The sequence below is a fragment of the Staphylococcus sp. T93 genome (assembly GCF_016743875.1).
In the GTDB taxonomy this organism is placed as follows: Bacteria; Bacillota; Bacilli; order Staphylococcales; family Staphylococcaceae; genus Staphylococcus; species Staphylococcus aureus.
The window spans coordinates 57,672-115,342 of record NZ_CP068247.1; the positions used below are offsets into that span (position 1 = coordinate 57,672).

58 protein-coding genes and 2 pseudogenes (2 of these 60 cut by a window edge) are annotated in these 57,671 nt (G+C 32.0%); 49 read left to right on the top strand and 11 right to left on the bottom strand.

Going from position 1 to position 57,671, the window contains the following annotated elements:
• From tadA to sdgA, 6 genes are all read left to right on the top strand, one after another.
• Nucleotides 1-334: the 3' portion of a tRNA adenosine(34) deaminase TadA gene (gene tadA, locus JG553_RS00245; protein WP_000180281.1), read on the top strand. The gene continues 137 nt to the left of window position 1, outside the view; only the last 334 of its 471 coding nucleotides appear in the window; its start codon lies beyond the left edge, outside the window; its stop codon occupies nucleotides 332-334.
• Between the two features lie 146 nt (nucleotides 335-480).
• Nucleotides 481-1,350 carry a Cof-type HAD-IIB family hydrolase gene (locus tag JG553_RS00250; RefSeq protein WP_000593367.1) on the top strand — a complete coding sequence of 290 codons (870 nt, stop codon included), beginning with the start codon at nucleotides 481-483 and terminating at the stop codon, nucleotides 1,348-1,350.
• Between the two features lie 20 nt (nucleotides 1,351-1,370).
• Nucleotides 1,371-1,937 (top strand): NADPH-dependent FMN reductase, encoded by a 567-nt coding sequence (locus JG553_RS00255; RefSeq protein ID WP_000677261.1) that lies wholly within the window; start codon nucleotides 1,371-1,373, stop codon nucleotides 1,935-1,937.
• A 430-nt stretch (nucleotides 1,938-2,367) separates the two neighbouring features.
• A complete protein-coding gene (gene sdrC, locus JG553_RS00260; RefSeq protein WP_001060498.1) occupies nucleotides 2,368-5,355 on the top strand; it encodes an MSCRAMM family adhesin SdrC in 2,988 nt (995 codons plus the stop codon).
• Nucleotides 5,356-5,721: 366 nt separating this feature from the next.
• Nucleotides 5,722-9,771, top strand: a complete 4,050-nt coding sequence (gene sdrD / locus JG553_RS00265; RefSeq protein WP_000934431.1) for an MSCRAMM family adhesin SdrD — start codon at nucleotides 5,722-5,724, stop codon at nucleotides 9,769-9,771.
• Between the two features lie 118 nt (nucleotides 9,772-9,889).
• Nucleotides 9,890-11,362, top strand: a complete 1,473-nt coding sequence (sdgA, locus tag JG553_RS00270) for a serine-aspartate repeat adhesin O-glycosyltransferase SdgA (RefSeq protein WP_001106738.1) — start codon at nucleotides 9,890-9,892, stop codon at nucleotides 11,360-11,362.
• 123 nt (nucleotides 11,363-11,485) lie between these two features.
• Here sdgA and sdgB read toward each other — a convergent pair whose 3' ends face one another.
• The 4 genes from sdgB to JG553_RS00290 form a co-directional block, all read right to left on the bottom strand.
• On the bottom strand, nucleotides 11,486-12,976 hold the full coding sequence (gene sdgB, locus JG553_RS00275; protein ID WP_001106113.1) for a serine-aspartate repeat adhesin O-glycosyltransferase SdgB: 1,491 nt from the start codon (nucleotides 12,974-12,976) through the stop codon (nucleotides 11,486-11,488).
• A 281-nt stretch (nucleotides 12,977-13,257) separates the two neighbouring features.
• Nucleotides 13,258-14,136 carry a GTP cyclohydrolase FolE2 gene (folE2, locus tag JG553_RS00280; RefSeq protein WP_000134232.1) on the bottom strand — a complete coding sequence of 293 codons (879 nt, stop codon included), beginning with the start codon at nucleotides 14,134-14,136 and terminating at the stop codon, nucleotides 13,258-13,260.
• A gap of 12 nt (nucleotides 14,137-14,148) precedes the next feature.
• The gene (gene bshB2, locus JG553_RS00285; protein ID WP_000129063.1) at nucleotides 14,149-14,814 is read right to left on the bottom strand and encodes a bacillithiol biosynthesis deacetylase BshB2; all 666 of its coding nucleotides are present in this window, start codon (nucleotides 14,812-14,814) and stop codon (nucleotides 14,149-14,151) included.
• 13 nt (nucleotides 14,815-14,827) lie between these two features.
• Nucleotides 14,828-15,190, bottom strand: a complete 363-nt coding sequence (locus JG553_RS00290) for a YojF family protein (protein ID WP_001547756.1) — start codon at nucleotides 15,188-15,190, stop codon at nucleotides 14,828-14,830.
• A gap of 275 nt (nucleotides 15,191-15,465) precedes the next feature.
• Here JG553_RS00290 and nagB point away from each other — a divergent pair, with 275 nt between their 5' ends.
• The 9 genes from nagB to JG553_RS00335 all read left to right on the top strand — a co-directional run bounded on the left by nagB (nucleotide 15,466) and on the right by JG553_RS00335 (nucleotide 23,818).
• Nucleotides 15,466-16,224 carry a glucosamine-6-phosphate deaminase gene (nagB, locus tag JG553_RS00295; protein ID WP_000866416.1) on the top strand — a complete coding sequence of 253 codons (759 nt, stop codon included), beginning with the start codon at nucleotides 15,466-15,468 and terminating at the stop codon, nucleotides 16,222-16,224.
• A gap of 76 nt (nucleotides 16,225-16,300) precedes the next feature.
• Nucleotides 16,301-16,933 (top strand): 3-hexulose-6-phosphate synthase, encoded by a 633-nt coding sequence (hxlA, locus tag JG553_RS00300; protein WP_000422861.1) that lies wholly within the window; start codon nucleotides 16,301-16,303, stop codon nucleotides 16,931-16,933.
• A gap of 1 nt (nucleotide 16,934) precedes the next feature.
• Nucleotides 16,935-17,483: a 6-phospho-3-hexuloisomerase gene (hxlB, locus tag JG553_RS00305; RefSeq protein ID WP_001051594.1), complete on the top strand. Its 549-nt coding sequence runs from the start codon at nucleotides 16,935-16,937 to the stop codon at nucleotides 17,481-17,483.
• Nucleotides 17,484-17,595: 112 nt separating this feature from the next.
• A complete protein-coding gene (locus JG553_RS00310; RefSeq protein WP_000667097.1) occupies nucleotides 17,596-18,243 on the top strand; it encodes an HAD family hydrolase in 648 nt (215 codons plus the stop codon).
• A 501-nt stretch (nucleotides 18,244-18,744) separates the two neighbouring features.
• Nucleotides 18,745-20,145 (top strand): MFS transporter, encoded by a 1,401-nt coding sequence (locus JG553_RS00315; RefSeq protein WP_000347061.1) that lies wholly within the window; start codon nucleotides 18,745-18,747, stop codon nucleotides 20,143-20,145.
• Nucleotides 20,146-20,688: 543 nt separating this feature from the next.
• Nucleotides 20,689-22,065 (top strand): long-chain fatty acid--CoA ligase, encoded by a 1,377-nt coding sequence (locus JG553_RS00320; protein ID WP_001100835.1) that lies wholly within the window; start codon nucleotides 20,689-20,691, stop codon nucleotides 22,063-22,065.
• 1 nt (nucleotide 22,066) lies between these two features.
• Complete coding sequence (locus JG553_RS00325; RefSeq protein ID WP_001070676.1) at nucleotides 22,067-23,206, top strand: thiolase family protein; 1,140 nt, start codon at nucleotides 22,067-22,069, stop codon at nucleotides 23,204-23,206.
• On the top strand, nucleotides 23,181-23,546 hold the full coding sequence (locus JG553_RS00330) for a protein VraC (protein ID WP_001165058.1): 366 nt from the start codon (nucleotides 23,181-23,183) through the stop codon (nucleotides 23,544-23,546). Before JG553_RS00325 ends, JG553_RS00330 begins: the two co-directional genes overlap by 26 nt.
• A 2-nt stretch (nucleotides 23,547-23,548) precedes the next feature.
• Nucleotides 23,549-23,818 (top strand): hypothetical protein, encoded by a 270-nt coding sequence (locus tag JG553_RS00335; protein ID WP_000395509.1) that lies wholly within the window; start codon nucleotides 23,549-23,551, stop codon nucleotides 23,816-23,818.
• A 200-nt stretch (nucleotides 23,819-24,018) separates the two neighbouring features.
• On the opposite strand, the gene vraX is transcribed toward JG553_RS00335, so the two are convergent.
• Both vraX and thiD read right to left on the bottom strand, forming a co-directional pair.
• Entirely contained in the window at nucleotides 24,019-24,186 is a 168-nt protein-coding gene (gene vraX / locus JG553_RS00340) for a C1q-binding complement inhibitor VraX (RefSeq protein WP_000587958.1), read from the bottom strand.
• Between the two features lie 506 nt (nucleotides 24,187-24,692).
• Nucleotides 24,693-25,523: a bifunctional hydroxymethylpyrimidine kinase/phosphomethylpyrimidine kinase gene (gene thiD / locus JG553_RS00345; RefSeq protein ID WP_001185462.1), complete on the bottom strand. Its 831-nt coding sequence runs from the start codon at nucleotides 25,521-25,523 to the stop codon at nucleotides 24,693-24,695.
• 183 nt (nucleotides 25,524-25,706) lie between these two features.
• Here thiD and JG553_RS00350 point away from each other — a divergent pair, with 183 nt between their 5' ends.
• From JG553_RS00350 to JG553_RS00365, 4 genes are all read left to right on the top strand, one after another.
• Nucleotides 25,707-26,363 carry a uracil-DNA glycosylase gene (locus tag JG553_RS00350; RefSeq protein WP_000455256.1) on the top strand — a complete coding sequence of 219 codons (657 nt, stop codon included), beginning with the start codon at nucleotides 25,707-25,709 and terminating at the stop codon, nucleotides 26,361-26,363.
• Nucleotides 26,364-26,744 carry a DUF5327 family protein gene (locus tag JG553_RS00355; protein WP_000934517.1) on the top strand — a complete coding sequence of 127 codons (381 nt, stop codon included), beginning with the start codon at nucleotides 26,364-26,366 and terminating at the stop codon, nucleotides 26,742-26,744.
• Nucleotides 26,745-26,876: 132 nt separating this feature from the next.
• Nucleotides 26,877-27,245 (top strand): DUF423 domain-containing protein, encoded by a 369-nt coding sequence (locus JG553_RS00360; protein ID WP_000765183.1) that lies wholly within the window; start codon nucleotides 26,877-26,879, stop codon nucleotides 27,243-27,245.
• Nucleotides 27,246-27,365: 120 nt separating this feature from the next.
• The gene (locus tag JG553_RS00365) at nucleotides 27,366-28,850 is read left to right on the top strand and encodes an APC family permease (RefSeq protein ID WP_000412514.1); all 1,485 of its coding nucleotides are present in this window, start codon (nucleotides 27,366-27,368) and stop codon (nucleotides 28,848-28,850) included.
• A 141-nt stretch (nucleotides 28,851-28,991) separates the two neighbouring features.
• On the opposite strand, the gene JG553_RS00370 is transcribed toward JG553_RS00365, so the two are convergent.
• The 3 genes from JG553_RS00370 to hemQ all read right to left on the bottom strand — a co-directional run bounded on the left by JG553_RS00370 (nucleotide 28,992) and on the right by hemQ (nucleotide 31,522).
• The gene (locus JG553_RS00370) at nucleotides 28,992-29,444 is read right to left on the bottom strand and encodes a threonine/serine exporter family protein (RefSeq protein WP_000498572.1); all 453 of its coding nucleotides are present in this window, start codon (nucleotides 29,442-29,444) and stop codon (nucleotides 28,992-28,994) included.
• 12 nt (nucleotides 29,445-29,456) lie between these two features.
• Nucleotides 29,457-30,221, bottom strand: coding sequence for a threonine/serine exporter family protein (locus JG553_RS00375; protein WP_000354088.1), 765 nt, complete (start codon nucleotides 30,219-30,221; stop codon nucleotides 29,457-29,459).
• Between the two features lie 548 nt (nucleotides 30,222-30,769).
• Nucleotides 30,770-31,522: a hydrogen peroxide-dependent heme synthase gene (gene hemQ, locus JG553_RS00380; protein ID WP_000075703.1), complete on the bottom strand. Its 753-nt coding sequence runs from the start codon at nucleotides 31,520-31,522 to the stop codon at nucleotides 30,770-30,772.
• Nucleotides 31,523-31,689: 167 nt separating this feature from the next.
• On the opposite strand from hemQ, the gene pta reads away from it, so the two are divergent.
• The 6 genes from pta (at nucleotide 31,690) to JG553_RS00410 (ending at nucleotide 37,617) form a co-directional block, all read left to right on the top strand.
• Entirely contained in the window at nucleotides 31,690-32,676 is a 987-nt protein-coding gene (gene pta, locus JG553_RS00385; RefSeq protein ID WP_000774281.1) for a phosphate acetyltransferase, read from the top strand.
• Nucleotides 32,677-32,678: 2 nt separating this feature from the next.
• Nucleotides 32,679-33,515, top strand: coding sequence for a lipoate--protein ligase family protein (locus tag JG553_RS00390; protein ID WP_000362357.1), 837 nt, complete (start codon nucleotides 32,679-32,681; stop codon nucleotides 33,513-33,515).
• Nucleotides 33,516-34,101: 586 nt separating this feature from the next.
• Nucleotides 34,102-35,022: a mevalonate kinase gene (mvk, locus tag JG553_RS00395; protein ID WP_000197034.1), complete on the top strand. Its 921-nt coding sequence runs from the start codon at nucleotides 34,102-34,104 to the stop codon at nucleotides 35,020-35,022.
• A 4-nt stretch (nucleotides 35,023-35,026) separates the two neighbouring features.
• Nucleotides 35,027-36,010, top strand: coding sequence for a diphosphomevalonate decarboxylase (gene mvaD / locus JG553_RS00400; RefSeq protein WP_000597335.1), 984 nt, complete (start codon nucleotides 35,027-35,029; stop codon nucleotides 36,008-36,010).
• A 12-nt stretch (nucleotides 36,011-36,022) separates the two neighbouring features.
• Nucleotides 36,023-37,099 carry a phosphomevalonate kinase gene (locus JG553_RS00405; protein WP_000616885.1) on the top strand — a complete coding sequence of 359 codons (1,077 nt, stop codon included), beginning with the start codon at nucleotides 36,023-36,025 and terminating at the stop codon, nucleotides 37,097-37,099.
• Nucleotides 37,100-37,275: 176 nt separating this feature from the next.
• Nucleotides 37,276-37,617 carry a YuzB family protein gene (locus JG553_RS00410; RefSeq protein ID WP_000798967.1) on the top strand — a complete coding sequence of 114 codons (342 nt, stop codon included), beginning with the start codon at nucleotides 37,276-37,278 and terminating at the stop codon, nucleotides 37,615-37,617.
• Between the two features lie 51 nt (nucleotides 37,618-37,668).
• On the opposite strand, the gene merA is transcribed toward JG553_RS00410, so the two are convergent.
• Both merA and hypR read right to left on the bottom strand, forming a co-directional pair.
• Nucleotides 37,669-38,991, bottom strand: a complete 1,323-nt coding sequence (gene merA, locus JG553_RS00415) for a hypothiocyanous acid reductase MerA (protein WP_000860582.1) — start codon at nucleotides 38,989-38,991, stop codon at nucleotides 37,669-37,671.
• Nucleotides 38,978-39,418: a redox-sensitive transcriptional regulator HypR gene (hypR, locus tag JG553_RS00420; protein ID WP_001047239.1), complete on the bottom strand. Its 441-nt coding sequence runs from the start codon at nucleotides 39,416-39,418 to the stop codon at nucleotides 38,978-38,980. The genes merA and hypR overlap by 14 nt, the downstream gene beginning before the upstream one ends.
• Nucleotides 39,419-39,475: 57 nt before the next feature.
• Between hypR and JG553_RS00425 the strand changes: the two genes are divergently transcribed.
• The 24 genes and pseudogenes from JG553_RS00425 to argS form a co-directional block, all read left to right on the top strand.
• Nucleotides 39,476-39,577 (top strand): hypothetical protein, encoded by a 102-nt coding sequence (locus JG553_RS00425; protein WP_001788276.1) that lies wholly within the window; start codon nucleotides 39,476-39,478, stop codon nucleotides 39,575-39,577.
• Between the two features lie 465 nt (nucleotides 39,578-40,042).
• The gene (locus JG553_RS00430) at nucleotides 40,043-41,452 is read left to right on the top strand and encodes a T7SS effector LXG polymorphic toxin (protein WP_000020799.1); all 1,410 of its coding nucleotides are present in this window, start codon (nucleotides 40,043-40,045) and stop codon (nucleotides 41,450-41,452) included.
• A 3-nt stretch (nucleotides 41,453-41,455) separates the two neighbouring features.
• Entirely contained in the window at nucleotides 41,456-42,082 is a 627-nt protein-coding gene (locus JG553_RS00435) for a DUF443 family protein (RefSeq protein WP_000898356.1), read from the top strand.
• Nucleotides 42,083-42,207: 125 nt separating this feature from the next.
• Nucleotides 42,208-42,849, top strand: a complete 642-nt coding sequence (locus JG553_RS00440; RefSeq protein ID WP_000404342.1) for a DUF443 domain-containing protein — start codon at nucleotides 42,208-42,210, stop codon at nucleotides 42,847-42,849.
• 87 nt (nucleotides 42,850-42,936) lie between these two features.
• Nucleotides 42,937-43,554, top strand: a complete 618-nt coding sequence (locus JG553_RS00445; protein ID WP_000882165.1) for a DUF443 family protein — start codon at nucleotides 42,937-42,939, stop codon at nucleotides 43,552-43,554.
• 74 nt (nucleotides 43,555-43,628) lie between these two features.
• Nucleotides 43,629-44,258 (top strand): DUF443 domain-containing protein, encoded by a 630-nt coding sequence (locus JG553_RS00450; RefSeq protein ID WP_000882146.1) that lies wholly within the window; start codon nucleotides 43,629-43,631, stop codon nucleotides 44,256-44,258.
• Between the two features lie 56 nt (nucleotides 44,259-44,314).
• Entirely contained in the window at nucleotides 44,315-44,431 is a 117-nt protein-coding gene (locus JG553_RS00455) for a hypothetical protein (protein ID WP_001788281.1), read from the top strand.
• Between the two features lie 22 nt (nucleotides 44,432-44,453).
• Complete coding sequence (locus tag JG553_RS00460; RefSeq protein WP_000882085.1) at nucleotides 44,454-45,074, top strand: DUF443 family protein; 621 nt, start codon at nucleotides 44,454-44,456, stop codon at nucleotides 45,072-45,074.
• 130 nt (nucleotides 45,075-45,204) lie between these two features.
• Nucleotides 45,205-45,846, top strand: coding sequence for a DUF443 domain-containing protein (locus tag JG553_RS00465; protein WP_001793603.1), 642 nt, complete (start codon nucleotides 45,205-45,207; stop codon nucleotides 45,844-45,846).
• A gap of 118 nt (nucleotides 45,847-45,964) precedes the next feature.
• A pseudogene (locus JG553_RS00470) lies at nucleotides 45,965-46,521 on the top strand (DUF443 family protein).
• A gap of 452 nt (nucleotides 46,522-46,973) precedes the next feature.
• Complete coding sequence (locus JG553_RS00475; RefSeq protein ID WP_000923036.1) at nucleotides 46,974-47,603, top strand: DUF443 domain-containing protein; 630 nt, start codon at nucleotides 46,974-46,976, stop codon at nucleotides 47,601-47,603.
• Between the two features lie 123 nt (nucleotides 47,604-47,726).
• Nucleotides 47,727-48,368 (top strand): DUF443 family protein, encoded by a 642-nt coding sequence (locus tag JG553_RS00480; protein ID WP_000882182.1) that lies wholly within the window; start codon nucleotides 47,727-47,729, stop codon nucleotides 48,366-48,368.
• 36 nt (nucleotides 48,369-48,404) lie between these two features.
• Nucleotides 48,405-49,040 (top strand): DUF443 domain-containing protein, encoded by a 636-nt coding sequence (locus JG553_RS00485; RefSeq protein ID WP_000882123.1) that lies wholly within the window; start codon nucleotides 48,405-48,407, stop codon nucleotides 49,038-49,040.
• A 16-nt stretch (nucleotides 49,041-49,056) separates the two neighbouring features.
• A pseudogene (locus JG553_RS00490) lies at nucleotides 49,057-49,274 on the top strand (T7SS effector LXG polymorphic toxin); the annotation flags it as partial.
• A complete protein-coding gene (locus JG553_RS00495; protein ID WP_000923044.1) occupies nucleotides 49,275-49,901 on the top strand; it encodes a DUF443 domain-containing protein in 627 nt (208 codons plus the stop codon). It abuts the pseudogene before it with no gap.
• A 269-nt stretch (nucleotides 49,902-50,170) separates the two neighbouring features.
• A complete protein-coding gene (locus JG553_RS00500; RefSeq protein WP_000808902.1) occupies nucleotides 50,171-51,109 on the top strand; it encodes an aldo/keto reductase in 939 nt (312 codons plus the stop codon).
• A 210-nt stretch (nucleotides 51,110-51,319) separates the two neighbouring features.
• Nucleotides 51,320-51,856, top strand: a complete 537-nt coding sequence (locus tag JG553_RS00505; RefSeq protein ID WP_000633782.1) for a flavodoxin family protein — start codon at nucleotides 51,320-51,322, stop codon at nucleotides 51,854-51,856.
• 168 nt (nucleotides 51,857-52,024) lie between these two features.
• A complete protein-coding gene (locus JG553_RS00510; RefSeq protein WP_000477504.1) occupies nucleotides 52,025-52,501 on the top strand; it encodes a GNAT family N-acetyltransferase in 477 nt (158 codons plus the stop codon).
• A gap of 39 nt (nucleotides 52,502-52,540) precedes the next feature.
• On the top strand, nucleotides 52,541-53,836 hold the full coding sequence (locus JG553_RS00515; protein WP_000180230.1) for an HD domain-containing protein: 1,296 nt from the start codon (nucleotides 52,541-52,543) through the stop codon (nucleotides 53,834-53,836).
• Between the two features lie 27 nt (nucleotides 53,837-53,863).
• On the top strand, nucleotides 53,864-54,385 hold the full coding sequence (locus JG553_RS00520) for a YwhD family protein (RefSeq protein WP_001788287.1): 522 nt from the start codon (nucleotides 53,864-53,866) through the stop codon (nucleotides 54,383-54,385).
• A 498-nt stretch (nucleotides 54,386-54,883) separates the two neighbouring features.
• Nucleotides 54,884-55,894 (top strand): alcohol dehydrogenase AdhP, encoded by a 1,011-nt coding sequence (gene adhP / locus JG553_RS00525; RefSeq protein ID WP_001200748.1) that lies wholly within the window; start codon nucleotides 54,884-54,886, stop codon nucleotides 55,892-55,894.
• Nucleotides 55,895-55,968: 74 nt separating this feature from the next.
• Complete coding sequence (locus JG553_RS00530) at nucleotides 55,969-56,076, top strand: hypothetical protein (protein ID WP_000655099.1); 108 nt, start codon at nucleotides 55,969-55,971, stop codon at nucleotides 56,074-56,076.
• 92 nt (nucleotides 56,077-56,168) lie between these two features.
• The gene (locus tag JG553_RS00535; protein ID WP_000359086.1) at nucleotides 56,169-56,585 is read left to right on the top strand and encodes a YwiB family protein; all 417 of its coding nucleotides are present in this window, start codon (nucleotides 56,169-56,171) and stop codon (nucleotides 56,583-56,585) included.
• On the top strand, nucleotides 56,582-57,671 hold the 5' portion of the coding sequence (gene argS / locus JG553_RS00540) for an arginine--tRNA ligase (protein WP_001021145.1). Its footprint extends 572 nt past the window's final position; the window shows 1,090 of its 1,662 coding nt (coding positions 1-1,090); its start codon is at nucleotides 56,582-56,584; the stop codon falls past the right edge of the window. The genes JG553_RS00535 and argS overlap by 4 nt, the downstream gene beginning before the upstream one ends.

A 57,671-nucleotide genomic window follows, 5' to 3' on the forward strand; every position in this document is an offset into this window, starting at 1 on the left:
ACTACAACAACCAACGGCGCATGCTGAACATATTGCAATTGAACGTGCAGCCAAAGTGTTAGGTAGTTGGCGTTTAGAAGGTTGCACATTATATGTAACCTTAGAACCATGTGTCATGTGCGCAGGAACAATTGTAATGAGTCGCATTCCAAGAGTCGTCTATGGCGCAGATGATCCTAAAGGTGGTTGTAGTGGCAGTTTAATGAATTTATTGCAACAATCTAATTTTAATCATCGTGCAATTGTTGATAAAGGTGTACTTAAAGAAGCATGTAGCACATTATTAACAACATTTTTTAAAAACTTAAGAGCCAATAAGAAATCCACCAATTAGACGATAGTACATACTAATTAAAATTTGTTAGAATTACATTATATGATAAATTAATGACAATATAAATGTTAATAGAAAAGTATGTGCGCTGAGTATATATTCTTATTTAAGAACAAGATTTTAAATTTACGAAACGAGGTAACATAATGATAAAACTAATAGCCACTGATATGGATGGCACGCTACTTAATGCAGCACATGAAATTTCTCAACCTAATATTGATGCGATTAAATACGCTCAAGAACAAGGGATAACGGTTGTTATCGCGACAGGTCGAGCATTTTATGAAGCACAAGCACCAGTTGCTGACACAGATTTAACAGTACCATATATTTGTTTGAATGGTGCTGAAGTACGTGATGAAACTTTCAATGTAATGAGCACTTCACACCTTAATAAATCGTTAGTACACAAAATTACAAATGTTTTAAAAGATGCAGGTATTTATTATCAAGTATACACGAGTCGTGCGATTTATACTGAAGATCCACAAAGAGATTTAGACATTTACATAGATATTGCTGAGCGTGCAGGTCAACATGCAAACGTTGAGCGTATTAAAAATGGTATTCAAAGACGCATAGATAATGGTACGTTGAAAGTTGTTGATAATTATGATGCTATTGAAAACATACCTGGTGAATTAATTATGAAAATATTAGCATTTGATGGAAATTTAGAAAAAATTGACAAAGCTAGTAAAATTTTAGCTGAATCTCCGAATTTAGCTATATCATCATCTTCGAGAGGAAATATAGAAATAACGCATTCAGATGCACAAAAAGGTATTGCGCTAGAAACAATTGCCGAAAGATTAGGGATTGAAATGAAAGAAGTCATGTCAATAGGTGACAATTTAAATGACTTATCAATGTTAGAGAAAGTTGGCTATCCAGTTGCGATGGAAAATGGTGCAGAAGAAGTTAAAAAAATAGCGAAATATGTCACAGATACGAATGAAAATAGTGGTGTTGGAAAAGCTATTATGAAATTATTACGTGAACAACAAGTTTAATAAAAAAAGAGGGGTCAAATATGAAAGGATTAATTATTATTGGCAGTGCACAAGTGAATTCACATACAAGTGCACTAGCAAGATACTTAACTGAGCATTTTAAAACACATGATATTGAAGCGGAAATATTCGATTTAGCAGAAAAACCGTTAAATCAATTAGATTTTTCAGGAACAACACCGTCTATTGATGAAATCAAACAAAATATGAAAGATTTAAAAGAGAAAGCAATGGCGGCGGACTTTTTAATATTAGGAACGCCAAACTATCATGGTTCATATTCTGGAATATTGAAAAATGCATTAGATCATCTAAATATGGATTATTTTAAAATGAAACCTGTAGGCTTAATAGGAAATAGTGGTGGTATTGTTAGTTCAGAGCCATTGTCACATTTAAGAGTAATCGTCAGAAGTTTACTAGGCATTGCTGTACCAACTCAAATAGCAACACATGATTCTGATTTTGCTAAAAATGAAGATGGTTCATATTACTTAAATGATAGTGAATTCCAATTACGAGCAAGATTATTTGTCGATCAAATTGTATCTTTTGTGAATAATAGTCCATATGAACATTTAAAATAATATTAAAAAATATGTAAATATACATTAAAAATAGGTATGTAGCTTAAGGTATTTCATTGAGAATGCTTTTAAGTCACATGCCTATTTTTTGTTCTAATGCACCAATAGTAAGCCTTTGATATTACTGTTGTGAGCAATGTTATTAATTAAAATAAGATGTAATAGCGAATTGAAAACAAGCTTAGATTAAAAGTGAGTTTTAAAAATATAGATAAATAATTTAAAGCAATTAAAGAAAAAAAGTATTAAAAATTGCAATTCTTAAACTGTTATTCATATTAATATTTCTAGCAAATAACATTGTAAAATAAAGAAAAATAATTAAAGTATTGCACTTTATTGAAATTTATATTACGATAGTAATGCAGAAATTTATATATGCAAAATATTATATTTATCAAATTTTGATATTTTAAAGGAGTATTATTAAATGAATAATAAAAAGACAGCAACAAATAGAAAAGGCATGATACCAAATCGATTAAACAAATTTTCGATAAGAAAGTATTCTGTAGGTACTGCTTCAATTTTAGTAGGGACAACATTGATTTTTGGGTTAAGTGGTCATGAAGCTAAAGCGGCAGAACATACGAATGGAGAATTAAATCAATCAAAAAATGAAACGACAGCCCCAAGTGAGAATAAAACAACTAAAAAAGTTGATAGTCGTCAACTAAAAGACAATACGCAAACTGCAACTGCAGATCAGCCTAAAGTGACAATGAGTGATAGTGCAACAGTTAAAGAAACTAGTAGTAACATGCAATCACCACAAAACGCTACAGCTAATCAATCTACTACAAAAACTAGCAATGTAACAACAAATGATAAATCATCAACTACATATAGTAATGAAACTGATAAAAGTAATTTAACACAAGCAAAAGATGTTTCAACTACACCTAAAACAACGACTATTAAACCAAGAACTTTAAATCGCATGGCAGTGAATACTGTTGCAGCTCCACAACAAGGAACAAATGTTAATGATAAAGTACATTTTTCAAATATTGACATTGCGATTGATAAAGGACATGTTAATCAGACTACTGGTAAAACTGAATTTTGGGCAACTTCAAGTGATGTTTTAAAATTAAAAGCAAATTACACAATCGATGATTCTGTTAAAGAGGGCGATACATTTACTTTTAAATATGGTCAATATTTCCGTCCAGGATCAGTAAGATTACCTTCACAAACTCAAAATTTATATAATGCCCAAGGTAATATTATTGCAAAAGGTATTTATGATAGTACAACAAACACAACAACATATACTTTTACGAACTATGTAGATCAATATACAAATGTTAGAGGTAGCTTTGAACAAGTTGCATTTGCGAAACGTAAAAATGCAACAACTGATAAAACAGCTTATAAAATGGAAGTAACTTTAGGTAATGATACATATAGCGAAGAAATCATTGTCGATTATGGTAATAAAAAAGCACAACCGCTTATTTCAAGTACAAACTATATTAACAATGAAGATTTATCGCGTAATATGACTGCATATGTAAATCAACCTAAAAATACATATACTAAACAAACGTTTGTTACTAATTTAACTGGATATAAATTTAATCCAAATGCAAAAAACTTCAAAATTTACGAAGTGACAGATCAAAATCAATTTGTGGATAGTTTCACCCCTGATACTTCAAAACTTAAAGATGTTACTGATCAATTCGATGTTATTTATAGTAATGATAATAAAACAGCTACAGTCGATTTAATGAAAGGCCAAACAAGCAGCAATAAACAATACATCATTCAACAAGTTGCTTATCCAGATAATAGTTCAACAGATAATGGAAAAATTGATTATACTTTAGACACTGACAAAACTAAATATAGTTGGTCAAATAGTTATTCAAATGTGAATGGCTCATCAACTGCTAATGGCGACCAAAAGAAATATAATCTAGGTGACTATGTATGGGAAGATACAAATAAAGATGGTAAACAAGATGCCAATGAAAAAGGGATTAAAGGTGTTTATGTCATTCTTAAAGATAGTAACGGTAAAGAATTAGATCGTACGACAACAGATGAAAATGGTAAATATCAGTTCACTGGTTTAAGCAATGGAACTTATAGTGTAGAGTTTTCAACACCAGCCGGTTATACACCGACAACTGCAAATGTAGGTACAGATGATGCTGTAGATTCTGATGGACTAACTACAACAGGTGTCATTAAAGACGCTGACAACATGACATTAGATAGTGGATTCTACAAAACACCAAAATATAGTTTAGGTGATTATGTTTGGTACGACAGTAATAAAGATGGTAAACAAGATTCGACTGAAAAAGGAATTAAAGGTGTTAAAGTTACTTTGCAAAACGAAAAAGGCGAAGTAATTGGTACAACTGAAACAGATGAAAATGGTAAATACCGCTTTGATAATTTAGATAGTGGTAAATACAAAGTTATCTTTGAAAAACCTGCTGGCTTAACTCAAACAGGTACAAATACAACTGAAGATGATAAAGATGCCGATGGTGGCGAAGTTGATGTAACAATTACGGATCATGATGATTTCACACTTGATAATGGCTACTACGAAGAAGAAACATCAGATAGCGACTCAGATTCTGACAGCGATTCAGACTCAGATAGCGACTCAGATTCAGATAGCGACTCAGATTCAGACAGCGATTCAGACAGCGACTCAGACTCAGATAGCGATTCAGATTCAGACAGCGACTCAGACTCAGACAGCGATTCAGACTCGGATAGCGACTCAGACTCAGATAGCGACTCAGATTCGGATAGCGACTCAGACTCAGATAGCGATTCAGATTCAGATAGCGATTCGGACTCAGACAGTGATTCAGATTCAGACTCAGATAGCGACTCAGATTCTGACAGCGATTCAGACTCAGACAGCGACTCAGACTCAGACAGTGATTCAGATTCAGACAGCGACTCAGATTCAGATAGCGACTCAGACTCAGATAGCGACTCAGATTCAGATAGCGATTCGGACTCAGACAACGACTCAGATTCAGATAGCGATTCAGATTCAGATAGCGACTCAGATTCGGACAGCGATTCAGACTCAGATAGCGATTCAGACTCAGACAGCGATTCAGATTCAGATAGCGACTCAGACTCAGATAGCGACTCAGACTCGGATAGCGATTCAGATTCAGACAGCGACTCAGATTCAGATAGCGATTCGGACTCAGACAACGACTCAGATTCAGATAGCGATTCAGATTCAGATGCAGGTAAACATACTCCGGCTAAACCAATGAGTACGGTTAAAGATCAGCATAAAACAGCTAAAGCATTACCAGAAACAGGTAGTGAAAATAATAATTCAAATAATGGCACATTATTCGGTGGATTATTCGCGGCATTAGGATCATTATTGTTATTCGGTCGTCGTAAAAAACAAAATAAATAATATGATTAACTTAACCAGGTCCATGTGGCCTGGTTTTTTCTGTTTAGAAATTCCCAGATATAAAACAAAAAATCTTTAAGGAATAGATACAATTTAATTTGTTACAGAAATGTAATTGTCTATGAATTAGAAAAGCTAAGATATTAATTTCAAGGGCAAATAATACTATTTTTTATGATGATTAAATAAAGATTACAAAACTCATAAAAACTTTTATTTAAACACAAATGTTAAATAACGTTTTACGATAAAGAAAAATAATTAAAGTATTGTGCTTTATCTAAAAATGTAATACTATATTGATATACATTTTTGTATTTAAAACAATTGTATTATTTAAAAATTTGATGAATTAGGAGTAATCTAATGCTAAACAGAGAAAATAAAACGGCAATAACAAGGAAAGGCATGGTATCCAATCGATTAAATAAATTTTCGATTAGAAAGTACACAGTGGGAACAGCATCAATTTTAGTAGGTACAACATTAATTTTTGGTCTGGGGAACCAAGAAGCAAAGGCTGCAGAAAGTACTAATAAAGAATTGAACGAAGCGACAACTTCAGCAAGTGATAATCAATCGAGTGATAAAGTTGATATGCAGCAACTAAATCAAGAAGACAATACTAAAAATGATAATCAAAAAGAAATGGTATCATCTCAAGGTAATGAAACGACTTCAAATGGGAATAAATTAATAGAAAAAGAAAGTGTACAATCTACCACTGGAAATAAAGTTGAAGTTTCAACTGCCAAATCAGATGAGCAAGCTTCACCAAAATCTACGAATGAAGATTTAAACACTAAACAAACTATAAGTAATCAAGAAGCGTTACAACCTGATTTGCAAGAGAATAAATCAGTGGTAAATGTTCAACCAACTAATGAGGAAAACAAAAAGGTAGATGCCAAAACTGAATCAACTACATTAAATGTTAAAAGTGATGCTATCAAGAGTAATGATGAAACTCTTGTTGATAACAATAGTAATTCAAATAATGAAAATAATGCAGATATCATTTTGCCAAAAAGTACAGCACCTAAACGTTTGAATACAAGAATGCGTATAGCAGCAGTACAGCCATCATCAACAGAGGCTAAAAATGTTAATGATTTAATCACATCAAATACAACATTAACTGTCGTTGATGCAGATAAAAACAATAAAATCGTACCAGCCCAAGATTATTTATCATTAAAATCACAAATTACAGTTGATGACAAAGTTAAATCAGGTGATTATTTCACAATTAAATACTCAGATACAGTACAAGTATATGGATTGAATCCGGAAGATATTAAAAATATTGGTGATATTAAAGATCCAAATAATGGTGAAACAATTGCGACTGCAAAACATGATACTGCAAATAATTTAATTACATATACATTTACAGATTATGTTGATCGATTTAATTCTGTACAAATGGGAATTAATTATTCAATTTATATGGATGCTGATACAATTCCTGTTAGTAAAAACGATGTTGAGTTTAATGTTACGATAGGTAATACTACAACAAAAACAACTGCTAACATTCAATATCCAGATTATGTTGTAAATGAGAAAAATTCAATTGGATCAGCGTTCACTGAAACAGTTTCACATGTTGGAAATAAAGAAAATCCAGGGTACTATAAACAAACGATTTATGTAAATCCATCGGAAAATTCTTTAACAAATGCCAAACTAAAAGTTCAAGCTTACCACTCAAGTTATCCTAATAATATCGGGCAAATAAATAAAGATGTAACAGATATAAAAATATATCAAGTTCCTAAAGGTTATACATTAAATAAAGGATACGATGTGAATACTAAAGAGCTTACAGATGTAACAAATCAATACTTGCAGAAAATTACATATGGCGACAACAATAGCGCTGTTATTGATTTTGGAAATGCAGATTCTGCTTATGTTGTAATGGTTAATACAAAATTCCAATATACAAATAGCGAAAGCCCAACACTTGTTCAAATGGCTACTTTATCTTCAACAGGTAATAAATCCGTTTCTACTGGCAATGCTTTAGGATTTACTAATAACCAAAGTGGCGGAGCTGGTCAAGAAGTATATAAAATTGGTAACTACGTATGGGAAGATACTAATAAAAACGGTGTTCAAGAATTAGGAGAAAAAGGCGTTGGCAATGTAACTGTAACTGTATTTGATAATAATACAAATACAAAAGTAGGAGAAGCAGTTACTAAAGAAGATGGGTCATACTTGATTCCAAACTTACCTAATGGAGATTACCGTGTAGAATTTTCAAACTTACCAAAAGGTTATGAAGTAACCCCTTCAAAACAAGGTAATAACGAAGAATTAGATTCAAACGGCTTATCTTCAGTTATTACAGTTAATGGCAAAGATAACTTATCTGCAGACTTAGGTATTTACAAACCTAAATACAACTTAGGTGACTATGTCTGGGAAGATACAAATAAAAATGGTATCCAAGACCAAGATGAAAAAGGTATATCTGGCGTAACGGTAACATTAAAAGATGAAAACGGTAACGTGTTAAAAACAGTTACAACAGACGCTGATGGCAAATATAAATTTACTGATTTAGATAATGGTAATTATAAAGTTGAATTTACTACACCAGAAGGCTATACACCGACTACAGTAACATCTGGTAGCGACATTGAAAAAGACTCTAATGGTTTAACAACAACAGGTGTTATTAATGGTGCTGATAACATGACATTAGATAGTGGATTCTACAAAACACCAAAATATAATTTAGGTAATTATGTATGGGAAGATACAAATAAAGATGGTAAGCAGGATTCAACTGAAAAAGGTATTTCAGGCGTAACAGTTACATTGAAAAATGAAAACGGTGAAGTTTTACAAACAACTAAAACAGATAAAGATGGTAAATATCAATTTACTGGATTAGAAAATGGAACTTATAAAGTTGAATTCGAAACACCATCAGGTTACACACCAACACAAGTAGGTTCAGGAACTGATGAAGGTATAGATTCAAATGGTACATCAACAACAGGTGTCATTAAAGATAAAGATAACGATACTATTGACTCTGGTTTCTACAAACCGACTTACAACTTAGGTGACTATGTATGGGAAGATACAAATAAAAACGGTGTTCAAGATAAAGATGAAAAGGGCATTTCAGGTGTAACAGTTACGTTAAAAGATGAAAACGACAAAGTTTTAAAAACAGTTACAACAGATGAAAATGGTAAATATCAATTCACTGATTTAAACAATGGAACTTATAAAGTTGAATTCGAGACACCATCAGGTTATACACCAACTTCAGTAACTTCTGGAAATGATACTGAAAAAGATTCTAATGGTTTAACAACAACAGGTGTCATTAAAGATGCAGATAACATGACATTAGACAGTGGTTTCTATAAAACACCAAAATATAGTTTAGGTGATTATGTTTGGTACGACAGTAATAAAGACGGCAAACAAGATTCAACTGAAAAAGGTATCAAAGATGTTAAAGTTACTTTATTAAATGAAAAAGGCGAAGTAATTGGAACAACTAAAACAGATGAAAATGGTAAATACTGCTTTGATAATTTAGATAGCGGTAAATACAAAGTTATTTTTGAAAAGCCTGCTGGCTTAACACAAACAGTTACAAATACAACTGAAGATGATAAAGATGCAGATGGTGGCGAAGTTGACGTAACAATTACGGATCATGATGATTTCACACTTGATAACGGATACTTCGAAGAAGATACATCAGACAGCGATTCAGACTCAGATAGTGACTCAGACAGCGACTCAGACTCAGACAGCGACTCAGACTCAGACAGTGATTCAGATTCAGACAGCGACTCAGATTCAGATAGCGACTCAGATTCGGACAGCGATTCAGACTCAGATAGCGACTCAGATTCAGATAGCGATTCAGACTCAGACAGCGACTCAGATTCAGATAGCGATTCGGACTCAGACAGCGATTCAGACTCAGATAGCGACTCAGACTCAGACAGCGACTCAGATTCAGATAGCGATTCGGACTCAGATAGCGACTCAGATTCAGACAGCGATTCAGACTCAGATAGCGACTCAGATTCAGACAGCGATTCAGACTCAGATAGCGACTCAGACTCAGACAGTGATTCAGATTCAGACAGCGACTCAGACTCAGATAGCGACTCAGATTCGGACAGCGACTCAGACTCTGATAGCGACTCAGACTCAGACAGTGATTCAGACAGCGATTCAGACTCGGATGCAGGAAAACATACACCTGTTAAACCAATGAGTACTACTAAAGACCATCACAATAAAGCAAAAGCATTACCAGAAACAGGTAGTGAAAATAACGGCTCAAATAACGCAACGTTATTTGGTGGATTATTTGCAGCATTAGGTTCATTATTGTTATTCGGTCGTCGCAAAAAACAAAACAAATAATACAATATGACCCAGGTCCTTGTGGCCTGGTTTTTTTATAATTACACATGCAATAGATGTATTTTTCATATAAAATAAACAATAAAGATACGGAATAAAACTTATATGAGGCGATAATATGAATTACATTTTAGGAACAATTTTAGAAAGTAAAATTACAGGTGTAGAAAAAGCGCAAATAAATAGATTGAAGTTGTTCAAACAACACGGCATATCTTCAAAATGTGTATATGTTAAATGGAATCCTTATTCATACACATATGCGAAGCAACATCAGATTGAAAATGATGTATTTACAATGTATGACTATTTTCAAAAAGCAATCAATTATAAAAAGACAAAGCAAGTTAACTGGATACAGTATTGGGAAAAGTCATGTAGGTACACATTGAAATTTGTGGAAAATTCAAATGATGTCAGAATATATGATGAAGAGCAATTTGTAATGTATGCTCATTTTTTAGATAAACAGTATCATCAATTAAATTATGTGAATTATTTTGATCATAAAAGAAGAAAAGTAAAACGCGAATTGTATGATGGAAGAGGCTTTTTAAGTTGTTCTCGAATTTTAGGTGAAGGACAACGGATTGTACTCGAAAATTACTATACACCTAATGGGGAAATCGTCATCCAAAAATATTTTGACGATATAAAAGGGAAAAACACGCTCACAAAGGTTATCTTAAATGAAGACCAGCATCAACAATTTTTTGATACAGAAGATGAATTAGTTCAATATTTTCTCCATCAATTATGTAAAAATAATGATCAAATCATATTAGATCGTCCTCATGAATTAGGAAATGTTATAGCGGGATTAAATCAAAGTATTCCAGTTATTGTTGTGCTCCATAGTACACATTTATCCGGTGCCGGTAATGGTATAAAAAGTTTTTATAAAACAGTGTTTAATAATTTAACACGTTATAAAGCGATTGTTGTATCAACAGAAAAGCAATGCCAAGATATTTCACAATATATTGAAAATAAAATACCAGTTATCAATATTCCGGTTGGCTACGTGGCAAATTTAAAGTATCAATTTGACATCAATCAAAAGGAGAAAAATCATATCATATCAATTGCTCGCCTCGTTGAAAATAAACAAATTAAACATCAAATTGAAGTAATCAAGCAATTAGTAACAAAACATCCCAATATTCAATTGAATATTTATGGACATGGAAATGGTTTGTCAGAATATCGACAACTTGTAGAAGATTATCATTTATCGGAACATGTTAAATTTCATGGTTTTAAGACGCATATTAATGAAGAGATTGCTAAAGCAGAACTGATGTTATCGACAAGTAAAATGGAAGGTTTTGGCTTAGCAATTTTAGAGTCGCTTTCAGTAGGTACACCAGTGATCAGTTATGATGTAGATTATGGTCCATCAGAACTGATTCAAGATGGATTTAATGGCTATTTAGTACCTCAAGGTGACATCAATCAAATGGTTGAAAAGGTCGACCAATTACTAAATAATACTCAAAAATTGCAACAGTTTTCAATTAATAGCATAGAATCTGCACAACAGTACAATGCAACTACTATCAGTACAAAGTGGCAAAATATTTTAAACTAAGTCAAAAGAAAAAAGCATTTTCCTAGAATCATCTATTTAACAAACCTCGTTCATACGAACTTACATGTTTAGTTAAATGACATAGGAAAATGCTATTTTTGTAAAAATAAAGGTAAAGTACATTTATATAAGACGAACAAATTGGTCCCATTGTTTAATTAACGACGCTTTACTATATTGTTGTGCTTTTGCCAAACTACCTTTTGACAGTCGTTGCTGTACTTCAGGATGATCAATCACATATTTTACTTTATCAAATAGGGCATCTTCATCATTTTTAGTAATTAAATAACCATTGAAATCTGAAGTAATCAGTTCGTTAGGTCCATATTTAATATCATAACTAATAACTGGAACACCATGTGCTAAAGATTCAAGTAGCGCTAAAGAGAAACCTTCCATGTTACTTGTTATTAAACTCAAATAGGCATCGCTATATTCTTGGTCTAGATTGCTTAAAAAGCCGCGTAAGTAAACATGATTTTCCAATCCATATTTTTGTATCAATTCATTTAATTTTTTACTTTCAGAACCAAAACCATACATATGAAGCTCTATTTTTGGGACATACGATACTAAGCGTTTAATTAATTCAATTTGTTGATGTAATTGTTTTTCAGGTGAATAACGAGCAACGGAAATTAATTTAACACTGCGCTGATCTAATGTTTGGACTGGTGTATCAATTGTTTCACTATAGCCGACAGGAATATTAACAACTGGAATAGTATGGTTAATACGTTTTTCAACATCTAATTTTTGCTGCTCAGTAGAAACGATAATTGCACGATATCGAGATAAATTTTCAAACATCGCTTTATATACATTTTTAAATGGCGATGAATCTAATGCATCAATATTTTTAATGTGTGTACTGTGAAGCACAGCTACTACTGGGATTGACTCAGGCGTTAAGTTGAAAATAGGTGCTGTGTACACATTACGATCACTGAAAAATAAATCCCCATGTTGATATAGTTGTTTAATGAAAAATGCGCCTAATTCCGTTTCATTATTAAAGAAATATTGTTTGTTAGCATAGTAAACAATAATTTTTTGTACTTCTGGTTTGCCATCCTTGTAAGAAAAATACTTTTCTAATTTTGTGTCACCTTCTGGATTATAGAAAAATTCACATAATGTTTGTTGTTTATCAACAAGAATCCTACTACAACTTAAAAAGCCACGCACATCATAAAAATCACGTTTTACTTTTCGTCTTTGACTATCAAAATGATTTACATAATCTAATATACGATATTTAGGATCTTGAAAATGGGCATACATTAAGAAACGCTCTTGATCATATATTCTAAAGTCATGACTATTTTCAACATGTTTTAAAGTATAATGACATTCATCAGTCCAATACGACAACCAGTCAAATGGTTCATTGCGTTCTAAATATGTTGCTTCTTGGAAGAAATCATACATATTAATATAGTCAGAACTAGTAATATAATTTTGGGCATTTCTATATAAATATCTATTCCATGACAGAAATACACATTGCGCTGGTCTTCCCATTTCTTTAAATAAATTTAAACGATTAATAATTGCTTTCTCTATCCCAGTTAAATTAACACCTAAACTATTACCTACAAAATAATTCATTTACAACACCACTTATATCTATTTTTTATAATTATATCACATAATATTTAATTACTTCTTTTAACTGGAAGATGTGTTTATTTATAAAACAACAAATTTTGATATTTATAATGATAGTAGTTATTCAATCAACTACGACCAATATATCATTGTAGAGCTTAGGATATTGATTTATGACTCAGGCACATCAAATGAGAAGATTTATAAAAGAGATATACAACTCTAGAAGGTATAATAAAAACGCGCAACTAATGTTACGCGTTTGAATTAATCATATGATATTATTTGCGATACTTTAATTTAGCGAAAGCATCATGTTGATGGATAGACTCTTCATTACGACATTCGATATCGAAACCGTCTAACCAATCAAATTCAACTAAGTCCGCGGCAATTAAACGAATTAAGTCTTCGACAAAACGTGGATTTTCATATGCACGCTCTGTCACACGTTTTTCATCAGGACGTTTTAAAATAGGGTATAGAATTGAACTTGCATTAGCTTCCATTGCATCTAAAATTTTATTTTTATAGTCATCAACTATGTCTTGATCTTTATTAATATATGTTTTAACAGTGACAACACCACGTTGGTTGTGCGCTGAATACTCACTTATTTCTTTTGAACAAGGGCATAGCGTTGTGACAGTTGCTTCAATAGTAAGTTCTTTACGTGTAACTTTATCACCGTCAATTGCTAATCCATAAGTGACATCGGCATTACCAACTGCTTTAATATTTGTGGTTGGACTATAGCGATCAAAGAACCATTTCCCAGAAACATCAACGCCTGCCGCATTTTGTTTCATATTCGTTTGTAAAGTGCGTAACACCTGATAAAGTGTATTAAATTCAAGTTCAATACCATTATCATAGTGCTTTTCAACACTTTCGATTATACGGCTCATATTAATACCTTTTTCGTCTTTTGTTAAACTTGTTGAAAAACTAAATGTGCCAGCTGTTTGATACTGGTCAACAAGTACAGGGTACACTAAGTTTTTAATACCAACTTCTTCTATTTCAAATAAAAAATCTTTATGTGTACTTTGTAAATCTGTCATTTCGTTCTTAGTAGTAGGTTTCGTGCCTTCAATAGGATCTACGGAACCAAAGTGTTTCCAACGACCTTCTCGTGTCGATAAATCAAATTCAGTCATTTTTTTCCTCCGTTAAGATTTAAAGTGATATGTCCAATATGGTTCGACTGTTAAAAAGCTGTGTTGTTTACCATCGATTTCAGGACTTGCTAATTGTTTTAAAAATGGACCTGTTTGAGAAGCATGTGCTTCAAATGCCTTAATTTTAAGTTCTTTAAAATCTGTAATATCATTTTGAATATCAGGTTCTCCAAGAGCTTCGGTTGCATCATTACTGAACGCAACTAAAGTTAAACGAGGGCGTTCTTCTTTAGGCATGCGTTCAACCGTTCGAATTACAGCGTCTGCTGTTGCTTCGTGATCAGGATGTACTGCATATCCAGGATAAAATGAAATAATCAATGATGGATTTGTATCATCGATTAAAGATTTAATCATACCATCTATATGTTCATAGGGTTCAAATTCGACAGTTTTGTCACGTAAACCCATTTTTCTTAAATCAGTAATACCGATAACTTTACAAGCTTCTTCTAGTTCACGCTCACGAATACTTGGTAATGATTCGCGTGTTGCAAATGGGGGATTACCTAAATTTCTGCCCATTTGTCCTAGGGTTAAACATGCATATGTTACAGGTATGCCTTTTTGGATATAATTTGCTAATGTGCCTGCAGATGAGAAGGTTTCATCATCAGGATGTGGAAATATTACTAATACATGTCTTTCGTCAGTCATGTTGATGCCTCCTCTATAAATTAAATGGTCGCTCACTAATTTGAAGTGCTGCAGCGAGTTGACCTTCGTAATTAAAACCTGCAATTAAAAATTCATCATGCTCATTGACCTCAAAATGCGTTAGACCTTGTACATAAACCCAACCACCATTTGATAGTTTAAGACCAATGCGATAAGGTTCTTTATTACCACCTTTTAGTTGTGCATGCGTATATGTTATTTGTATGTTTCTTAAAAAAGTACCAGCATTAAAAACACGTTGATCGAAATGGTTCGCATAGGCCCCATTTGTCGTTTCAACATGCAGATACACAGGTTTATGTTCAAAAGAAGCAAGTAAATCTATAACTTCTTGTTCTTTAATTGGTTCCAACACGTTCACTCCTTACACTATCAATGTGTTTATCTTTCTATTTTACTAAAAACTATTCGATAATTGTATACGATTGCTCAATTATTTATAAATTAATTTTCATGAAGGGTAATTACTCAGGATTACGTAATCATACAGCATTAGTTTTTTACTTTTAAAAATCAAAAATTTGTTGGAATTTGAAAAGTGTTAAACATTAAAAATGATGCTATATTAATGGTGTATGAATGAATTCATAAGTTTTTAAAATGTATTAAATTTGTGGAGGCATGTAAACAATGAAAGTATTAAACTTAGGATCGAAAAAACAAGCATCATTCTATGTTGCATGTGAGTTATATAAAGAGATGGCATTTAATCAGCACTGTAAACTAGGTTTAGCAACTGGTGGTACAATGACAGATTTGTATGAACAACTTGTTAAGTTGTTAAATAAAAATCAGTTAAACGTAGACAATGTATCCACGTTTAATTTAGACGAATATGTAGGTTTAACCGCATCACATCCGCAAAGTTATCACTATTATATGGATGACATGCTTTTCAAACAATATCCTTATTTTAATAGAAAGAACATTCATATTCCAAATGGAGATGCCGATGATATGAATGCGGAAGCGTCAAAATATAATGACGTTTTAGAACAACAAGGTCAACGTGATATTCAAATTTTAGGTATTGGTGAAAATGGTCATATTGGATTTAATGAACCTGGTACGCCGTTTGATAGCGTTACTCATATCGTTGATTTGACTGAAAGTACTATTAAGGCTAATAGTCGATATTTTAAAAACGAAGATGATGTTCCAAAGCAAGCCATTTCGATGGGACTTGCTAATATTCTTCAAGCCAAACGTATCATTTTACTCGCATTTGGTGAAAAGAAACGTGCTGCTATTACACATTTATTAAATCAGGAAATTTCTGTTGATGTTCCAGTCACATTACTTCACAAACACCCGAATGTTGAGATATATTTAGACGACGAAGCTTGCCCGAAAAATGTTGCGAAAATTCATGTCGATGAAATGGATTGATTGCAATGTTTAATTAAGAAATGCCTCGGGAAAGGTTCCAATAGAAAGATAAAAAGCATTGGAAGGATGATTTTTAGTGGAATTACAATTAGCAATTGATTTATTAAACAAAGAAGACGCGGCTGAGTTAGCAAATAAAGTAAAAGATTATGTAGATATCGTAGAAATCGGTACGCCAATCATTTACAACGAAGGTTTACCAGCAGTTAAACATATGGCAGACAACATTAGTAATGTAAAAGTATTAGCAGACATGAAAATTATGGATGCAGCTGATTATGAAGTTAGCCAAGCAATTAAATTTGGCGCGGATGTAATTACAATACTAGGTGTTGCAGAAGATGCATCAATTAAAGCAGCTATTGAAGAAGCTCATAAAAATAATAAACAATTACTAGTTGATATGATTGCTGTTCAAGATTTAGAAAAACGTGCAAAAGAACTAGATGAAATGGGTGCTGATTATATTGCAGTACACACTGGTTATGATTTACAAGCAGAAGGGCAATCACCATTAGAAAGTTTAAGAACCGTTAAATCTGTTATTAAAAATTCTAAAGTTGCAGTAGCAGGTGGAATTAAACCAGATACAATTAAAGATATTGTCGCTGAAAGTCCTGATCTTGTTATTGTTGGTGGCGGAATCGCAAATGCAGATGATCCAGTAGAAGCTGCGAAACAATGTCGCGCTGCAATCGAAGGTAAGTAATATGGCTAAATTTAGTGACTATCAATTAATTCTAGATGAATTAAAGATGACTTTGTCACATGTTGAAGCGGATGAGTTTTCAACTTTTGCATCCAAAATACTACATGCTGAACATATATTTGTAGCTGGCAAAGGACGTTCAGGATTCGTGGCGAATAGTTTTGCAATGCGCTTAAATCAGCTCGGCAAACAGGCACATGTTGTTGGAGAATCAACGACACCTGCGATTAAGTCGAATGATGTATTTGTAATTATCTCTGGTTCAGGTTCCACGGAACATTTAAGATTATTAGCAGACAAAGCAAAATCAGTAGGTGCTGACATCGTATTAATTACTACAAATAAAGATTCTGCAATAGGCAATCTAGCTGGGACGAACATCGTTTTGCCTGCAGGTACAAAATATGATGAACAAGGCTCGGCACAACCATTAGGAAGTTTGTTTGAACAAGCATCTCAATTATTTTTAGATAGTGTTGTAATGGGATTGATGACTGAAATGAATGTTACGGAACAAACGATGCAACAAAATCATGCTAATTTAGAATAAAATAAAGATAGTCGATAATATGATGCCTAGGCAGAAATATTATCGATTATTTTTTTATTTAAATAATAAATTATAGTATAATATCAATAATAAACGAATAGGGGTGTTAATATTGAAGTTTGACAATTATATTTTTGATTTTGATGGTACGTTGGCAGACACGAAAAAATGTGGTGAAGTAGCAACACAAAGTGCATTTAAAGCATGTGGCTTAACGGAACCATCATCTAAAGAAATAACGCATTATATGGGAATACCTATTGAAGAATCATTTTTAAAATTAGCAGACCGACCATTAGATGAAGCAGCATTAGCAAAGTTAATCGATACATTTAGACATACATATCAATCTATTGAAAAGGACTATATTTATGAATTTGCGGGTATAACTGAAGCCATTACAAGTTTGTATAACCAAGGGAAAAAACTTTTCGTGGTGTCTAGTAAGAAGAGTGATGTATTAGAAAGAAATTTATCGGCTATTGGATTAAATCACTTGATTACCGAAGCTGTTGGATCCGATCAAGTAAGTGCATATAAACCAAATCCTGAAGGCATACACACAATTGTGCAACGCTACAATTTAAATAGCCAACAAACGGTGTATATTGGTGATTCAACGTTTGATGTTGAGATGGCACAACGTGCTGGTATGCAATCTGCAGCTGTCACTTGGGGTGCACATGATGCAAGGTCATTACTTCATTCAAATCCGGATTTTATTATTAATGATCCATCAGAAATTAATACCGTATTATAAAACTTGTTAAAACAGAGAATACCATGGTTAAAATGCATATTCATAAATATTAGATTATACTTAGAAATATTTCGCTTTAGATTAGGAATTTAAAATAAATATTTATTAAACATTATGAATTTTTAAAGAGTAATGTCTGACTCGTTGATAATTTATTTTTGTAAAAATAAATTAAAGTAATGACAAAGTTATTGAAGTAAATTGAGTATAAACATTTAAATACGATGTCGAAAATGGCGATAGCATATCACTTACATGAAGTTGTGTGCTATCGCTATTTTTAGTTATAATTCCAAAAAGTTAATCGTTCGATGATTTAAGAATTATTATTGTTTAATTCAAATGTATGAGGGTATAAAATCATTGAATTTAATTCGATAAAGCGAAATTTTTGAACAAACATACTTTTGTATTTATATAAAAGTTTAAATTCTTATAAATTTGACAAAACTAATTAACTCCGTATAATTATGAAACATACAAGAGGGAGTGTATGAATTCATGGATTTTAATAAAGAGAATATTAACATGGTGGATGCAAAGAAAGCTAAAAAAACCGTTGTTGCAACCGGTATCGGTAATGCAATGGAATGGTTCGATTTTGGTGTCTATGCATATACAACTGCGTACATTGGAGCGAACTTCTTCTCTCCAGTAGAGAATGCAGACATTCGACAAATGTTGACTTTCGCAGCATTAGCCATTGCGTTTTTATTAAGACCAATTGGTGGTGTCGTATTTGGTATTATTGGTGACAAATATGGACGTAAAGTTGTATTAACATCTACAATTATTTTAATGGCATTTTCAACATTAACCATTGGATTATTGCCAAGCTATGATCAAATTGGACTTTGGGCACCAATACTATTATTGCTTGCAAGAGTACTACAAGGGTTTTCAACAGGTGGAGAGTATGCGGGGGCAATGACATATGTTGCCGAATCATCTCCAGATAAGCGTCGTAACTCATTAGGTAGTGGACTAGAAATTGGGACATTATCAGGTTACATAGCTGCTTCAATTATGATTGCTGTATTAACATTCTTTTTAACAGATGAACAAATGGCATCATTTGGTTGGAGAATCCCATTCTTACTCGGTTTATTCCTAGGATTATTCGGCTTATATTTACGTCGTAAGCTGGAAGAATCACCAGTTTTCGAAAATGATGTTGCAACACAACCAGAAAGAGATAACATTAACTTTTTACAAATCATCAGATTTTATTACAAAGATATATTTGTATGTTTTGTAGCTGTTGTATTCTTCAATGTTACAAACTATATGGTAACTGCATATTTACCAACCTATTTAGAACAAGTTATTAAATTAGATGCAACGACAACAAGTGTATTAATTACTTGTGTCATGGCAATAATGATTCCATTAGCATTAATGTTTGGTAAGTTAGCGGATAAAATAGGTGAAAAGAAAGTATTTCTAATTGGTACTGGTGGGCTAACATTATTCAGTATCATCGCATTTATGTTATTACATTCACAATCATTTGTTGTAATAGTAATCGGTATATTTATATTAGGATTTTTCTTATCAACTTACGAAGCGACAATGCCAGGGTCGTTACCAACGATGTTTTACAGTCATATAAGATATCGAACTTTATCAGTAACATTTAATATCTCTGTTTCGATATTTGGTGGTACGACGCCATTAGTTGCAACATGGTTAGTTACGAAAACTGGAGATCCATTAGCACCTGCGTATTATTTAACAGCAATCAGTGTTATTGGCTTTTTAGTTATTACATTCTTACATTTAAGTACAGCAGGAAAATCTCTAAAAGGTTCGTATCCAAATGTAGATAACGAGCAAGATAGAGCTTATTATGCAGAACATCCAAAAGAAGCATTATGGTGGGTTAAAGAACGTAAGAATTAGAGATTTTAATAAAAAGTATAAATCAATCGTATATAAGCACTTTAAAGCTAGTAGGTTCTGCTAACTTTAAAGTGCTTTTTAAATTGAGAACTGTAATTAGCCGTAATAAAGTTTTTGTATATACATAAACCCCCACTGCAATGATTATCGCAATGGGGGAAAGAGGGGACTTAAAGCATATGTTTAGCTTTGAATACTTAAAATTCTCTTGCTATTGAAATGTTAGGATGTAAATATGTCTTAGAGTATTTTGTCCAACGCAATTAATATTGAGACTCTAACCTTCAATATTATTATAGAGAACACAAACTTAAATAGATTGGGTGACTTATTTGTGTCAGTTATTGCGATTGCGATAACTTCTTTTCTCTATATACATATAGTAACGTCTTATCTAATAAAAAACATGGTACTACAGTATCAAATTTATCTAGGGCTTAAGTTTGATTTTTATAATAGGCAGGTTTACCTGATAAAAATACTTATTCATTATATAATGTTAACAATATGTATTTTAAAGTTTACATTGAGTGAGGGATATTGATGAACGTAATTTTAGAACAGTTGAAAACACATACTCAAAATAAACCTAATGACATAGCATTACATATCGATGATGAAACAATTACATATAGTCAACTAAATGCCCGCATCACTAGCGCAGTTGAATCTTTGCAGAAATATTCACTTAACCCTGTCGTTGCTATTAATATGAAATCACCGGTGCAAAGTATTATTTGTTATTTAGCTTTGCATCGTTTACATAAAGTGCCTATGATGATGGAAGGTAAATGGCAAAGTACTATACATCGTCAATTGATTGAAAAATATGGTATTAAAGATGTAATTGGAGATACAGGTCTCATGCAGAATATAGACTCACCGATGTTTATTGATTCAACGCAATTACAGCACTACCCCAATTTATTACATATTGGTTTTACTTCAGGGACAACTGGACTGCCAAAAGCATATTATCGTGATGAAGATTCATGGTTGGCTTCTTTTGAAGTTAATGAAATGTTGATGTTAAAAAATGAAAATGCAATAGCAGCCCCTGGACCACTATCGCACTCGTTAACATTATATGCGTTATTGTTTGCTTTAAGTTCCGGTCGTACTTTTATAGGACAGACCACTTTTCATCCTGAAAAGTTACTTAATCAATGTCATAAAATATCATCATACAAAGTTGCTATGTTTCTTGTTCCAACGATGATTAAATCATTATTGTTAGTTTACAACAATGAACATACAATCCAATCATTTTTTAGCAGTGGAGATAAGCTGCATTCTTCTATTTTTAAAAAGATAAAAAATCAAGCAAATGACATAAATTTGATTGAATTTTTTGGTACATCGGAAACCAGTTTTATCAGCTATAACTTGAATCAGCAAGCACCAGTTGAATCAGTAGGTGTGCTATTTCCAAATGTGGAATTGAAAACAACGAATCACGATCACAATGGTATAGGAACTATTTGTATAAAAAGTAATATGATGTTTAGTGGCTATGTAAGTGAACAATGTATAAATAATGATGAATGGTTTGTTACTAATGATAATGGCTATGTAAAAGAGCAGTATTTATATTTAACGGGACGTCAACAGGATATGTTAATTATTGGTGGTCAAAATATATATCCAGCACATGTTGAACGCCTTTTAACGCAATCTTCGAGCATTGATGAAGCAATTATCATCGGTATTCCAAATGAGCGTTTTGGTCAAATAGGCGTATTGCTTTATTCTGGTGATGTGACACTTACACATAAAAATGTAAAACAATTTTTAAAAAAGAAAGTGAAACGCTATGAAATTCCATCGATGATTCATCATGTAGAAAAGATGTATTACACTGCAAGTGGTAAAATTGCTAGAGAAAAAATGATGTCGATGTATTTGAGAGGTGAATTATAATATGAATCAAGCAGTCATAGTTGCAGCTAAACGAACTGCATTTGGGAAATATGGTGGCACTTTAAAACATTTAGAGCCAGAACAATTGCTTAAACCTTTATTCCAACATTTTAAAGAGAAGTATCCAGAGGTAATATCTAAAATAGATGATGTAGTTTTAGGTAATGTTGTTGGGAATGGTGGCAATATTGCAAGAAAAGCATTGCTTGAAGCGGGGCTTAAAGATTCAATACCTGGCGTCACAATCGATCGGCAATGTGGGTCTGGACTTGAAAGTGTTCAATATGCATGTCGCATGATCCAAGCCGGAGCTGGCAAGGTATATATTGCAGGTGGTGTTGAAAGTACAAGTCGAGCACCTTGGAAAATCAAACGACCGCATTCTGTGTACGAAACAGCATTACCTGAGTTTTATGAGCGTGCATCATTTGCACCTGAAATGAGCGACCCATCAATGATTCAAGGTGCTGAAAATGTGGCCAAGATGTATGATGTTTCAAGAGAATTACAAGATGAATTTGCTTATCGAAGTCATCAATTGACAGCGGAAAATGTAAAGAATGGAAATATTTCTCAGGAAATATTACCTATAACCGTTAAAGGAGAAATATTCAACACTGATGAAAGTCTAAAATCACATATTCCGAAAGATAACTTTGGCCGATTTAAGCCCGTGATCAAAGGTGGGACCGTTACCGCTGCGAATAGTTGTATGAAAAATGATGGTGCAGTTTTATTGCTTATTATGGAAAAAGATATGGCATACGAATTAGGTTTCGAGCATGGTTTATTATTTAAAGATGGTGTTACGGTAGGTGTTGATTCTAATTTTCCTGGCATTGGTCCAGTACCAGCCATTTCCAACTTACTAAAAAGAAATCAATTAACGATAGAAAATATTGAAGTCATTGAAATTAACGAAGCGTTCAGTGCACAGGTAGTTGCCTGCCAACAAGCTTTAAATATTTCAAATACGCAATTAAATATATGGGGTGGTGCATTAGCATCAGGTCATCCATACGGTGCAAGCGGTGCCCAATTAGTGACTCGATTATTTTATATGTTTGACAAAGAGACTATGATTGCATCTATGGGGATAGGGGGAGGTCTAGGAAATGCAGCATTATTTACTCGATTCTAACCAGCGATTAAATGTGTCATTTTCTAAGGATAGTGTGGCTGCATATTATCAGTGTTTTAACCAACCTTATAGAAAAGAAGTACCACCATTAATGTGTGCGTCATTATGGCCAAAATTTGATTTATTTAAAAAATATGCAAATAGCGAACTGATTTTAACAAAATCAGCAATTAATCAAACTCAAAAGATAGAAGTAGACACAATATATGTAGGGCATTTAGAAGATATTGAATGCCGACAGACTCGCAATATCACACGTTATACAATGGCTTTAACATTAACTAAAAATGATCAACATGTCATAACGGTTACACAAACTTTTATTAAGGCGATGAAGTAGAGATGGAGTTTAATGAGATATGGATAAATGAATATTTGGCGCTCGTAAATGATGATAATCCAATACATAATGAGATTGTGCCAGGACAATTAGTGAGTCAAATGATGCTGATGGCTATGTCATTAGAGACAAACCAGTGTCAAATTAACTACGTTAAACCTATTTTAATAAATGAAAATATCGAATTCATTGAACAACACGAACACGAAATTATAGCAATTAATGACGATGGAGAGATTAAAATAAAAATTTCTTTGAGCACAAAAAAATAACCGATATTAGCTGCATGAACGCATATTAATTAGGAGATGAAAGGACAGCTAATATCAGTTATGTATTGTTATTATTATTGGGAACAGAGATGAATATAGGTTACGTTTCTTTCTTTGCACGGGGATGCATTAATCTAAAATAATAATAACAACTATATCAATGTTTAATAAATTCTGGATTATTGGAACGATTAGTCAATTTAACTAACTTTCATATGATCTATATCGTCTTGTAATAAAGAGAGCAATTTGAATATTTCAGTATCACTAAATGAATCGTCACATTTAATTGAAACATGCTGAAACGTTTTGGTTATAATTTCATAAACTGGTGCGCCTTCATGGTGATACTGTCGATAAATAATCATAACCTATATTACCTCCTTTGCTACTCTATGGTTATATTATAAATAACATTTTTATGTGTGACATCAACCTTAAGTATCAACTTTTTATCAGACATAGAACGTATGATTTACTAAGACTATTTATGTATAAAAGTTCTAAATAAATATATATTTATAGAGTCGCCTGGCAGTCATTTGGGAAATATAACATATATGATTAGAGAGGCATCTATCGCAAAAGAATGATAATGATAGAGGTATTGAGCATATAGATGAGTTTAAGTTCATCTTGAAAATAAAGGGTTATTTAGTCATAGATGTAGATGTATAGGAAATATTTGTATGTATTGTTCGATATGTATGAAATTTTCAATAAAAGCTAATAACGCTTATATGTAACTTTCAAATTTAAATTATATACAGAGCATGATGATTATAAAAAAATAACCACATCACATAAATTGAGTTCATACCCAATTTAAGTGGTGTGGCTAATAATGTTGATTTATAGATGAACCGCCTAATCGTTAAACCTCTGTTACTTCAACATCGATATGTTCAATACGGTTGTATGCACCGTGATCCACAGGACCAACAAAATCATTCATTTTCCAACCGTTTTTAATAGCAGAAGCGACGAAAGCTTTCGCGCTAATCACAGCTTCTTTCGGTGACTTACCGTTAGCTAAATATGCAGTTGTTGCCGCAGCAAATGTACAACCAGCACCATGGTTATAACTTTGTTGGAACATGTCTGTTGTTAGTTGATAAAATGTTTGACCATCATAGTATAAGTCATACGATTTATCTTGATCTAAAGCTTTGCCACCTTTAATGATGACATGCTGTGCGCCTTTATCAAAGATAATTGTTGCAGCCTTTTTCATATCTTCAATTGAATTTAATTTACCTAATCCTGATAATTGACCCGCTTCAAATAAGTTTGGTGTCACTACCGTTGCTTTAGGTAGTAAATATTTAATCATCGCCTCAGTATTTCCAGGATTAAGCACTTCATCTTCGCCTTTACAAACCATGACAGGATCTACTACAAAATATTGTGCATTAGATGCCTCATATACTTCTCCAGCACGTTTGATTATCTCCTCAGTACCTAACATACCTGTTTTAATAGCATCAGGTCCGATTGATAAAGCCGTTTCAAGTTGTTTTTCAAATACATCCATTGGTAATGGTGTAACATCGTGTGACCATGTATCTTTATCCATAGTAACGATGGCAGTTAAAGCGACCATGCCATACGTATCTAATTCTTGGAACGTTTTCAAATCTGCTTGCATACCTGCGCCAGCACTTGTGTCAGAACCGGCAATTGTTAAAACTTTCTTTAAAGCCATTGAGCTTCACTCCTACATAATAATATTGTATTCATCATATCATTTTTAACCTAATTGAAAAATATTAAGCATTCAATATTTGATGATTGTTGAAATGAATCATTCATACTATTGTAACTTTTGAAAATGTCATTCACTTTAGATAAGTGTGATATGTTAAAATATGTCCTGAGGTGAGATTGAATGGAATGGTCGCAAATTTTTCATGACATAACAACGAAACATGACTTTAAAGCTATGCATGATTTTTTAGAAAAAGAATATTCGACTGCAATCGTATACCCTGATAGGGAAAATATATATCAAGCGTTTGATTTAACACCGTTTGAAAATATCAAAGTTGTTATATTAGGACAAGACCCGTATCATGGTCCAAACCAAGCACATGGATTAGCATTTTCAGTGCAACCTAACGCAAAATTCCCTCCATCTTTACGTAATATGTATAAAGAATTAGCAGATGATATTGGATGCGTTAGACAAACACCGCATTTACAAGATTGGGCAAGAGAAGGCGTCTTGTTATTGAATACAGTTTTAACCGTAAGACAGGGTGAAGCAAATTCTCATCGTGATATTGGTTGGGAAACATTTACTGATGAAATTATTAAAGCAGTGTCTGATTATAAAGAACATGTTGTCTTTATTTTGTGGGGGAAACCTGCACAGCAAAAAATAAAGCTTATCGATACATCTAAACATTGTATTATAAAATCAGTGCATCCTAGTCCACTGTCTGCATATAGAGGATTCTTTGGATCAAAACCGTATTCCAAAGCGAATGCCTATTTAGAGTCAGTAGGAAAATCACCAATTAATTGGTGTGAAAGTGAGGCGTAGATGTTGAATAGAGAAACTTTAATAGCACGAATTGAGCAAGAATTAGTACAAGCAGAGCAGGCACAGCATGACCATGACTTTGAAAAACATATGTATGCCATACATATATTAACATCTTTATATGCTTCAACATCAAATACACCACATATTGGTGAACAACAAATGAATCGTCGTATTGCTAACCATAATCAAATGCCACAATCACAAATAACGCAGCCAACTCATCAAGTGACAGTTGCTGAAATTGAAGCGATGGGTGGTAAAGTAAATACGCATTCAGCACATCATCATAATAAGTCATATTCACAACCTTCAAACCAACAACAAAGATTAGCGACAGATGATGACATTGGCAATGGTGAATCCATATTTGATTTTTAAAAAGCAACAATGAAACATAATTACTTAATAGCTTGTTAAGTATGTAGGTTAATAATCAAGACGCATATACTTTTATTCGAGTGTTCGGATTTAAACATTTATTAATACTGAATTATATAAGGAGAGGTAGCAATGAAATTATTTATTATTTTAGGTGCATTAAACGCGATGATGGCTGTCGGTACAGGTGCATTTGGTGCGCATGGTTTACAAGGAAAAATAAGTGATCACTATTTATCAGTATGGGAAAAAGCAACGACGTATCAAATGTACCATGGCTTAGCATTATTAATTATAGGTGTAATTAGTGGTACAACTTCAATCAATGTTAACTGGGCTGGCTGGTTAATATTTGCTGGTATTATTTTCTTTAGTGGATCATTATATATTTTAGTATTAACTCAAATTAAAGTTTTAGGTGCGATTACGCCAATTGGTGGCGTATTGTTCATCATTGGATGGATAATGTTAATCATTGCGACATTCAAATTTGCTGGTTAAATTTTAAAACTTTAGATTACCTATGTAACTAAACATTAAATTTTTAATAAAAATAATCAAGAAAAAGAGTTACAAACTCATCTTTTGGGTATAGAATACCTTCGAGGTGAGTTTTTATTTATGGAAAAAAAGAATAAGCAAATAGATAGAGGCGATTTAAAACAAAACCTATCTGAAAAGTTTGTATGGGCGATTGCATATGGTTCATGTATCGGATGGGGCGCATTCATCTTACCAGGAGACTGGATTAAGCAGTCAGGTCCGATTGCAGCATCAATTGGTATAGTTATTGGTGCATTATTAATGATATTAATTGCGGTTAGTTATGGCGCATTAGTAGAGAGATTTCCAGTATCAGGGGGCGCGTTTGCCTTTAGTTTCTTAAGTTTCGGCAGATATGTGAGTTTCTTCTCATCATGGTTTTTAACTTTTGGTTATGTCTGTGTCGTTGCTTTAAATGCGACCGCATTCAGTTTACTAGTTAAATTCTTATTGCCAGATGTCTTAAATAATGGGAAACTATACACCATTGCGGGCTGGGACGTTTATATTACGGAAATCATTATTGCGACCGTATTACTACTTGTATTCATGCTAGTAACGATTCGTGGCGCAAGTGTATCTGGATCATTACAATATTATTTCTGTGTGGCGATGGTAATCGTCGTATTATTGATGTTCTTTGGTTCATTCTTTGGTAATAATTTTGCACTTGAAAATTTACAACCGTTAGCTGAACCTAGCAAAGGATGGTTAGTGTCTATTGTGGTTATTGTATCCGTGGCACCATGGGCATATGTTGGATTTGATAATATTCCACAAACAGCAGAAGAGTTTAACTTTGCACCAAACAAGACATTTAAGCTTATCGTGTACAGTTTATTAGCAGCATCATTAACTTATGTTGTCATGATTTTATACACTGGTTGGTTATCAACAAGTCATCAAAGTTTAAATGGGCAGTTGTGGTTAACAGGTGCTGTTACACAAACAGCATTTGGTTATATTGGATTAGGTGTATTAGCAATTGCAATTATGATGGGTATATTTACTGGTTTAAATGGATTCTTGATGAGTTCAAGTCGCTTGTTATTTTCTATGGGACGTTCAGGTATTATGCCAACAATGTTTAGTAAATTACATAGTAAATACAAAACACCATATGTCGCAATCATATTCCTAGTAGGAGTGTCGTTAATTGCACCTTGGCTAGGAAGAACTGCATTGACTTGGATTGTAGATATGTCATCTACTGGTGTATCCATTGCCTACTTTATTACATGTTTGTCTGCAGCGAAATTATTCAGTTATAACAAACAAAGTAATACGTATGCACCGGTTTACAAAACGTTTGCTATTATCGGCTCATTTGTATCATTCATTTTCTTAGCGTTGTTATTAGTGCCAGGTTCTCCTGCAGCACTGACTGCACCGTCTTATATTGCATTACTTGGATGGTTAATCATCGGTTTAATATTCTTTGTGATTCGATATCCTAAATTGAAAAATATGGATAATGATGAATTAAGTCGCTTGATTTTAAATAGAAGTGAAAATGAAGTTGATGATATGATTGAAGAACCTGAAAAAGAAAAAACTAAATAATAAAAGAATCGCACAATAAACCTTCTTCATTCGGAGGCGTATCGTGCGATTTTTTGTATTATAAATTGACATTTAAGACGAGGCAGCTGAACCTTATATATAATTGCTAAGAGTTAGGGCTGAGCCATTTCTAACAAATATTTATAATCGTTTAAAAGATTTCACGAACCCAGAAACAATTAATTTGGAAATTTGGTCGGCGAATAATAAACCTAATGCGATGGCGCCTGCAATAAGTGTAACCTCTAGCATGGTATTGATTGCTGTACTGAAATTTAATAAGACTAAATTTTTTGTAGCATCGTATGCTAAGCCACCAGGTACTAATGGAATGATACCCGTTACCATAAAAATGATGGCAGGTTCTTTTTGTTTACGAGCCATATAATGACTTAACAAGCCTAATGCTAAACTACCAAAGAAACTAGAGTATATAGTGTGCACATTAAAGCCGTTGAAGAATAAGGTGTAAACCATCCATCCACACGTACCAACGAAACCACATGATAGATATAATTTTCTAGGTGCATCAAAAATGACGCAGAAGAACATTGAAGCTAAAAAGCTAAAGATAAAGTTTAAGATCCAAAACATAGTCTGATACTCCTATACTAAAATTAATACGCTACCAACGCCAGCACCGATGCCAAACGCAGTAACCAATGCTTCTAATGATTTCGTTGTGAACATCAACATGTGTCCACCAAATAAATCTTGTATTGCGTTTGTTATTAATACACCAGGAACAATAGGCATGACTGCCGCAATGATAATAGTTGCCAAGTCACCTGTTGGAATAAGTGTATGTCCAATAACGGCGATAATCCCAATAACTAATGAACCAATGAATTCTGGGATAAACTGTGCGTGTAACTTACGATCTAAAATCTCAGTGACTAGGTATCCTAGACTACCTGCTAATATCGCAGTTAAAACATCAATCAATCTACCACCTTGTAAATATAAGAAACTCATTGCAATCATTGCTGCAGCAAAACCTTTAAAGGGAAGACTGCTGTCACGCTTAGCAACATATATTTTTTCAAGTTGCGTTTTTGCTTCGGCTAAAGAAATTTCATTGTTTGTAATTTGACGCGAAATTTTATTAGCTTGAGAAATTTTTATTAAGTTTGTATCTCGAGAGGTAATTCTAAATATTCTAGGAAACGATTCCGAATGTAACGTAAACTGGATGACAGTGTTTGTAACAAAGCTGTTACTTTCACTGTAACCAAGTTTTTTTGCAATACGTGTCATGGTATCTTCTACACGCGTACCTTCTGCACCAGATTCTAATAGTATGCGAGCAGCAAGCATGACAACGTCTTTGATAAGTACCTCTTGTTTGTATTCTTCTGAATTTATGTCCATTTCATCACCATTGTTTATAAGAATTTAATACTCATTATAGTTTATACACTATAAAATAACCACATGAGCTTTTTGATAAGTTGTTATTGATTTTAAAAAACTAATATTTGATACTATTGTAATAATAATCATCGGAATTTTTAGTAGTTAAAATTCTCTTGAAGTATAAAAAGGAAAAATTATTGAAAAAAATTCGACAAAAATATGTTTCAAATATTTCAAATAGGTTAAAATAATATTAGTTAACCATTACAAAAATTGTATAGAGTAGCGACTGTATAATTTCTATTGAGGTTAACGTTTATATGTAGTGATAGTAGTTAAAGTTCTCCCAAGGAAGACTACTCGGGTACACTTTGCTATGAGCAAAGTGTACTTTGTTATTGATAATACATTAGCACATATATATAAGTTTAAACATACAGATTTCAACTATTTACCAAATCACGTCTTATGTATACGGGAATATACTGAAGATAAACGAAAAATTCCAAGCTTAAACCGATAAGCTTGGAATTTTTTTATTAATTTATAAACGTACCAATGTATTAAGAAATCGCAAAGAATTGATCGAATTCGTTTGTGTTAATAATATGTCCTACAAAGAAACTACCGAATTCACCGTATCGTGCTGTTGTTTCATCAAAGCGCATTTCGTATACAATTTTTTTGAATTGTAATACGTCATCTGAGAACAATGTTACGCCCCATTCGAAATCATCAAACCCTACAGAACCAGTAATAAATTGTTTGATTTTGCCAGCATATTTTCTACCAATCATACCATGGTCATACATTAATTTTTGGCGTTCTTCCATAGTTAACATGTACCAGTTATAAGTTTCATTACGACGTTTGTTCATTGGATAGAAACAAATATAATCAGAATGTGGTAATTCTGGGTATAATCTTGCTTTGATATGAGGGTTCTCATAAGGATCTTCATCAGATTTACCAGCTAAATAATTGCTCAATTCAATGACTGATACATATGAATATGTAGGGATTAGGAAGTCAGCAATGCGCAATTTGTTAAATTCATTTTCAATATGATTTAAAGACTTCATTTCAGGACGTAAGAACCATAATAACAAATCTGCTTTTTGACCAGTTATATTATAAATAGCTTGATCACCAGATTTTGATGATCTTACAGTTGCTGTATTTTCTAAAAATGATTGAAATTCAGTGACAAGTGCATCGCGTTCGTCCTTTGGAACTATACGTAATGATGCCCAATCAACTGCATAAAATAAATGTAGACTATACCAACCATCTAATGTTTCGGCTGCTTGACTCATGTTTATCGCTCCTTTTCAAAAATCATCAGTTCTTTATAAATTTTATCATAAAGCAAAGGGGTAACGATAAAATTATGATTACAAATTGGTGACGTGGCATTATGAAATAAAATGGCGTATAATTATACCGTGAATGATTAATAAGATTTATATTACAGGAGGACATTATGGCTGATTTATTAAATGTATTAAAAGACAAACTTTCTGGTAAAAACGTTAAAATCGTATTACCTGAAGGAGAGGACGAACGTGTTCTAACAGCTGCAACACAATTACAAGCAACAGATTATGTTACACCAATCGTGTTAGGTGATGAGACTAAGGTTCAATCTTTAGCGCAAAAACTTGATCTTGATATTTCTAATATTGAATTAATTAATCCTGCGACAAGTGAATTGAAAGCTGAATTAGTTCAATCATTTGTTGAACGACGTAAAGGTAAAGCGACTGAAGAACAAGCACAAGAATTATTAAACAATGTGAACTACTTCGGTACAATGCTTGTTTATGCTGGTAAAGCAGATGGTTTAGTTAGTGGTGCAGCACATTCAACAGGCGACACTGTGCGTCCAGCTTTACAAATCATCAAAACGAAACCAGGTGTATCAAGAACATCAGGTATCTTCTTTATGATTAAAGGTGATGAACAATACATCTTTGGTGATTGTGCAATCAATCCAGAACTTGATTCACAAGGACTTGCAGAAATTGCAGTAGAAAGTGCAAAATCAGCATTAAGCTTTGGCATGGATCCAAAAGTTGCAATGTTAAGCTTTTCAACAAAAGGGTCTGCTAAATCAGACGACGTGACAAAAGTTCAAGAAGCTGTCAAATTAGCACAACAAAAAGCTGAAGAAGAAAAATTAGAAGCAATCATTGATGGCGAATTCCAATTTGATGCTGCGATTGTACCAGGTGTTGCTGAGAAAAAAGCGCCAGGTGCTAAATTACAAGGTGATGCAAATGTCTTTGTATTCCCAAGTTTAGAAGCTGGTAATATTGGTTACAAAATTGCACAACGTTTAGGTGGATATGATGCAGTTGGTCCAGTATTACAAGGTTTAAATTCTCCAGTAAATGACTTATCACGTGGCTGCTCAATTGAAGATGTATACAATCTTTCAATTATTACAGCAGCGCAAGCCTTACAATAACGATGGATTTAGCGAGTAAATATTTTAATGGCGTCAACTGGCGATATATCGATCATTCTTCTGGATTAGAACCTATGCAATCTTTCGCATTCGATGATACATTTTGCGAAAGTGTGGGCAAAGATATATCAGATAATGTTGTGCGTACTTGGATTCATCAACATACTGTTATTCTTGGTATTCATGATTCAAGATTGCCGTTTTTAAAAGATGGCATTGATTATTTAACGAATGAGATTGGTTATAATGCCATTGTTAGAAATTCTGGTGGCTTAGGTGTCGTTCTAGATCAAGGTGTATTAAATATATCGCTGATGTTCAAAGGACAAACAGAAACAACGATTGATGAAGCGTTTACTGTGATGTACCTCTTAATTAGCAAAATGTTCGAAAATGAGAATGTTGATATTGATACGATGGAAATTGAACATTCTTATTGCCCAGGAAAATTTGACTTAAGTATCGATGGTAAGAAATTTGCAGGCATATCGCAACGAAGAGTTAGAGGCGGTATTGCTGTACAAATTTATCTTTGTGTTGAAGGCTCTGGTTCAGAACGTGCATTGATGATGCAAACATTTTATGAACATGCTTTAAAAGGTGAAGTGACTAAATTTAAATATCCTGAAATTGAACCATCTTGTATGGCCTCATTAGAGACATTGCTTAACAAAACGATTACTGTTCAAGATGTAATGTTTTTACTATTATATGCAATCAAAGATCTTGGCGGTGTATTAAATATGACGCCAATTACTCAAGAAGAATGGCAAAGATACGATACGTATTTTGATAAAATGATTGAAAGAAACAAGAAAATGATAGATCAAATGCAATAGTTAAATATTTAACAGCCCCTTTCAAGTTATCGTTTGGGGCTGTTATTTTTGAAAGTATCCATAAAAAGCATAAATATGTTATTGACCTAATATTTAAATTGAACATCATTAAATTAAAAGTAATGATATGATGGAAATAATAAATTTAATAAGAAAATTTCATGTTTTACGTATTAAATAGATTGAGAATAGGGTATATATAATGCGTATGACTATGAAAGAAACGACCTTCTATTGAAATGTTCTAATACTTTAGTAGTAAATCTATATATTCCAATTATTATTTGTAGTATTATAGTTAGGGTGGAAAATTATAAATTGTAGGGCTATTTTATAAAAAGATAAAGAATCTGAAATATCACTCGATAAGATTTAAACTTTGAAGTAAACGAAAGTTAGTTTTATACTAATCAAGTTAAGTCAAATATAAATTCAAAATAAAGATTATACATAATATGAATAATGTGAGATAAAGACTGCAATGAAATTTAACGCGAATGCGTATGCAACTTAGAATATGATGTCTTTTACTAATAAATAAAAATAATGAATCAAGTATAGGATAAATATAAAAGGTGATATTGACATGACAAGAAAAGGATATGGGGAATCGACAGGTAAGATTATTTTAATAGGAGAACATGCTGTTACATTTGGAGAGCCTGCTATTGCAGTACCGTTTAACGCAGGTAAAATCAAAGTTTTAATAGAAGCCTTAGAGAGCGGGAACTATTCGTCTATTAAAAGCGATGTTTACGATGGTATGTTATATGATGCGCCTGACCATCTTAAGTCTTTGGTGAACCGTTTTGTAGAATTAAATAATATTACAGAGCCGCTAGCAGTAACGATCCAAACGAATTTACCACCATCACGTGGATTAGGATCGAGTGCAGCTGTCGCGGTTGCTTTTGTTCGTGCAAGTTATGATTTTTTAGGGAAATCATTAACGAAAGAAGAACTCATTGAAAAGGCTAATTGGGCAGAGCAAATTGCACATGGTAAACCAAGTGGTATTGATACGCAAACGATTGTATCAGGCAAACCAGTTTGGTTCCAAAAAGGTCATGCTGAAACGTTGAAAACGTTAAGTTTAGACGGCTATATGGTTGTTATAGATACTGGTGTGAAAGGTTCAACAAGACAAGCAGTAGAAGATGTTCATAAACTTTGTGAGGACCCTCAGTACATGTCACATGTAAAACATATCGGTAAGTTAGTTTTACGTGCGAGTGATGTGATTGAACATCATAACTTTGAAGCCTTAGCGGATATTTTTAATGAATGTCATGCGGATTTAAAGGCGTTGACAGTTAGTCATGATAAAATAGAACAATTAATGAAAATTGGTAAAGAAAATGGTGCGATTGCTGGAAAACTTACTGGCGCTGGTCGTGGTGGAAGTATGTTATTGCTTGCCAAAGATTTACCAACAGCGAAAAATATTGTAAAAGCTGTAGAAAAAGCTGGTGCAGCACATACTTGGATTGAGAATTTAGGAGGTTAATGCGTTGATTAAAAGTGGCAAAGCACGTGCACATACGAATATTGCACTTATAAAATATTGGGGTAAAAAAGATGAAGCACTAATCATTCCAATGAATAATAGCATATCTGTTACATTAGAAAAATTTTACACTGAAACGAAAGTCACTTTTAACGACCAGTTAACACAGGATCAATTTTGGTTGAATGGTGAAAAGGTTAGTGGCAAAGAATTAGAGAAAATTTCAAAATATATGGATATTGTCAGAAATAGAGCTGGCATCGATTGGTATGCAGAAATTGAAAGCGACAATTTTGTACCAACAGCAGCAGGGTTGGCTTCATCGGCAAGCGCATATGCAGCTTTAGCAGCAGCTTGTAATCAAGCGCTAGACATGCAGCTGTCAGATAAGGATTTATCGAGATTGGCGCGAATTGGTTCGGGTTCTGCGTCGCGTAGTATTTATGGTGGATTTGCAGAATGGGAAAAAGGGTATAGTGATGAGACGTCATATGCCGTTCCACTTGAATCGAATCATTTTGAAGATGACCTTGCCATGATATTTGTTGTGATTAATCAACATTCTAAAAAGGTACCTAGTCGATATGGTATGTCATTGACACGAAACACATCAAGGTTTTATCAATATTGGTTAGATCATATTGATGAAGATTTAGCTGAAGCAAAAGCAGCGATTCAAGACAAAGATTTTAAACGCCTTGGTGAAGTAATTGAAGAAAATGGTTTGCGTATGCATGCCACGAATCTAGGATCAACACCGCCGTTCACATATCTTGTGCAAGAAAGTTATGATGTCATGGCGCTTGTTCACGAATGCCGAGAAGCGGGGTATCCGTGTTATTTTACAATGGATGCGGGACCTAATGTGAAAATACTTGTAGAAAAGAAAAACAAGCAACAGATTATAGATAAATTATTAACACAGTTTGATAATAACCAAATTATTGATAGTGACATTATTGCCACAGGAATTGAAATAATTGAGTAAGGAAGAGATAAAATGATTCAGGTCAAAGCACCCGGAAAACTTTATATTGCTGGAGAATATGCTGTAACAGAACCAGGATATAAATCTGTACTTATTGCGTTAGATCGTTTTGTAACTGCTACTATTGAAGAAGCAGACCAATATAAAGGTACCATTCATTCAAAAGCATTACATCATAACCCAGTTACATTTAGTAGAGATGAAGATAGTATTGTCATTTCAGATCCACATGCAGCAAAACAATTAAATTATGTGGTCACAGCTATTGAAATATTTGAACAATACGCGAAAAGTTGCGATATAGCGATGAAGCATTTTCATCTGACTATTGATAGTAATTTAGATGATTCAAATGGTCATAAATATGGATTAGGTTCAAGTGCAGCAGTACTTGTGTCAGTTATAAAAGTATTAAATGAATTTTATGATATGAAGTTATCTAATTTATACATTTATAAACTAGCAGTGATTGCAAATATGAAGTTACAAAGTTTAAGTTCATGCGGAGATATTGCTGTGAGTGTATATAGTGGATGGCTAGCGTATAGTACTTTTGATCATGAATGGGTTAAGCATCAAATTGAAGATACTACGGTTGAAGAAGTTTTAATCAAAAACTGGCCTGGATTGCACATCGAACCATTACAAGCACCTGAAAATATGGAAGTACTTATCGGTTGGACTGGCTCACCGGCGTCATCACCACACTTTGTTAGCGAAGTGAAACGTTTGAAATCAGATCCTTCATTTTACGGTGACTTCTTAGAAGATTCACATCGTTGTGTTGAAAAACTTATTCATGCTTTTAAAACAAATAACATTAAAGGTGTGCAAAAGATGGTGCGTCAGAATCGTACAATTATTCAACGTATGGATAAAGAAGCTACAGTTGATATAGAAACTGAAAAGCTAAAATATTTGTGTGATATTGCTGAAAAGTATCACGGCGCATCTAAAACATCAGGCGCTGGTGGTGGAGACTGTGGTATTACAATTATCAATAAAGATGTAGATAAAGAAAAAATTTATGATGAATGGACAAAACATGGTATTAAACCATTAAAATTTAATATTTATCATGGGCAATAAATGATTTGATAGGGGAGCAATCATCTAATTTAATTAGAAGATAAATGCTCCATTTTTTATTGTCAGCCGTGTTACGTATCTTGAAAAAAATATTAAAAAGAGTAAAATAGATAGAGTTAACGAAAAAATTAATGAAATCGACGATATAGATATGATAAAGAAAGGTGGGTAGCAATATGAAAAATACATTCCTTATTTGTGATGAATGTCAGGCAGTCAATATAAGAACGTTACAAAAGAAGTTGGAAAAATTAGATCCCGATGCTGAAATCGTGATAGGTTGTCAATCTTATTGTGGACCTGGACGCCGAAAAACATTCACTTTTGTTAATAACCGCCCACTGGCTGCGCTTACTGAAGAAGAATTAATCGAAAAAGTTTCTCAACAATTAAAGAAACCACGTGATCCTGAAGAAGAAGAGCGTTTAAGAAAACGACATGAAGAACGTAAACGTCGTAAAGAAGAACAAGATAGAAAGCTTAAAGAAAAATTAGAAAAGCGAAAAGCACAACAATAAAGCCTGATGGCAGCATCATTCAATGCGTGCCACCAGGTTTTTATGTTTTGTCTAGAAATTAAATAAATCATTAAATGATTCGGCCATCGTAGGATGCGTATAAATATTATCTCGTAATACGGTATATGGAATGTTTTGATCAATCGCAAGTTTAATTATATTAATTAATTCTTCAGATTGCTTACCATATAATGTAGCACCTAAAATCATATTATTTTCATTATTAATGACTACTTTAAATAAACCTCTTGGATCATTGTTAATTTTATGACGAGGTATAGCACTTACTAAAAGTTGATGTTCAGTGTAATCATAATGTTGAGCGGCAGCTTCTTTACTAGTTAATCCAACACGTGATAATGGTGGATCTATAAATACTGTATAAGGCACGCTGCCTCTATTGTCAGTCGTACGTGACTGATTACCATATAACGCTGATTTGATAATTCGATAATCATCTAAAGATATATACGTAAATTGAAGTCCGCCTTTAACATCACCTGCAGCATAAATATGCGGCACAGTTGTTTGAAGATGAGCATTGACTTTAATTTCGCCTCTGTCGCCTAATTCGATATCAGTATTTTCTAAAGCTAAATCCGTATTCGGTTTGCGCCCGATAGCCAAAAGTACTGCATCAGCCTCAAAGTTACCAACGTTGGTATGGACTGTTGTATGATGATTGTCAGATGACAATTCAGTCGTTTCAACATTTGTATGCAATGCAATGCCTTTATTTTCTAAGTCAGTAATACCATATGCAACGACATCTTGATCTTCGCGTGGCATAAATGATTCGCCACGTTCTAATACTGTTACCTTACTACCTAAATTCGCAAACATTGAAGCAAATTCTAAGGCGATATAACCGCCACCTACAATAACGAGGTGCTTAGGTTGATAGCTAATGTTTAATAAACCTGTCGAATCGAAGACGTGTTTAGCTTGATCAAGGCCTTTAATGTTAGGAATGACAGAGGTAGCACCGGTATTAATAATGATATGAGGTGCAGTAATACTATCGACGATATCGTCATGTTGATCTAATAAATTCACTTCAGTATTAGATTTAAACTGCGCTTTAAAATCCAGTACATCAATGTTGTTATCGTCTGCTAATAAGTGGTAATTTTTATTGTTTAGCGCATTGACAACATCGTTTTTACGGTTATAACTTGCTTCAAAAGATTTGCCTTCTAATCCATCATGTACAAGTGTCTTCGAAGGTATACATCCTATGTTTATACAAGTGCCTCCATACATTTTCGGAGATTGTTCGATAACTGCGACGTGTTGACCTGTTGATGCAGCGTATTTCGCTAAAGTTTTACCAGCTTTCCCAAATCCTATTACAATTAAATCATATGTTTTCATGACATAAATCCTCCTTTTGAATGTCTTCAATGACATCTTTGATTGTTTTTCCATTATAAAAATTAATAATGATATTCTGTTCGTCTTGCTGATAATGTGACATGGTAGTTGCAATATTACGAGCAATTTGACAGTGACTGCCTTCGTCGCCAGTAAATAGACGTGTGTGGTGTTCTTTCTCTAAGACAAAATGTTTATATAATGTTGCTAGAGAGACATCAGCACTTTGATCATTTGCTAAATAACCGCCATCTTTACCTCGTATTGTGTCAATCATTTTTAAATCGACAAGTTGAGTCGTCACGCGTCGTAATTGAACAGGATTTAAACAAGTTAATTCTGCTAATGAACTACTATTGAATTTTTCTGAATGATGCTTAGTTAAAAAAGCTAATACATGCACGGCAATGTTAAATTCTAAATTCAATGTTTCTCACCTCATAATTGTAACTGTATTAGTTACAATTAAAAATCATTTTGCTCAATGTGTCAATACTTATGTTTGAAAAGTGTTGAATTAGGTGTGGTTATTGTGATGATTTATTGTTTGAAAGTTGATGCATTAACGGTGAGATTGCACAATTGAAATTTTAATTATGTATGAACTGATAGATATGAAATGAATATTGAAAATGAGAGCAATAAAATTTTGAATGATGATGTTGTGTGATTGTATAAACTTATTCGTATTTTAGATACGTTTTGATATTTCGCATGATGAGGAAATACTTTTAACAACTGATGACATATTTTAATAGTGAATATATTTTGAGATATTAATATATTTAATGTTAAGGATGTTGTCGCAATAAAATTAAAATATTGAAAGATAATTTTTATTGATTAATTGCGAATATACAAAGACACCATTATATCCATATGCTAAAATAAGAAAAAAGGCGACATGTTATCTCAATTTACCTGCATCTAGACTCCTTTACATAAGAAATAATCATCGCCGAGTTTTAAAATTTTACAACTTTGTAGATGTAAAAAGCATTTGATTTTAAATAGTTTGAAAATCATATATTTTTGAAAAAGGAGCATGCCGATGAGTATTGACATGTATTTAGACAGATCTCGAAACCAAGCTTCAAGTGTGGGGAATTTGAGTCAAACAATGAATTCAAATTATGATGCGTTGGAAAAAGCAATTACTCAATTTATTAATGATGATGCGCTTAAAGGGAAAGCGTATACGTCAGCTAAGCAATTTTTTAGTACGGTGTTAATTCCATTATCAACAAGTATGAAAACATTGAGTGATTTAACGAAGCAAGCTTGCGATAATTTTGTGTCACGTTATACGAGTGAGGTTGATAGCATATCTTTAAAAGAATCAGAGCTTGAAGAAGATATCAGATCATTAAGTCAACAAATTACGCGATATGAAAATTTGAATAACAATTTGAAAAAGCATGCTTCCGATAATCAGCAAGCCATTTCATCGAACCAACAAATAATACGAACATTAGGTCAACAAAAACATGAATTAGAAGAGAAGCTACGCAAATTGCGTGAGTTTAATCAAAAATCACCAGAAATATTTAAAGAAGTTGAAGAATTTCAAAAAATTGTCCAACAAGGACTTACCCAAGCGCAGAATTTTTGGAACTTTTCAACAAATCAATTTAATATTCCTTCAGGTAAAGAACTTGATTGGGCCAAAGCAAGTCATGAAAAATATTTGAAAGTTGCTATGGGGAAAATTGAACATAAAGCAGAGAAAGAAACTTTAAATAAAGCAGACTTTGCTGTTATAAAGGCATATGCCAAAGAACATCCAGAAGACGATATCCCGAAAAGTATATTGAAATATATAAATGACAATAAAGACAGTATTAAAAGAGATATAGGATTAGATATTACGTCAACACTTTTAGAGCAAGACGGTATAAATGCAAGTAAATTCGGTGTATTTATCAATACAGCAGGTGGAGTGAAAGGCCCAGCAGGTCCAAATTCATTTGTGGAAGTCAAACGTACATCAGGTAATGTGTTTATAGAAAATGGTAGTAAATTTGCAAAAGGCGGAAAATACCTAGGTAAAGGTGTTGCTGGTGTAGGATTTGGTATAGGTATGTATGATGACCTTGCAAATGATGATAAAACATTTGGAGAGGCGTTGTCGCATAATGGTATGACGCTTGCAGCTGGATCTGCAGGGACAGCAGTTGGAGCTGGATTAGCGACTTTTGTTTTAGGAAGTAATCCAGTAGGATGGGTGATTTTAGCAGGTTTGGCTATGAGTACAGTATTTGCATTAGGAACAGATTTAATTTATCAAAATAATATTTTTGGATTAAAAGATAAAGTAGACTGGGTAGGGCATAAAATCGATAATAGTATAGATGTTGTTAAAAAAACTACAGAAAAATCCATGGATAGTGTTGGGAATGCTGTTAGTGAAGCTAAAAATATTATTAGCAATCATATAAATCCAATGAAATGGGCGTGGTGAGTTTTGCTTTTTAATATTAAGGTTATTAATAAAAATCCGAGATATAAAGTCGTTCAATATAATGATGAGTATTTGTTAATTGATTTAGTAAGCACTTGGCTTGTATACTTTTTTCCTTTTATTAATTGGTTCATTCCCAAAAGGTATGCAAAACTTAGTGAGAAGGAACTTGAAAATTTAAATGTTGATAAACAAAATAAAAATAATATTTTCTGGCCAGTTACTGGTAGTTCGTTTTTATTTGTAGTTATTTTACGGAAATATGTACATACGTTTGAAGTTCAATTAGATAATAAGATTTTAATATCTTTATGTTTTATAGGATTTATAGGTATTGCAGCATTTTACATTTACTTAAATAAAAAGCTTAAACTAAAGATATATGATGATAATCTAGATAATGAAAATAGGGTTATATTAGTGCCTACTTTTAAAGATGGAAGTTTTATAGTTTTCACATATCTATTATTAGGAGGTTGTTCTATATTATTTTTAATATGGCTAATGACTATAAAACCTCAAAATCTACTGGTATTTATTATGTGGATTATTATTACAATTTTTTTCTTTCTAATAAGCATGGGCTCAATTAGTAATAAAAAGGTTTATGCCAAACTTAAAAAGCAATAGAAATTACTAAACTTAGATTGTAGTTCGTAAGTTAAGTAATAAACAGGAAAATAGTATGTTACTAAAATACAAAACACTTATAAAGTATCTGAAAGTGTATTAGATATAAAACCAACGAGACGGAAGTGGAGATATTGCTTTGCGAGGTTAGAGTTGTAAACAAAAATCCCAGATATAGAATTATTAAATATAAAAACGACTATCTGATGATTGATTTAGTAAGCACCTGGTTAGTTTTGTTCTTTCCGTTTATTAATTGGTTAATACCAAAAAAATATGTCCAAATCAGCAGAGAAGATTTTGATAATTTAAATATTGTCAAACCAGTTAAAAATAAAGCTTTATGGCCAGCTATAGGTAGCATACTTTTATTTGGCACTATGTTTAGAGATAAAATATATATACCTGATTCTCATTTAGAAAAAAATTGCGTTATTATCATTTGTTCGGTTTTATTATTAAGTATTCTAGTGTTTTATATATATTTAAATCAGAAAGTAAAGTTATCTATCTATAATGATCGGAGTAGCAATGGAAAAATTATGATTTTTCCATCATTCAAGAATCTTTGCTTTGTACTATTTTCTTATTTTTTCTGTGGTGGATTATCAATCATGTTCTTAGATGTTTTGATTAGTTTATCTATCCAAAATATTATAGTATTTATTGCTTGGGTTATTATGACAATGCTATTTTTCTTTATAAATATGTCTTCAATAATAGACAAAAAGATTCATGTTATATATTTAAGGTCATATAAATATTAATTTTGATACAAAAGGGCACAAGTGTTTTGAGAAACAGAAACGATAATATAGCTGTGTGAATTTGTTATTAATAGGAAGTGATAATTATTGCTTTGTGAAACCGAAATTATCAATAAAAATCCGAAATACAGAGTTATTAAGTATGATGATGAGTATTTAATGGTCGATGTAATAAGAACTTGGCTTGTATACTTTTTTCCATTTATTAATTGGTTCATTCCAAAAAGGTGCGCCAAAATTAGTAGAGAAGAGTATGAAAAACTGAACACTGTTAAGCCAGTTAAAAATAAAAATTTTTGGCCTGTTGTAGGAGGAACAATCCTACTAGGTGCTACTTCCAGAAAGTACATACACTTACTTAATATTCAATTAGAAAAAAGATCGGTTATATTTATATGCTTCGTTGTATTTCTATGTATTTTAATCTTTTTTGTGCTTCTGAATCGAAAATTAAAATTGAAAGTTTTCGATAATAAAAAAGAAGAACAAAAAATAATTTTAGTACCAACATTAAAAAATGCTGTTCTTATATTATATGGCTATTTGTTGATTGGAGGCATGTCAATATTAGCTTTAAGCATGTTGCTGACATTAGAAAACCAGAATTTAATAACTTTTATAGCTTGGGGTATGGGGTTAATGTTGTTTTTCTTGATGAATATAACACTCATTGTCAATAAAACAGTCAAAGTTATAAAAAGGTGAATAAATAACTAATTATATTGTATTGGCCGTTCTTCAAATAAAAAATAATTTGAATAAGGTGGAAGTGATAAACAGTGCTTTGCGAATCTAGAGTCATTAATCAAAACCCTAAATATAGAATTATTAAATACAATAATGAATATTTCATGGTTGATTTAGTAAGTACTTGGATTGCTTATTTTTTGCCCATGATTAATTGGTTTATTCCCAAAAAGTACGCGAAAATTAGTAGAGAAGAATTTGAAAGTTTAAATATTGTCAAACCCGCTAAAAATAATACTTTCTGGCCTGTTGCAGGATTTGCAGTGTTATTAACAACCTTAACAAGAAAATATATCTATTTGCTTAACATCCATTTAGAAAAAGAAATAGTTATATTAACATGCTGTATGATACTTCTAGGTGTTTTCGCATTGTTTATATATATAAATACAAAATTGAAGTTACATATTTTTGATAAAAATAAAAGTAATAACGAAAAGATCATATTAATACCTACATTTAAAAATATTTGTTTATCCTTATTTGCTTATATATTATTTGGTGGATTGTCAACAATGGCTCTGAGTATGTTAGTAACTTCATCCCCTCAAAATATAATAGAATTTCTTGCTTTAATTGGCATGACTGCATGCTTCTTTCTACTGAATATGTCATCGGTTCTAGATAAAAAAATTCATGTTATTTTAAAAACAAATAAGTAGTAAAATTGATTAACTTAGGTAGTATCGGATACTTAAATGTTGGTTCATAAAAAGCAATGATTTTAAATCGAGGAGCTATCTTAGAACAGGGAAATAAAACAGCCAAAGTTATAAAAAGTGAATTAATAACTAATTATATTATGTTAGCCACGCTTCAAATAAAAAATAATTAGAATAAGGTGGGATTGATAATCAATGCTATGCGAATCTAAAATCATCAATAAAAACCCCAAATATAGAATTATTAAATATAATGATGAGTACTTAATGATCGATATAATAAGCACTTGGATTAGTTTGTTTTTTCCTTTTATTAATTGGTTCATCCCCAAAAGATACGTCAAAATTAGTAGAGAAGAGTTTGAAAATTTAAATATTGTGAAACCTGCTAAAAAGAATGTTTTTTGGCCAGTTGCAGGTATCTCTACTTTATTCGCAGTTACATTAAGAAAGTATACACATTTACTTGACACTCAACTTGATAGAAAATTAGTTATTGCTATATGTTGTATCACATTTATAGGGATTTTAACATTTTATGTACGCCTAATTAAAAAATCATCTTTAAATATTTATAATACTAAAAATAAAAGGTCAAAAATTATCTTAATACCAACACTAAAAAATTTTTGTTTAACATTGTTTAGATATGCTTTTTTTATTTTATGGACAGTGATTTTCTCATATGCTCTATTATCAATGAGTTATCAAAACATAATAGTATATTTTGCTTGGATTACAGCAATAATGGGTTTTTTTCTAGTGAATATAGCTTTAATTATAGATAAAAACATTCATGTCATACTTAAAAATTAAGTGAAAGTACTAAATTCAGATTAAAAATATGAAAATATCAGTTAATAAAACCTTTGATGACAGTAACTTGATAGTATTTGAATGTCTTTTGAAGTATCGAAAAATGTATTACACATAAAATTAAAGGGATGTGGAGACATTGCTTTGCGAATCTAAAGTTATTAATAAAAACCCTAAATATCGAATAATCAAATACGATAGTGAATATTTAATGATTGATTTGGCAAGTAATTGGATTGTCTTCTTCTTTCCATTTATTAACTGGCTCATACCGAAAACATATGTCAAAATCACTAAGAATGATTATGAAAAATTAAATATTGTCAAACCAGTTAAAAATAAATCGATAGGATGGACCATATTCGCGGGTATTGTGTTACTTGGTGGTACTGTAAGAAGAAATACTTATTTATTTGATTTTCAATTAGAAGAACTAATTGTTTGGAGCAGCTGTTTCATTGGGTTTTTAGAGATTATATTTTTTTATTGTTATCTAAATAAGAAATTAACATTAAATATTTATAATGAAAGTAAAAATAATGAACTTAAATTAAGATTATTACCCTCCTTTAAAAATATTTGTTTCACAATTTTTTATTACCTATTTACTGGTTTCATGTCTTATGGGGCATTTTACTTGTTGGTATTTGAAAATGTGCAAAATTTAATCTTATATGTTTCTTGGCTTTTCATGACTATGCTATTTATGTTTATGAATATGCATTCAATTATAGATAAAAAAGTACATATATTCTTAAAGTCTAATAAATAGTTACAAATTTAGTTAGTTTTCAATTGTTAATTAGGGGTGGTAAACAGTGCTTTGTGAATCTAGACAAATTTATAAAAATCCTAAATATCGAGTTATTAGATATAATAATGAATATTTCATGGTCGATTTAGTAAGTACTTGGATTACTTATTTTTTCCCTATGATTAATTGGTTTTTGCCCAAAAAATACGCAAAAATTAGCGAAAATGAATTTGAAAGGTTAAATATAGTCGAGCCTGTTAAAAATAATGTTTTTTGGCCGGTTGCAGGAAGTTCAGTTCTATTTGGAATTATATTGAGAAAGTACGGTAACTTCTTTAATGTTCAGTTTGAAAAACAACTAGCAATCACTGTATTTTTTATCATGTTAATAGGGATGTTAATTTTTTATTTTTATCTAAATAAAAAATTAACATTAAAAATTTTTAATACCAACGTGGTTAATAAGAATAGAGTTGTATTAATACCGACTTTCAAACAAGGATTGTTAATAGTTTTTGCGTACTTTTTTTAGGAAGCGCTTCAATATTTACTTTAACCATTCTTTTGACGACAGAGTCACAAAATATAATAATATTTTTAACTTGGGTTATTATCACGATGTTTTTCTTTTTAGTGAATATGGCTTCGATAGGTAATAAAAATGTTCATGTTATTTTAAGAATAAACGAGTAGTAAAAATGATCGAAATTGGTAGTATCGCATATTTAAACGGTGGTTCAAAAAAATATAATCATATCTTAAATCAGGAAAATAGATAGTAATGTTTGAATATACCAAGTGAAAATGCCCATTGTGATTGATAAAGGAAAAAACTGTTTTAATTTAAAAATGAAATATAGAGCGTGTTATTTTGTATGATAGCTCTTATAACATTGGCGTTTTTAATCCAATAGTATGGACGGTTTTAGCTGGTTTTGTTGCGGAATCTGTTTAGACAATTCTTAAAAATTGGACTTTTCATACTAATAAATTTGGATTAAGAGATAAAACTAATTGGATAAGACATTAAATAGACGCTGTTTAAAAATACCACAGAAAAAGCTGTAGATAGTGTTGGAACGATAGTTGGTGAAGGTACAAAAAGTATTGGGGATCATTTAAAACTAATGAAACGGGAGTGGTAAATGTTGCTTTGCGATGTCAGAGTCATTTATAAAAATCCGAAATACAAAGTCATTCAACATAACGGTGAATACTTATTAGTCGATTTAGTAAGCACTTGGTTCGTGTACTTTTTTCCTTTCATTAATTGGTTCATTCCAAAAAAGTACGCGATAATTAGCGAAGAAGAATTTGAAAATTTAAATGTTGTTAAACCAAATAAAAATAATGTTTTCTGGTCAGTTATAGGAAGTTCGGTTTTGTTTGGAGTTACTTTAAGGAAATACATACATGTTTTTGATGTTCAATTAGATAAGCTAGTTGTAATGATATTGTGTGCTCTCGCTTTAATTTGTGTTATAGTTTTTTATTTTAACTTAAATAGAAAGCTTAAGTTAAAAGTGTTTGATACAAATATTGAAAAAAATAAGAGAGTTATATTAATACCAACGTTTAAACTTGGCTGTTTTTTAGTTTTCGGATATATTTTCGCTGGAAGTTTTTCAATATTTTCATTAATTGCCCTTATGACAATCGAACCTCAAAATATAATAATATTTATTTATTGGATTATGATGACAATGCTTTTCTTTTTGTTAAATATGACTTCGATAGGTAATGAAAAAGTTCGCGTTATAATGAAAAATAATTGATTACATTTAAAATATTCTAAATGTTGTCGACACAATCCTTTTAAGACGCTAGTAGAATTTAAATGACTTCTAATGTATATGAAAGTGTATCAATATAAAACCAATTGAAAAGAAGTGGAGACATTGCTTTGTGAAACTGAAAATATTAATAAGAATCCCAAATATAGAATTATCAAATACAAAGATGAATATTTGATGATTGATTTAGTAAGTACATGGTTAGCACTCTTTTTCCCAATGATTAATTGGCTGATTCCAAAAAAGTACGTCAAAATCAGCGAAAAAGATTTTGAAACTTTAAACATTGTGAAGACAGCTAAAATCAATTCTTTTTGGCCAGTGGCAGGAAGTACGGTCTTATTTGGTGTTATGTTAAGAAGGTATTCCCATTTATTTATCGTTAAATATGAATATAGTATAGTAATTTTAATTTGTTGCATCATAATACTAGGTATTTTTCTGTTTTTTTTATATTTAAATCAAAAGTTAAAGTTACAAATCTATAATGAAAACAAAAATAAAAGCAATAAGATAATCATATTTCCCACTTTAAAGAGTCTTTGTTTATCAATAGTTTTATATATTTATTTAGGTGGTGGTTCATTCTTTACTATTTATATGTTATTGACGATTGAAGTTCAAAATATAATATTATTTATAACTTTGTTTGTAATATTTTTGTTTTTCTTATTTTTAAATATGTGCTCACTATATGACAATAAAGTTCATGTATTATTTAAATCAAATGGAATTGAAAAGTTTTAATAGGAATAATAAACAAAGGAATGGTAGTGATAAATATTGCTATGTGAATCTAAAGTTATCAACAAAAATCCTAAGTATAGAGTTATTAAATATGGTGATGAATATTTAATGATTGATTTAGTAAGTACCTGGTTAACTTTATTTCTTCCTATGATTAATTGGTTAATTCCAAAAAAATATGTCAAAATCAGTAAAAAAGAATTTGACGATTTAAACATTGTCAAACCTGTTAAAAATAAAGCTTTTTGGCCAGTTGCAGGTAGTACTATTTTGTTCGGAGTTACGTTTAGAAAATATATTCCTTCACTTAATATTCAATTAGAGAAAAACATGGTGATTGTAATATGTTGTGCAATATTTCTGGGTGTTTTAATACTTTTTTTATTTCTGAATCGTAAGCTAAGGTTGGAAATTTATAATAATAACTCTAGTAAAGGGAAAATAATTTTATTTCCTTCATTAAAAAACTTTTGTTTCACAATATTTTATTATTTTTTATTTGGCGGTCTTTCAATAATGGCTCTAAGTATGTTATTAACTTTAAATCCTCAAAATATAATAGGCTTTATTGGTTGGTTGGTAATGACTGCAGGTTTCTTTCTGTTAAACATGTCATCGATTATTGACAAAAAAATTTATGTATTATCTAAAACTAACACGGTGGAAAAATGATGGTTTAGCTGGATTTACTGCAGGTTCTATTTCGGCAATACTTGTATATTGGACCAATCAAAAAAATGAATTTGGAATAAAAGATAAAAACGATTGGATAGGACATAAACTAGACGTTGGTATAGATGCTGTAGAAAAATCTGCAGAAAAAACAGTAGATGGTGTTGAAAATGTCATGGTGAAGCTTCAAAAAGTATTTCTAATCATATAAGCCCTAAGAAATGGAGCTGGTAAATGTTGCTATGCGAATCTAAAATCATCAATAAAAACCCAAAATATAGAATTATTAAATATAATGATGAATACTTAATGGTCGATATAATAAGCACTTGGATTAGTTTATTTTTTCCTTTTATTAATTGGTTCATCCCAAAAGAATACGTCAAAATTAGTAGAGAAGAGTTTGAAAACTTAAATATTGTTAAACCTGCTAAAAAGAATGTTTTTTGGCCAGTTGCAGGTAGCTCTGCTTTGCTGGGAGTTGCATTAAGAAAATATACACATTTACTTGACATTCAACTTGATAAAAAATTAGTTATTGCCATATGTTGCATCACATTTATAGGGATTTTAATATTTTATGTACGCCTAATTAAAAAATCATCTTTAAATATTTATAATACTAAAAATAAAAGGTCAAAAATTTTTTTAATACCTACACTAAAAAATGTTTGTTTCACATTATTTGGATATATTTTATTTGGCGGATTGACTATGCTATTCCTAGATGCACTATTATCAATGAGTTATCAAAACATAATAGTATATTTTGTTTGGATTGCAGTTATAATGGGTTTTTTTCTAGTTAATATAGCTTTAATTATAGATAAAAACATTCATGTCATACTTAAAAACCAATAGAAATTACCAAATTAAATTTGCAATGGCTTTAATATTGTCGTTCTTAAATGTTTTTCAATTTCTGATTCAAAAGTACATGTAATTTAAAGGTCAACGAGCAATCGCGCTATATGCATATCAATTTAAGCAATACTTATTTTAACTGAGTTTTATATAACGTTTTCCTATTACACCGCTTAAATTCAAGCTCTAATTCTAACATTTGGAAGTTGTATTAAATCATGATAGTGTGATAGTGGAAAAGTTATAAAGATAAGGAGCTGGGTCTAATGAAGCAATTTGTAAACTTAGGTAAATCTGATGTTGAAGTGTTTCCAATCGCACTTGGGACGAACGCAGTAGGTGGGCATAATTTATATCCGAACTTAGATGAAGAACAAGGAAAAGATGTTGTTCGTCAAGCCATTAATCATGGTATTAATTTATTAGATACGGCATATATTTATGGGCCAGAACGATCAGAAGAATTGGTTGGAGAAGTTGTTAAAGAATATCCGCGAGAGCAAATTAAAATTGCTACGAAAGGGTCTCATGAATTTGATGAAAATCAAGAAGTACATCAGAACAATCAACCGGAATATTTAAAACAACAAGTTGAGAATAGTTTGAAACGTCTACAAACTGATTATATCGATTTATATTATATTCATTTTCCGGATAACAACACTCCGAAAGATCAAGCAGTTGCAGCATTACAAGAGCTTAAGGAACAAGGGAAGATTAAAGCAATTGGTGTATCAAATTTCACATTAGATCAACTTAAAGAAGCAAATAAAGATGGTTACGTTGATGTTGTACAGTTAGAATATAATTTATTGCATCGCGAAAATGAGGCAGTATTACAATATTGTGTTGATCACCAAATCACATTTATTCCATATTTCCCATTAGCATCCGGTATTTTAGCTGGAAAATATGATGAGAACACTAAATTTAGTGACCATCGTACTACACGTCGTGATTTTAAACCAGGTGTATTTGAAGAAAATGTGCGTCGCGTAAAAGCTTTGGAAAGCATAGCTGCAGCACATCAAACTTCAATTGCGAACATTGTATTAGCATTTTATTTAACGAGACCAGCTATCGATGTGATTATTCCTGGTGCAAAACGTGCAGAACAAGTCGTTGAAAATATTAAAGCTGCAGATATCGTTTTATCAGATGATGAGATTCAATATATCGATGAACTGTTTCCGATTGAAGACTAAATGAATTGTATTTAATGGTGATATATGTATCTAATTTCATCATGAATTAGCCCCGTATCACAAACGACGTTATATAAGGCATGACGAAATTTCGTCAAATTTATATAAAAGTTGTAAGCGTTTTACTATTCGGTAGGCAAAGCTTATGATAGTATAATTAGGTAACGAAAAACACAGATATTTATTAATCAAAAGTGAGGTTAGGCTAAAATGATTACTGTTTTGTTTGGTGGGAGTAGACCAAACGGTAATACTGCACAATTAACAAAATTCGCTTTGCAAGATTTAGAGTATCAATGGATTGACGTGACACAACATCAGTTTAAACCGATACGTGACGTGAGACATACAGCAGAGACTATTACTTCATATGACGATGACTATTTGCCGATTCTAGATAAAATATTGGCTAGTGATACAATTATTTTTGCATCACCAGTGTATTGGTATAGCATTTCAGCACCATTGAAAGCATTTATCGAACATTGGTCAGAAACATTACAAGATAAACGATATCCTAATTTTAAGGCACAAATGGCCGAAAAGGATTTTAGAGTTATTTTAGTTGGTGGAGATTGTCCAAAAATAAAAGCGAAGCCAGCAATTACGCAAATGAAATATAGTTTAGACTTTTTAGGTGCCACTTTAAATGGTTATATTATTGGAACTGCTGAAAAGCCTGGTGACATCATGAAAGACAACTATGCCTTAGCACGTGCAACTGAGTGGAATAGTATATTGCAATAAGACATACCTCATACTAAACGAAGTGATTTTTTGCTTCGTTATTTTTTATTTTTAATTTTAACGGAAAATATAAATATATAAATTGAATAGACAATCATTGTTTATTAAGTATTGAGCAAGTTGTGGTATAATGCCGTTATTAAAACTTGTTAATAAGGGGAGAAAGTCATGTTCAAGGTAAGACAAGCAACTGAAAAAGATGTTGTTCAAATTAGAGATGTCGCAACTAAAGCTTGGTTTAATACATACTTAAATATATACGCTGCGACAACAGTTAATCACTTGTTAGAAGCTTCATATAATGAACATCATTTAAAGAAAAGACTTCAAGAACAATTATTCTTAGTCGTTGAAGAAGGTAATGACATCGTTGGCTTTGCTAACTTTATTTACGGTGAAGAATTATATTTATCAGCTCATTATGTTAAACCAGAATCGCAACATACAGGTTATGGTACAGCATTGTTAAATGAAGGATTATCACGTTTTGAAGATAAATTTGAAGGTGTTTACTTAGAAGTAGATAATAAAAATGAAGAAGCAGTAGCTTACTATAAAGAGCAAGGTTTTACAATCTTACGCTCTTATGAGCCAGAAATGTATGGCGAAAAGTTAGACTTAGCACTTATGTACAAAGCATTTTAAGTAAATTAAATATTATATTAAACGAAAAGGAGGGGAATAATGACTAACGCATATGTAGATTTAAAATTAGTAGAAGAAAAAGTTTTTAAAGACCCGATACATCGATATATTCATGTTGAAGATCAATTGATATGGGATTTAATTAAAACTAAGGAATTCCAAAGGTTACGTCGAATTAGACAACTAGGAACACTGTACCTATCTTTTCACACAGCAGAACATAGTCGCTTTGGACATTCTTTAGGTGTGTATGAAATAGTTAGACGATTAATTGATGAGTCATTTATTGGTCATGATGCATGGGACAATAAAGATAGACCGTTGGCATTATGTGCTGCATTATTACATGATTTAGGACATGGTCCATTTTCACATAGTTTTGAAAAAATATTTAATACAGACCATGAAGCATACACACAAGCGATTATTACTGGAGATACTGAGGTGAATGCTGTATTACGTAAAGTGGCGCCTGAGTTTCCAAGAGAAGTTGCGGAAGTAATTAATAAAACGCATCATAATAAATTGGTCATTTCGATGATTTCGTCACAAATCGATGCGGATAGAATGGATTATTTACAACGTGATGCGTATTTCACAGGTGTATCATATGGTGCTTTTGATATGGAGCGTATTTTAAGATTAATGCGACCTTCTAAAGATGAAGTACTAATCAAAGAAAGTGGTATGCATGCAGTTGAAAACTTTATTATGAGTCGTTATCAAATGTATTGGCAAATTTACTTCCACCCAGTTAGTCGTGGTGGAGAAGTGCTGCTTAATAATTGTTTGAAACGCGCAAAACAGCTTTATAATGAAGGCTATGAATTTAAGTTGCATCCACATGATTTTATTCCATTTTTTGAAGAGACAGTTACGATTGAACAATATGTTGAACTCGATGAAGCGGTAGTTACGTATTATTTGGAAAAATGGACAAAAGAAGATGATGCTATTTTAAGTGATTTAGCAAGTCGATTTATTAATCGAGACTTATTTAAATATATTCCATTTGATGGCTCAATTATTACAATATCAGAACTGCAAGAACTGTTTGAAGCAGGTGGTATTAATCCAGATTATTATTTTGTGAGTGAAGCATTTTCTGATTTGCCATATGACTATGATCGACCGGGGTCAAATCGCAAACCGATTCATTTATTAAGACAAGATGGTACGATTAGAGAAATAAGCAATCAATCATTAGTCATTCATAGTATTACAGGCATTAATCGCCAAGACTATAAATTATATTATCCTAGAGAAATGGTTGCAAAGATTAAAGATAAGACAATTAGAGAAGCTATTGAAAATTTGATTAATGAGCTTAATTAAACAGGGCTAAAATTGTTATCGTTAAATATGGAGGTTATATCATTGTCTGAGAAAAAAGGCTTTAATTTTAATATCATAAAAAATGACCCTCTAGATGGTCATAAAGGTACAAATATTGGTTCAATTAGCTTAGACAATATTGCACCAGTTTTTATCGATGTTGCTAACAAAGAAGCATTTATTGATATTGGAGGCATGCATGCTCGTGCCAAAGTTGAAAAAGGTGTGAAATGGATTACTGATAAAGCTGCTGTTGAAGGCGATGAAGCTAAAGAATATTGGTTGTGTTGGGTAACAACAGAACGTAATGAACAAGGACCATATTACGCTGGTTTAACAGCGTGCTATTTATTAGTGAATAAAGCAATTCGTCGTGGTTATAAAAGTATGCCTGAACATGTTAATATGATGGATAAATCAATGAAACATCATATTATCATAGATCAAATTGGTGACGAGAATAAAGCTATTTTAAAAGACTTTTTAATGAACCATGATGAAGGTATGTGGAAGCATTCTTCTGATGCTTTACATCAAGCATTTAATTAAATATTAGAAACTAAAATTTCCCAATTAATCTATAAAGATATGATTCATTTCTCAATGACGACGTAAATCGTGAGGTGAAAATAATGTCTTAGATTGATTGGGAGTTTTTTTAATTTTTTTGAAATTAAATTAATCTGTAGTTAATAAAAAATTTGAATAACTGACACATTTTTTTGATCATAGCTATATACTTTGTGAATTAATTCACATTATAATAAGAGTGAAGATAAGAGTATTATAAATTATCTTTAAATAAATATATGTGAAGTAAAAATTACACGTTAGCATATCGATTATGTCATTTCTTTTAACATATTAACTAGGGAAACGTTAAAAGTTAACGGTTGATATCTAACTAAAAACAAGGTCACAGTAGTATGTTTTAATCTGGCGTCTATTACAAATAAAAATTACATCTATAATTATTCGTTTTCTTTTTTGAAAGTAATAGCCAATTAATATCATACATACTGGAGTGACTATAAGGAGGACATTATTATGAGAGCAGCAGTTGTAACGAAAGATCACAAAGTAAGTATTGAGGACAAAAAGTTAAGAGCTTTAAAACCTGGTGAAGCGTTGGTACAAACGGAATATTGTGGCGTTTGTCATACCGATTTACATGTTAAGAATGCTGATTTTGGTGATGTTACAGGCGTTACTTTAGGTCATGAAGGTATTGGTAAAGTCATCGAAGTTGCGGAAGATGTAGAATCATTAAAAATTGGAGACCGTGTGTCTATCGCTTGGATGTTCGAAAGCTGTGGAAGATGTGAATATTGTACAACAGGTCGTGAAACACTTTGCCGTAGTGTGAAAAATGCTGGTTATACAGTAGATGGTGCAATGGCTGAACAAGTTATTGTTACTGCAGACTATGCTGTGAAAGTACCTGAAAAATTAGATCCAGCAGCAGCGTCTTCTATTACATGCGCAGGTGTGACAACTTATAAAGCTGTAAAAGTAAGTAATGTAAAACCTGGACAATGGTTAGGTGTTTTTGGTATAGGTGGTTTAGGTAACCTAGCTTTACAATATGCTAAAAACGTTATGGGGGCTAAAATTGTTGCCTTCGACATCAATGATGATAAATTAGCATTCGCGAAAGAATTAGGTGCTGATGCTATTATTAATTCTAAAGATGTTGATCCAGTTGCAGAAGTTATGAAATTAACTGATAACAAAGGATTAGATGCAACAGTGGTAACTTCAGTTGCTAAGACGCCATTTAACCAAGCGGTTGATGTTGTAAAAGCTGGTGCAAGAGTTGTTGCCGTTGGTTTACCTGTTGATAAAATGAACTTAGATATCCCAAGATTAGTGCTTGATGGTATTGAAGTAGTAGGTTCACTTGTTGGTACAAGACAAGACTTACGTGAAGCGTTTGAATTTGCTGCTGAAAATAAAGTAACACCTAAAGTTCAATTAAGAAAATTAGAAGAAATCAATGATATTTTTGAAGAAATGGAAAATGGTACTATAACTGGTAGAATGGTTATTAAATTTTAAAAATATCAACTGACTATATAGATAAAGAAGGTAGTGCTCTGAACACTATCATTATAATCAAACACGAGGTTTTCATGAAAGATAGTGAAAATCTCGTGTTTTTTGGTTTTGAGGTGTTGTTTGTATTTTATAAAATGGCTTACATATATGAAGCGTTGATTAAGTATGGAATTGTTAATTAATTGAACCTATTTAGCTTTAAGAAGGCATAACAAGATGACCTTATTTTATGCTATAATATTTCTATTATGCGAAGATTAAGGTGAGTAGTAAATTGGATAAAAAAGTAAGTATTCAAACAAAGCAAGTGTTGAAACAGCACAACGAAAAAGAAAAATTTGAATTTACTACTGAAGGAACTTGGCAACAAAGGCAATCTAACTTTATTCGGTATGTAGAACAAATTGAGGATGCAACAGTTAATGTTACAATAAAAGTGGATGATGATAGCGTTAAGTTGATTCGTAAAGGCGACATTAATATGAATTTGCATTTTGTTGAAGGACAAACGACAACAACTTTTTACGATATATCGGCTGGACGAATTCCACTAGAAGTTAAAACATTACGCATTTTACATTTCGTAAGTGGAGACGGTGGCAAGCTAAAGATTCATTATGAATTATATCAAGATAATGAAAAAATGGGTTCTTATCAATATGAAATTAACTATAAGGAGATAGGCGAATGAATATTATTGATCAAGTGAAACAAACATTAGTAGAAGAAATTGCAGCAAGTATTAACAAAGCAGGATTAGCAGATGAGATTCCTGATATTAAAATTGAAGTTCCTAAAGATACAAAAAATGGAGATTATGCTACTAATATTGCGATGGTACTGACTAAGATTGCAAAGCGTAATCCTCGTGAAATTGCTCAAGCGATTGTTGATAACTTAGATACTGAAAAAGCACATGTAAAACAAATTGACATTGCTGGTCCAGGATTCATTAATTTTTACTTAGATAATCAGTATTTAACAGCAATTATTCCTGAAGCAATTGAAAAAGGTGATCAATTTGGACATGTAAATGAATCAAAAGGTCAAAATGTATTGCTTGAGTATGTTTCAGCTAACCCTACAGGAGATTTACATATTGGTCATGCTAGAAATGCAGCAGTTGGTGATGCTTTAGCTAATATTTTAACTGCAGCTGGCTATAATGTAACACGTGAATATTATATTAATGATGCTGGTAATCAAATTACTAACTTAGCGCGTTCGATTGAAACACGTTTCTTTGAAGCTTTAGGTGACAATAGTTATTCAATGCCAGAAGATGGCTATAATGGAAAAGATATTATTGAAATAGGTAAAGATTTAGCAGAGAAACACCCTGAAATTAAAGATTATTCTGAAGAAGCACGTTTGAAAGAATTTAGAAAATTAGGCGTAGAATACGAAATGGCTAAATTGAAAAATGATTTAGCAGAGTTCAATACGCATTTTGATAATTGGTTTAGTGAAACATCTTTATATGAAAAAGGAGAAATTCTTGAAGTTTTAGCAAAAATGAAAGAATTAGGTTATACGTATGAAGCTGATGGCGCTACATGGTTACGTACAACTGATTTTAAAGACGACAAAGACAGAGTATTAATTAAAAATGACGGTACATATACGTATTTCTTACCAGATATTGCGTACCACTTCGATAAAGTAAAACGTGGTAATGACATTTTAATCGATTTATTTGGTGCTGATCATCATGGTTATATTAATCGTTTGAAAGCATCTCTTGAAACGTTTGGTGTAGATAGTAATCGTTTAGAAA

Excerpts from the sequence above, each read along its gene's own strand:
- JG553_RS00250 (WP_000593367.1), top strand. The coding sequence starts at position 481 with ATGATAAAACTAATAGCCACTGATATGGATGGCACGCTACTTAATGCA.
- JG553_RS00255 (WP_000677261.1), top strand. The coding sequence starts at position 1,371 with ATGAAAGGATTAATTATTATTGGCAGTGCACAAGTGAATTCACATACA.
- sdrC (WP_001060498.1), top strand. The coding sequence starts at position 2,368 with ATGAATAATAAAAAGACAGCAACAAATAGAAAAGGCATGATACCAAAT.
- sdrD (WP_000934431.1), top strand. The coding sequence starts at position 5,722 with ATGCTAAACAGAGAAAATAAAACGGCAATAACAAGGAAAGGCATGGTA.
- sdgA (WP_001106738.1), top strand. The coding sequence starts at position 9,890 with ATGAATTACATTTTAGGAACAATTTTAGAAAGTAAAATTACAGGTGTA.
- sdgB (WP_001106113.1), bottom strand. The coding sequence starts at position 12,976 with ATGAATTATTTTGTAGGTAATAGTTTAGGTGTTAATTTAACTGGGATA.
- folE2 (WP_000134232.1), bottom strand. The coding sequence starts at position 14,136 with ATGACTGAATTTGATTTATCGACACGAGAAGGTCGTTGGAAACACTTT.
- bshB2 (WP_000129063.1), bottom strand. The coding sequence starts at position 14,814 with ATGACTGACGAAAGACATGTATTAGTAATATTTCCACATCCTGATGAT.
- nagB (WP_000866416.1), top strand. The coding sequence starts at position 15,466 with ATGAAAGTATTAAACTTAGGATCGAAAAAACAAGCATCATTCTATGTT.
- hxlB (WP_001051594.1), top strand. The coding sequence starts at position 16,935 with ATGGCTAAATTTAGTGACTATCAATTAATTCTAGATGAATTAAAGATG.
- JG553_RS00315 (WP_000347061.1), top strand. The coding sequence starts at position 18,745 with ATGGATTTTAATAAAGAGAATATTAACATGGTGGATGCAAAGAAAGCT.
- JG553_RS00320 (WP_001100835.1), top strand. The coding sequence starts at position 20,689 with ATGAACGTAATTTTAGAACAGTTGAAAACACATACTCAAAATAAACCT.
- JG553_RS00325 (WP_001070676.1), top strand. The coding sequence starts at position 22,067 with ATGAATCAAGCAGTCATAGTTGCAGCTAAACGAACTGCATTTGGGAAA.
- JG553_RS00330 (WP_001165058.1), top strand. The coding sequence starts at position 23,181 with ATGCAGCATTATTTACTCGATTCTAACCAGCGATTAAATGTGTCATTT.
- JG553_RS00335 (WP_000395509.1), top strand. The coding sequence starts at position 23,549 with ATGGAGTTTAATGAGATATGGATAAATGAATATTTGGCGCTCGTAAAT.
- vraX (WP_000587958.1), bottom strand. The coding sequence starts at position 24,186 with ATGATTATTTATCGACAGTATCACCATGAAGGCGCACCAGTTTATGAA.
- thiD (WP_001185462.1), bottom strand. The coding sequence starts at position 25,523 with ATGGCTTTAAAGAAAGTTTTAACAATTGCCGGTTCTGACACAAGTGCT.
- JG553_RS00350 (WP_000455256.1), top strand. The coding sequence starts at position 25,707 with ATGGAATGGTCGCAAATTTTTCATGACATAACAACGAAACATGACTTT.
- JG553_RS00355 (WP_000934517.1), top strand. The coding sequence starts at position 26,364 with ATGTTGAATAGAGAAACTTTAATAGCACGAATTGAGCAAGAATTAGTA.
- JG553_RS00360 (WP_000765183.1), top strand. The coding sequence starts at position 26,877 with ATGAAATTATTTATTATTTTAGGTGCATTAAACGCGATGATGGCTGTC.
- JG553_RS00365 (WP_000412514.1), top strand. The coding sequence starts at position 27,366 with ATGGAAAAAAAGAATAAGCAAATAGATAGAGGCGATTTAAAACAAAAC.
- JG553_RS00370 (WP_000498572.1), bottom strand. The coding sequence starts at position 29,444 with ATGTTTTGGATCTTAAACTTTATCTTTAGCTTTTTAGCTTCAATGTTC.
- JG553_RS00375 (WP_000354088.1), bottom strand. The coding sequence starts at position 30,221 with ATGGACATAAATTCAGAAGAATACAAACAAGAGGTACTTATCAAAGAC.
- hemQ (WP_000075703.1), bottom strand. The coding sequence starts at position 31,522 with ATGAGTCAAGCAGCCGAAACATTAGATGGTTGGTATAGTCTACATTTA.
- pta (WP_000774281.1), top strand. The coding sequence starts at position 31,690 with ATGGCTGATTTATTAAATGTATTAAAAGACAAACTTTCTGGTAAAAAC.
- JG553_RS00390 (WP_000362357.1), top strand. The coding sequence starts at position 32,679 with ATGGATTTAGCGAGTAAATATTTTAATGGCGTCAACTGGCGATATATC.
- mvk (WP_000197034.1), top strand. The coding sequence starts at position 34,102 with ATGACAAGAAAAGGATATGGGGAATCGACAGGTAAGATTATTTTAATA.
- JG553_RS00405 (WP_000616885.1), top strand. The coding sequence starts at position 36,023 with ATGATTCAGGTCAAAGCACCCGGAAAACTTTATATTGCTGGAGAATAT.
- JG553_RS00410 (WP_000798967.1), top strand. The coding sequence starts at position 37,276 with ATGAAAAATACATTCCTTATTTGTGATGAATGTCAGGCAGTCAATATA.
- merA (WP_000860582.1), bottom strand. The coding sequence starts at position 38,991 with ATGAAAACATATGATTTAATTGTAATAGGATTTGGGAAAGCTGGTAAA.
- JG553_RS00425 (WP_001788276.1), top strand. The coding sequence starts at position 39,476 with ATGTGTCAATACTTATGTTTGAAAAGTGTTGAATTAGGTGTGGTTATT.
- JG553_RS00430 (WP_000020799.1), top strand. The coding sequence starts at position 40,043 with ATGAGTATTGACATGTATTTAGACAGATCTCGAAACCAAGCTTCAAGT.
- JG553_RS00455 (WP_001788281.1), top strand. The coding sequence starts at position 44,315 with ATGATTTTAAATCGAGGAGCTATCTTAGAACAGGGAAATAAAACAGCC.
- JG553_RS00460 (WP_000882085.1), top strand. The coding sequence starts at position 44,454 with ATGCTATGCGAATCTAAAATCATCAATAAAAACCCCAAATATAGAATT.
- JG553_RS00475 (WP_000923036.1), top strand. The coding sequence starts at position 46,974 with ATGTTGCTTTGCGATGTCAGAGTCATTTATAAAAATCCGAAATACAAA.
- JG553_RS00495 (WP_000923044.1), top strand. The coding sequence starts at position 49,275 with ATGTTGCTATGCGAATCTAAAATCATCAATAAAAACCCAAAATATAGA.
- JG553_RS00500 (WP_000808902.1), top strand. The coding sequence starts at position 50,171 with ATGAAGCAATTTGTAAACTTAGGTAAATCTGATGTTGAAGTGTTTCCA.
- JG553_RS00505 (WP_000633782.1), top strand. The coding sequence starts at position 51,320 with ATGATTACTGTTTTGTTTGGTGGGAGTAGACCAAACGGTAATACTGCA.
- JG553_RS00510 (WP_000477504.1), top strand. The coding sequence starts at position 52,025 with ATGTTCAAGGTAAGACAAGCAACTGAAAAAGATGTTGTTCAAATTAGA.
- JG553_RS00515 (WP_000180230.1), top strand. The coding sequence starts at position 52,541 with ATGACTAACGCATATGTAGATTTAAAATTAGTAGAAGAAAAAGTTTTT.
- JG553_RS00520 (WP_001788287.1), top strand. The coding sequence starts at position 53,864 with ATGGAGGTTATATCATTGTCTGAGAAAAAAGGCTTTAATTTTAATATC.
- adhP (WP_001200748.1), top strand. The coding sequence starts at position 54,884 with ATGAGAGCAGCAGTTGTAACGAAAGATCACAAAGTAAGTATTGAGGAC.
- JG553_RS00530 (WP_000655099.1), top strand. The coding sequence starts at position 55,969 with ATGAAAGATAGTGAAAATCTCGTGTTTTTTGGTTTTGAGGTGTTGTTT.